Raw genomic sequence first — 56,841 nt, 5'->3', positions numbered from 1 at the left:
CTGCTGCGCACCCTGCACACCGTCAAGGGCAGCGCGCGCATGGCCGGCGCCATGCGCCTGGGCCAGCACGCGCATGAAATCGAAACCCATATCGAAAACATGCTGCACGCGGGCACGGCCACGCCACAGGCGTTCGAGGAATTGCTGGCCCATTACGACCATGCACTGCACCTGTTCGAACAATTGCAGCAGCCCCTGCTGCCGCTGCCGGGCATGGAAGCGTCGCCGGCGCCCGAGCCGAAGGCGGCGCTGGTGCGTGTGCGCGCCGATATCCTCGACCGCCTGGTGAACCAGGCCGGCGAAGTGTCGATCACGCGCTCGAAGATCGAAAACGAAGTGGGCGTGCTGGGCGCCTCGCTGGGCGAGTTTTCGGACAACCTGGCGCGCTTGCGCCGCCAGCTGCGCGAAGTGGAAATGCAGGCCGAGTCGCAGATCGCCTCGCGCATGGCGGTCGGCAGCGAGCGCGATTTCGACCCGCTTGAATTCGACCGTTTTACGCGCTTGCAGGAACTGACGCGCATGATGGCCGAAAGCGTCAACGACGTCGCCTCCTTCCATGAAAACCTGAGCCAGAGCCTCGGCACGGTGGGCGACGACCTGGTGCTGCAGGCGCGCCTGACGCGCGAACTGCAGCGCGACCTGATGCAGATCCGCATGGTGCCCTTTGCCAGCATCGCCGAGCGACTGTTCCGGGTGGCGCGGCAAAGCGCCAAGGAAGTCGACAAGCGGGTCAACCTCGATATCCGTGGCGGCAATGTGGAGATCGACCGCAGCGTGTTGGAGCGCATGGCCGCGCCGTTCGAACACCTGCTGCGCAACGCGATCGCGCACGGCATCGAGCCGCGCGCCGCGCGCCTGGCGGCGGGAAAAAGCGAAACGGGGGAACTGCTGGTGCAGGTCAGCCAGCAGGGCAATGAGGTGGCGATCGCTTTTTCCGACGATGGCGCGGGCCTCGACCTGGAGCGCATCCGCGCCCGTGCGCGCGGCGCCGGCCTGGTCTCGCCGGACGCCGAGGTCAGCGACGCGCAGGCGGCCGAACTGATTTTCGCGCCCGGCCTGTCGACCGCCGACAGCCTGACCGAACTGGCCGGGCGCGGCTTCGGCATGGATATTGTGCGCTCGGAAGCGCTGGCGCTGGGCGGGCGGGTCGATACCGTGACCGAAGCGGGCCAAGGCATCCGTTTTACCATTCATCTTCCGCTCACTCTGGCTGTTACCCAAGTTGTGCTGCTGGCAGCCAATGGCAAGACCTATGCCTTGCCCTCGGTGCTGGTCGAGCAGGTGCTGCACCTGAAGGGCGAGCAGCTGGAGCAAGTCACCAAGGCCGGCCAGATCGACGCGCATGGCCAGCTGCTGGCGCTGCATCAGTTATCGGCCATGCTGGGCGACCCGCCGGCAGCACCAGCGACCCAGCGCCACGCGCCGGTGCTGTTGCTGCGTAACGGCAACGACAGGCTGGCGCTGCGGGTCGACGACGTGGTCGGCAATCGCGAGGTGGTGGTCAAGCATGTGGGGCCGCAATTGGCGCGCATGCCGGGCATCGCCGGCGCCACCGTGCTCGGTACCGGCGACATCGTCCTGATACTGAATCCGGTGGCGCTGGCGCAGCACCTGGCCCACCATCCCGAATTGCTGGCGCAATATGCGGCCGCCGCCAGCGAAGGCCGCGTGGCGCTGCCCGCGCCGCGCGCCAGCGTGATGGTGGTCGACGATTCATTGACGGTGCGCCGCGTGATGCAGCGCCTGTTCGAGCGCGAAGGCTATCTGGTGCTGCTGGCCAAGGATGGCGTCGACGCGCTCGAGCAGCTGCATGAACTGGAACCGGCGGCACTGCCGGCGCTGATGCTGGTCGACGTGGAAATGCCGCGCATGGACGGTTTTGATTTGACGCGCAATGTGCGCAGCGACGCGCGCACGCGCGCCATCCCTCTCATCATGATCACCTCGCGCAGCGCCGACAAGCACCGCGAACATGCCTTGAGCCTGGGCGTCAATGCGTATTTCGGCAAGCCCTTCCAGGAGGATCAATTGCTGGCCGAGGTGGAGCGGCTGCTGACCGGGAGTCAGGCGGCCTTGACGACTTTGACGACCTCATAGCGCGCCAGCGTCTGCTTGCGCGCCTCGTCGTGCTGCACGATGGGCATCGGATAATCGCGGCCCAGCACAATGTTCTTTTGTTCTAACAGCATGCGCGGCACCAGCCATGGCGCGTGGATTTCCTTGTCGCCCAGCGCTTTCAATTGCGGCAGATAGCGGCGGATAAAGCGGCCGCTGGCGTCGAATTTTTCCGACTGGGTGATGGGGTTGAATATGCGGAAATAGGGCTGGGCGTCGCAGCCCGACGACGAGGCCCACTGCCAGCCGCCGTTGTTCGAGGCCAGGTCGAAGTCATTGAGGTGCAGCGCGAAATAGGCTTCGCCACGGCGCCAGTCCAGTCCCAGATCCTTGATCAGGAAGCAGGCCGTGACCATGCGCAGGCGGTTGTGCATGTAGCCGGTCTGGTTCAGCTGCGCCATGGCTGCGTCCACCAGCGGATAGCCGGTGCGCCCTGCGCACCAGGCGGCAAACGCGGCATCCGCCAGTTCTCCCGTTTGCCACACGATGGCGTCATACGCGCTCTTGAAGGCGCCATGCTCCACCTGCGGGTTCTGGTACAGGATCATGGCGTAGAAGTCGCGCCAGATCAGTTCGGCCAGCCACACGGGCGCGCCGTCGCCGCCGCCGCCGCGCTCCATCAGTTCGACCATGGTGCGCACCAGGTAGCGCAGCGACACGGTGCCGAAGCGTAAATGCAGCGACAGATAGGACGGCCCTTTCAAGGCGGGAAAATCGCGCGCCACGGCGTATTTTTCCACGCGCGGCAAAAAATCCTCGAACAATCTGGCGCCGCCCGACATGCCGGTGGGGATCGCCAGTTCGGCCAGGTTGCTCGGCTCGAACCCCAGTTCATCAAGACCGGGCAGGGCGGCCGGCTGGCCGCGCGGCGGCGCCAGCCGGGCCGCGTGCGGCGCGATATCGTACGGCGCCAGGCACGCCGGGTCGGCGCGCATTTTCTTCAGCCAGGCGTTCTTGTACGGCGTGTAGACGGTGTACGGCTTGCCGGAGAGCGTGAGCACCTCGTCTTTTTCAAAGATCACCTGGTCCTTGAAACTGAACCACAGCCGTGCGTCCGTCATCAAAGCATCGGCAACCACGGCGTCGCGGGCATTCGCCTGCGGCTCGTAGTCATGGTTGGCAAATACGGCGTCGGCCCGCAGTTCGGCCGCCAGGCGCGGTATCGCCGTGGCCGCATCGTCGTGCAGCACGATCAGGTCGCCTTCCATCTGGCGCAGTTCGCTGGCCAGTTCCAGTACGCTGGCGTGGATAAAGTCGACGCGGCGGTCGTGCCGCGGCAGGCTCGCCAGAATCGCGCTGTCGTAGACGAAGACGCAGTGCACGGCCTGGCTCTGGCGCAAGGCATGGTGCAGTGCAGCATGATCGAAAGCGCGCAGGTCGCGGCGGAACCAGACCAGGGAGGTAGTGAGTGTCATGGGGGGCGGATTGTGCGTATTTGCGTTGTAAAAGGTCAAGAAAGAGCGGTTTTTCGCCGCTTGCGGCGCATTATGCCTGTCCGCGCCGTGCCTTGGGCGTCGCCGCCATGGCAATTCAGTGTAAACTAGCGCCTGAGTGCGCGGTGGCGACGCGTGCAAAGTTCGCGTGCGACAGCAGAACGGTAACGATTTTACAATCGACCTCCCCACGCAAGCCACGCGCACCAACAAAGCATTGCAAAAATAGCATTTAAAAAAATAATGACAGCAGGGGTAAAGTGACTTGCCAGCAAGCCCACAGAGAGAGCAACGCGTATGAAAAAGAGTAAAATCGACCACATGCTCCCGGGACATCGTTTGATGCAGAGCGCCAGCGAAGGCGCCGCACCCGGTTCGTCCACCTTGAATCTGGCCAACCATTTTCTGATCGCCATGCCGGCGATGCAAGACCCGATCTTCGGCGGCACCGTCGTCTACGTGTGCGAACACAATGAAAACGGCGTGCTGGGCGTGGTCATCAACAAACCCACCGACATGACGATGGATGTGCTGTTCGAACGCATCGACCTGAAACTGGCGGCCGGCAGCGATGCGCCTATCGTCAATGAGCCTATCATGTTCGGCGGCCCGGTGCAGGACGACCGCGGCTTCGTGCTGCACACGCCGGGCGCGCGCTATTCCTCGTCGCTGACGGTGACCGATGAAGTGGCGTTTACCACCTCGATCGACGTGCTCGAAGCCGTCGCCAAGGGCGAAGGCCCGCAGCGCATGCTGGTGTCGATCGGCTACTCGGGCTGGAGCCCGGGCCAGCTGGAAGACGAGATCGGCCGCAACGGCTGGCTGACGGTGGGCGCTTCGGCCGACATCCTGTTCGACTTTCCGATCGCCGAGCGCTATGTGGCGGCCATCAAGCTGCTGGGCATCGATCCGCTGATGCTCGCTTCGGAAGCCGGCCACGCATGAGCGGTGAGGCCATCGACACCATCCTCGCTTTTGATTTTGGCCTCAAGCGCATTGGCGTAGCCATGGGCAATACCATGATTGCCCAGGCCAAGCCGCTCGGCGTGATCACGGCGATCGCCAATGAACCGAAATTCGCCGCCATCGCCGCCATGGTCCGCGAGTGGGGCGCGACGCGCATCGTGGTCGGCTTGCCCAGCTACCCGGACGGCACCGAACACGAGATGAGCGCGCGCTGCCGGCGCTTTGCCAACCAGCTGCACGGCCGCTTCGGCCTGCCGGTGGAACTGGTCGACGAGCGTTATTCCTCGGCCGTGATTGCCGCCAGGCGCGGCGAAGTGATCGACGACCGCGCCGCCGCCATTATCCTGCAGCAGTATTTCGACGCGCGGTCCTGAACCGTTTTTTTTGATTGATCCTTCCTATGTCCAATCCTCTGAATCCCTCCCAACTCGACGCCGAGGCCCTGTATGCGGTCTTGCTGGAACAAGTGCGCAGCGGCCTGGCCGGCGCCAGCAACGTAGCCATCGTCGGCATCCACTCGGGCGGCGCCTGGCTGGCCGAACGCCTGGCGCGCGACCTTGCCCTGACGGCCCGCCTGGGCGTGCTCGACGTGTCCTTTTACCGCGATGACTTCGCGCAGAAGGGCCTGCACGCCGACGTCAAACCGACCCAGATCGCCTTTGACGTGGCCGGTGCCACCATCCTGCTGGTCGACGACGTGCTGTACACGGGCCGCACCACGCGCGCGGCCATCAACGAGTTGTTCGATTACGGCCGTCCGGCCAAGATCATGCTGGCCGCCCTGGTCGACCGGGGCGAGCGCCAGTTGCCGGTGGCCGCCGATTTCGTGGCCGCCTTTACCGCCGTGCCGCCGGGCCAGGCGCTGGTCCTCAAGCAGGCCGGCGATGGAACATTCACGCTCACCATAGACACCCACCATGCTTAATCCGCAACTGAATAAACACGGCGAACTGCAGCACCTGTTGACTATCGAAGGCTTGCCGAAGTCTATCGTCAACCATATCCTCGACACCGCTTCCTCGTTTGTCGGCATCTCCGACCGCGATGTGAAAAAAGTGCCGCTGATGCGCGGCAAAAGCGTGTTCAACCTGTTTTTTGAAAATTCCACGCGCACCCGCACCACCTTCGAGATTGCCTCGAAGCGCCTGTCGGCCGACGTCATCAACCTGAACATCCAGGCGTCGTCGGCCAGCAAGGGCGAATCCCTGCTCGACACCATCGACAACCTGTCGGCCATGCATGCCGACATGTTCGTCGTGCGCCATGCGCAGTCGGGTGCGCCCTACCTGATCGCCAAGCACCTGATCGATACGAAACAGCCGCATGTCCACGTGGTCAACGCAGGCGACGGCCGCCACGCGCACCCGACCCAGGGCCTGCTCGACATGTACACGATCCGCCACTACAAGAAGGATTTCACCAACCTGACGGTGGCCATCGTCGGCGACATCCTGCACAGCCGCGTGGCGCGTTCCGACATCCACGCCCTGACCACCCTGGGCGTGCCGGAAGTGCGCGCCATCGGCCCGCACACCCTGCTGCCGGGCGGCCTGGAACAGATGGGCGTGCGCACCTTCACCAATATGGATGAAGGCTTGAAGGGCGTCGATGTGATCATCATGCTGCGCCTGCAGAACGAGCGCATGAGCGGCGCGCTGCTGCCGTCGGCGCAGGAATACTTCAAGAGCTATGGCCTGACGCCGGAGCGCTTGGCGCTGGCGAAACCGGACGCCATCGTGATGCACCCGGGACCGATGAACCGCGGCGTCGAGATCGATTCGGCCGTGGCCGACGGCCCGCAGGCGGTGATCCTGCCGCAGGTGACCTTCGGTATCGCCGTGCGCATGGCGGTGATGAGTATTTTGGCTGGTAATCAGGGCTGATGGCCCAAGGACGAGAAGCAAGCATGACGACACTACATATCAAGAATGGCCATCTGATCGATCCGGCCAACGGCATCGATGGCGTGCAGGACCTGTTTATCGCCGACGGCAAGGTAGCCGCCGTGGGCAGCGCGCCGGCCGGTTTTATTGCCGACACCACCTTTGACGCGGCCGGCCTGGTGGTATCCCCGGGCCTGGTCGACCTGTCGGCGCGCCTGCGCGAGCCGGGCTACGAATACAAGGCCACGCTCGAATCGGAGCTGCAGGCGGCGCTGCAAGGCGGCGTGACCAGCCTGGTGTGCCCGCCCGACACCGACCCCGTGCTCGACGAGCCGGGCCTGGTCGAGATGCTGAAATACCGCGCCAAGACGCAGGACAAGGCCCATGTGCATCCGCTGGGCGCGCTGACGGTAGGCCTGAAGGGGCAGTCGCTGACGGAAATGGCGGAACTGACGGAAGCGGGCTGCATCGGCTTCGCGCAAGCCGAGGAACCGATCGAAGACACCACCGTGCTGCTGCGCGCGATGCAGTATGCGAACACCTTCGGCTACACCGTGTGGCTGCGCCCGCAGGACCCGCATATCGGCCGCGGCGGCATCGCCCACAGCGGCCCGCTGGCCTCGCGCCTGGGGCTGTCGGGCGTGCCGGTGATGTCCGAAACCATTGCGCTGCACACGATTTTCGAGTTGATGCGCGCCAGCCACGCGCGCGTGCACCTGTGCCGCATTTCCTCGGCCGCCGGCCTGGAACTGATCCGCGCGGCGAAGGCCGAAGGCCTGCCCGTGACCTGCGACGTGGGCGTGCACCATGTGCACCTGACCGACGCCGATATCGGCTTCTTTGACCCGAACGCGCGCGTGACGCCACCGTTTCGCAGCCAGCGCGACCGCGACGCGATACGCGCCGCGCTGTTTGACGGCACCGTTGACGCCATGTGCTCGGACCATACGCCGGTCGACGACGATGAAAAACTGCTGCCCTTCGGCGAAGCGTCGCCGGGCGCCACCGGCCTGGAACTGCTGCTGTCGCTGGCCCTGAAATGGGCCGACGACTATGCGCTGGCCCAGCCGCAGTCGGGCGCCCGTCCGCTGGCGCGCGCCGTGGCCAAGGTCACGGCCGACGCCGCCCGCGTGGCCGGCATCCCGGCCGGCAGCCTGGCCATCGGCGAAGCGGCCGACATCTGCGTGTTCGATCCGGCCGCGCGCTGGACCGTATCGTCGTCCTCGCTGGCCAGTCAGGGCAAGCACACGCCTTTCCTCGGCTATGAGCTGAGCGGCGTGGTCAGGGCGACCATCGTGGCGGGTCGGGTGGCGTTTCAACGTTGATCTGGTGTGATTTGAAACTACTGCTTACCTATCGCCTCGCCCGCGTCGCCCTGCATCTGGCCATCGGCATGAGCAAAAGCCTGGTGCTGTTTCCATGGCTGGACGTGGAGGGCCGCAACCGGCGCATCCGCGCCTGGTCGCGCCAGCTGCTGGCCATCTGCAACGTCACCGTCGAAGCGTCGCCCAGCCATGCGGCAGCGCTCAAGCATTGCATGGTGGTGGCGAACCACGTGTCGTGGCTCGATATCTTTGTCATCAACGCGGTGCACCCTTGCCGTTTTGTCGCCAAGGCCGAGATTCGCGCGTGGCCGGTCCTGGGCTGGCTGGCGGCGCGCGCCGGCACGATCTTTATTTCGCGCGGCAACAAGCGCGACTTGCGCAAGATCTTCCAGGGCCTGGTCGACAAGCTGCACGATGGCGAGCGTATTGGCGTTTTCCCCGAAGGCACCACGGCCGCACAGGGAAACCTGCTGCCGTTTCACGCCAATCTGTTCGAAGCGGCGATCGACGCGCAAGCGCCGGTGCAGCCGTTTGCCGTGTCGTATGTCGATGCGGCGGGCGTGCCGCACGACTCCATCGACTTTATCGGCGAGATGACGTTTGCGCAAAGCATGCTGCGCATCCTTGGCGGCAAGCCTGTCATCGCGCGCCTGGAATGCCTGGCGCCGCTGACCACGGTCGGCGCGCACCGGCGCGAACTGGCGCTGGCGGCGCATGGCGCCGTGGCCAGTTCACTTGGCGTGGCCGTTACCGCTTGAGATGCAGCCAGCGCGCATGCGCGGCCCTGGCCAGATAGTCCAGCGCGAAACCCAATATGCCGATCAGCACGATGGCCGCCATCAGTTCCGAGTACGCCAGGCGGTCGCGCGTGTCGAGGATGAAGTAGCCCAGGCCAGCGGACACGCCCAGCATTTCGGCCGGCACCAGCACGATCCAGATAATGCCGATCGCCAGGCGCACGCCGGTCAATATATCGGCTGTAATGCCCGGCAAAATCACTTTCAGGACCATCTCGCGGCGCGTGGCCGACAGGCTGCGCGCCAGCAGCAGCCAGTTCGGATCGAGCCGCGCCACGCCGGCCGCCGTATTGAGCAGTATTGGCCACACCGCCGCGAATGCCAGCAGAAAGTAGACCGGCGCGTCGCCCACGCCCAGCACCATCACCGCGATCGGCATCCACGACAGCGGTGAAATCATGCGCAGCAGCTGGAATAGCGGCATGGCGGCGCCCGAAAAAAGTTTTGACATTGCCACCAGCACGCCCAGCGGCACGCCGATCACGATCGCCAGCCCCAGGCCGACGGCCACCCTCTGCAAACTGAGCGTGACATGCAGCCAGATATCGGACCCCGCCAGCATGTCCCTGAACGCCAGCGCCGTGGGCAGCGGCGCAAACGCGCTGGCGATCGGCGTCGATTTTTCCAGTTGCCACACGCCCAGCGACCACAATAGCAAGGCCCCAGCCAGCCCGACCAGTGGCAGGCCGAGGCGCATCAACGACGTTCTGGCCATCGTCAGACCGCCACGGTTTCGCTGCGCAGCAGGTTGGCCGGCAGGCCGAAGGCGGCCGGACCGCCGACGGCGTTGATCGCCTTGCGCACGAAGCGGTCATCGACCAGGTCGCGCGCGGCGAATTTCGGATCGAGGTTGGCCAGAAAGCGCGTATCGCCCTCGACCTTGGTGCGGCCGATCGCGCGCACCAGTTCTTCCGTGTATGAGGCGAACGGATAGGGCTGGAAGTCGATGCGGCGCTGCTGCCAGTTCCTGTGCACGATCAGGCCCTGTTTTTCATAGGCGGCGTAATCGGTGGTGGCCAGTACCTTGGTCAGCACCTGCAGCGGATGCGGCGTGTAGCGATGCTCGCCGACGTTCGACAGCAGCTTGGCCGTGTCGACCTGGTTCGAGCGCGTCCACAATTGCGCCTTGACGATGGCGTTGGTGACCTTTTGTGCCCACTCGGGGCGGGTGCTGATGTCGCGCTCGGACAGGAAGGTGACGCAGCAGGCATGGTTTTTCCACACATCGCCCGAGAAGCGCAGGATCTTGCCGATGCCGGCGTTTTCGGCCGCCGCATTGAACGGTTCGGCCACGATATAGCCGGCAATCGCCTTGCTGGCCAGGGCCGAGACCATTTCGGCCGGCGCCAGCACGATCAGGTTCACCTCGTTCGGCTTGACGGCCGCGTTGCGCGCACGCGTGACGGGTGTCAAGCCATTGGCCGACAGGATTTGCTGCAGCAGGATATTGTGGATCGAGTACCAGAACGGGATCGCTACCGTGCGTCCGCCCAGGTCCTGCACTTTGTTGATCTCGTTGGCCACCGTCAGCGCGGAGCCGTTGACATGGTTCCAGGCCACTACCTTGGCGGGGAATTTGGCGCCATAGCGCACCCACAGGGTGGCCGGCGACAGCAGGTGGATCACGTTGACCTGGCCGGCGACAAACGCTTCGATGATCTGCGCCCAGCTGCGGAACAGGCGCGGCGTTTCCGCCTGCAAGCCTTCGGCCTCGAACAGCTTGCGGGCGTGCGCCACCAGCAAGGGCGTGGCATCGGTGATTGGCAGGTAGCCGATTTTCACGGGCTGGTCGTCGCCCTTCGGTCCCTGCTGCGCCATGGCGTCGCCGGCGAACAGCAGCGGCGAGGCGACGCTGGCCGTGGCCAGCGCCGACATGCGCAGAAAGTCGCGGCGCGTCAAACCACAGTCGCAGTCGGACGAGGCGCAGATATGCAGGGGTGTGTTTTCTTTTTGGAAGGACATGCGAAAGCTCCGGTCAGTAGGGGGTAGCCGCGGGTTGCGGTTTTTGCAGCAGATGGAGCGCGTCGAGGATATCGAGCTTGAGGGCGACCACGTCGGCGTTATGGCCGATGCGTGGCTGGGCGATATCGACCGGCCACTCGCGCACGATATTGCCGGGTTTGCCGCCCATCAGCACGATGCGGTCAGCCACCAGGATCGCTTCATCGATATCGTGGGTGACCAGCAGCACCGCCGTGTGCCAGCGGTGCACCACCTCGACCAGCAGCGACTGCATTTCGGCGCGCGTGATGGCGTCCAACGCCGAAAACGGTTCGTCCGCAAACAGCAGTTCCGGCTCGCGCGCCAGTGCGCGCGCCAGCGCCACGCGCTGCGCCATGCCGCCCGACAGCGCGGACGGATACAGTTTTTCGCGGCCCTGCAAGCCCACCGCCTCGATTGCCTGCGCCACGCGCGCGGTGTGCGCCTCGCGCGTGAGTGCGGGCTGGTGCTTGAAGTCCAGGCCAAAGCCGGCATTGCCGGTGACGTTCAGCCACGGCAACAGGCTGGCCTGCTGGAAGACGAGCGCGCTGCGCGGGTCGGGTTCGCGCATCGGCGTGCCCAGGAAGTCGATATGGCCGGCCGATGGCGGCTGCAAGCCTGCCAGCACGCGCAGCAAGCTCGATTTGCCGCAGCCGCTGCCGCCCAAAAGGCAGACGATCTCGCGCTTGCGCACCGCCAGCGACACCGCCTGAAATACGGGGTCCTGGCCTGGATAGGCATACGACAGGTTTTGTGCCCGCAGCGCCCAGTCGTTGGCCGTCATGCCGGATTTCCCGCCGCCTTGGCCGCCTGCTGGCTGTCGAACTGGCGCAGCGCCGATTGCAGTTGCGTCAGGCTCGGTGTGACGATGGGAATAAAGGCCGATTCGCGCCAGCGGCGCGCAAAGCCTTGCTGATGCTCGCTCAGGTAGGCGCGGCCGCCCATCGCCTGCAGTTCGAGCATCATGGCTTGCTGCACCAGCTCGGCCAGTTGTATGCGCAGGCGGAACATGGCCGGCGCTTCCTTCTGGAAGCGGCCATCGTGCACGCCGGCCAGCAAGGTGGCGACGGTGGTGTCCAGGGTGGCCTTGAGCGCCTCGATGCGCGGCGCGAGCGCGTTGCGCGAATCCTGTGAAATCGACATGGCCTGCGCCAGGCTGGCGCGCGCCAGGCCAATCGACATGCCGCACTGCATGCCCAGGAAAGCCGGGCGCACCTGCGGCAGCCAGGCCGGCGCATTGTCGCTGATGATATCTTCGGCCGCAATCGCCACTTGCGTCAGCTTGAGCGATGCCGTATTGCTGCCGCGCAGGGCGATCAGGTCCAGGTCGGCGTTGCGCTGCACACCGTCCAGCCGGCTGTCGAAGGCGACGATCAGCGGTGGCGCGCCGTCATTCGGCGCGACGGCGGCCGCCGCGACAAAACCTGCCTTGCGCAAGTTCGTTACCCAGGCCAGCGCGCCGTCGACCAGCAGGCCATCGCCGTTGCGCGCGGCCGTGATTTGCAGCTGTTCGATGCCGGACAAGAATTTCATGGCATTCGACAGGCCGCTGGCCCCGGCCTGGGTGCCCGCCAGCAAGGCGGGCAGGTGCTTGCCGGCCAGCGCGCGGTTCGGGCTTTGCAGCAGGAACTCGATAAAGCAGCGCTGGCCCCAGAACACAAAGGCGGCGCTCAGCGACAGCTCGGCCACGCTGGCGATCGCTTCGATGGCGTCGCGCACGTCGCCGCCCGCACCGCCTTGTGCTTGCGGCACGCCGATGGCCAGCAGCTGGTCGGCAGCCAGCGCCGGTAGCACGCTTTCAGCCAGTGTGTTCGCTTCGTCGAGCTGGTCGGCATGCAGCTGCAGCCAGGGCGTGAGGTTGGGCATGCGGTGCGCCATGTCAGACGGCGCCCGGCAGATATGGTGTCAATTGCGGATTGACGGGCGTGCCGGCCAGGCTGTTGGAGAAGTTGCACAGGGTGGCCAGGCTGATGCCGAGCACCACTTCCAGCGCCTGCTGTTGCTTGTAGCCGGCTGCCAGGAAGGCCTGGTATGCATCGTCGGCGACGGCGCCGCGCGTGGCGATGACGGCGCTGGCAAAGGCGGCCACGGCGTCGAGCTTTGCATCGCCCGTGCTCTGGCCATGCTGCAGGGCGCGCACGGTAGCGGGGGTTTCACCGGCTTTTTTCAGGGAAATCGCGCTATGGCCGGCGATGCAGAAATCGCAGCCATGGATGCGCGCGGCCGTGATCTGCACCACTTCGCGTTCCATCAGAGTCAAACTGGCGCGGGCATTGATGCCTGATACGGTCAGATAGGTTTCCAGCGCCAGTGGCGCATTGGCCAGTACACCGATCAGGTTGGGCAGGTAGCCATTGTTGGCGATCGCCTTTTCAATGAAAGGGCGGCTCTCGGCCGGGGCGGTGTCTAGCGTATGGAGCGTCAGTCGGGACATATGGAGCCTTGCCGGGTTGGTTAATCACCGCTTGATTATATCGGCCCCTTCTGTCTCATGACAGACGCTAACGTCGCCATTTTCTGCTCATTCGTCTGTGATATTGAAATCCTTCTCAATTCGATGAATGTCTCAGGTGGTGGCGGCGATAGGCGCCGGGCTGTTCGCCGGTGGCGCGCTTGAAGGCGCGCGTAAATTCGGCGTGCGAGCGGTAGCCGACCAGTTCGGCCACCCTTTCGACGGAAGTGCCGTCGTGCAGGCGGCGCGCGGCGATCTTCATGCGCAGCAGGAGCAGGAACTGCGCCGGCGAGTGGCCGCTGGCGCTGGCAAAATGCTTGCAGAAGCTGGCGCGCGACATGCACGCGGCCTTGGCCATGTTTTCGATCGACCAGTCGGCGGCGGGGGAGTCCAGCATGCGTTCGAGCAGCGGCGCAAATTCGCTCCGGTGCAGCAGCGACAGCAGGCCACCGGCCACTTGCTCGCCCTGCGCCACATGGCGGATCAGGTAAAAGAACAGCAGTTCGACCAGGCGCGCCATCAGCGGTGACGGCTGTTCCGGGTCGCCGCCCGCCTCTTGCAGGATCAGGTCGAACAGCGCGGCGGCGGCGGCAAACGCGGGCGCGCCACCGCGTAGCAGCAGGTACGGTGGAAACGAGTCGACGATCAGCTTCGAGGCCGCGCCCTGGAACTGGAAAAAGCCGCAGGCCAACGCGGTGGAGGGACTGTTTGCGGGCGCATGCAATGGGCGCATGGCTTGCGCGCTGGCCGCGTGCAGCGGGTCAGGGTACGGGCTGAGAAAATGCGGCAGGTCGCGCAGCAGGAACACGCCATCGCGCGGACCGAGCGGGATCGGCGCTGCGCCGTCGAAGTGCAGATAGCATTGACCTTCCAGCACCAGGTGAAAACTGCCCAGTTCCCGCCCGGCGGTGGAGGCGCGCCAGCGGCCGCAATACTGGCCCGCGTGCAGCACGGCCGTGTCCAGTCGCAGGCTGCCCAGCAGCCAGCGCGCCAACTGGTCGGTATCAGGAGTCATCGGGTCGCAAAGGCCAAAGCCTGATCATACGGCGCACACCGTTGCGTGCCAACGACCAATTCCGAGCAAGCATATGCAGCTTATGTTTTGCCTCTCGCCTGCCGGAATTCGGGACAGCTCACCTGGATCAGCGTGCGGTCCTCAAGGCAGACGGCCGACAGTTTGCCGCCCCAGACGCAGCCACTGTCGAGGCCGATCAGGCGCGGCCGCAACAGCAGACCCAGCGCAGACCAGTGGCCAAATACCACCGTGTCGCCAGCGCTTTGCCGGCCCGGCACCTCGAACCATGGCATCAGGCTGGAGCCCTCTGGTGCGCTGCCGCTTTCCTTCATCTTGAAGTCCATCCGACCCTCGGCAGTGCAAAAACGCAGCCGTGTCATGGCGTTGATGATGCAGCGCAGGCGGTCGGCGCCGCGCAGTTCGTCGTCCCAGGCAGCGGGCTCGTTGCCGTACATGGTGCGCAAAAAAGCCACCCAGCCATCGCTGGCCAGCATGGCCGACACTTCATCGGCCAGCAGCAGAGCCTGTTCCACGCTCCATTGCGGCAGCACGCCTGCGTGCACCAGCAGATGGCCGTCGCGGCGCAGCGCCAGCGGGCGGCGGCGCAGCCAGTCCACCAGCTCGTCGCGGTCGGGCGCAGCCACGATATCGCCCAGTGTGTCGGAAGCGTGTTCGGGGCGGATGCCGTTGACGACGGCCAGCAAGTGCAGGTCGTGATTGCCCAGTACGCTGTCGGCCAGGCCCTGTTGCGCCAATTTGAACACCAGGCGCAAGGTGGCCAGCGAATCGGGGCCACGATTGATCAGGTCGCCGGCAAACAGCAGGCGGTAAGGCTGCGTTGCCGTGTCGGCTATACGCGCGAGCAGCTCCAGTGTCTGCGCATGGCAGCCTTGCAGGTCGCCGATAAAGTAAGTTTTCATGAGTCGCGGTAGTGGGTGATGGCTATTGTCTGCAGGATCGTACCAGACGATAATGACGTGCGTGACAACATGCCAGAAGTTATTTGCGAGCTTCAATCCATGCGATATCTCAAACAATCGGCAGATCGCAACAGATTTGCTTGTCAAAAAAGCTAGCAGCCGTGTATCAAATGGTAAATAGTGTTAGCAATCATGGGCGCGCGTTGTTACCATGCTTCGCGCCATGCTCATGGGTGGTATCGCACGTCCATGATATTGATTAATTTGTAATATTCGTGCCTGCCGCATGGTCTTGGAATAAAAATAAATGCGTGCTGTCGATACCGTTTTTTTGTGCGGATAAAAATCTGCCGGAAAAGGCAATTCACGGCGCATTTTTCGAACGTGACGAGAGCCGGCAAACCCGATCTTTTTATTGATAAAAAATGTTTTCTTTCATCGTGAGCTTTGCTGTTTCTGCCGTGTTGACACTGTTGATCATAAAACAGGTGCATTTGCATAAATCCGCGCTCGATTCAGATTTTCACGGCGTACAAAAAGTGCATTCGCATCTGGTGGCGCGCATCGGCGGCCTGTCCATTTTCCTGGCCGTCGTGCTCGGTGCGGTGGTGTCGATCTGGCGCCTGCCGGCAATGGCCTACTGGATGATCTGCTTGCTGCTGTGTTCCGCCATGGCCTTTGCCGGCGGCATCGTCGAGGATTTCACGGGCAAGGTCAGTCCCATGGGGCGCCTGCTGCTGACGATGGCGGGCGCCTTGCTGGCGTACTTCCTGATCGATGCGCGCATCGACCGCATCGACTGGCTGTTTTCCAGCTGGGCGATTCCGTTTGTCTGGCTCAGCCTGCCGATCACGGTGCTGGCCGTGGCCGGCATCGCCAACGCCATCAATATCATCGACGGCTTCAATGGCCTGGCCAGCGTGGTGTCGATCTGCATGCTGTTGTCGCTGGCCTATGTTGCCTTGCAGGTCAATGACGCGTTCATTCTCGTCGTCGCCCTGCTGGTGGCGGGCGCGATCAGCGGTTTCCTGATCTGGAACTATCCGGTCGGCCTGATTTTCCTCGGCGATGGCGGCGCCTATTTCATCGGTTTCATGCTGGGCGAACTGACCTTGCTGCTGGTGATGCGCAATCCGCAAGTGTCGACCTGGTATGCCGTATTGTTGCTGATTTATCCGGCATTTGAAACGCTGTTCTCCGCCTACCGGCGCGCCTTTATTCAAGGCAAGTCACCGGTCATGCCTGACGGCATACATTTGCATAGCCTGATTTTCCGCCGCATCGTGCAATGGACGGTGGGCCGCAAGGAAGCGCGCGCGCTGATGCGCCGCAATTCCCTTACTTCGCCTTATCTGTGGCTGTTTTCCCTGATGGCGGTGATTCCGGCCTCGCTTTTCTGGCGCCATACCTGGCTGTTGATTTGCTGTTCCCTGATATTTATTGCCACTTATATCTGGTTATATTGGCGTATTATTCGCTTCAAAGCCCCGCGCTGGATGATTGTGCACAAGAAGAATTAATATATTTTTCCTGAACCGGTGTATATTCCATGGGTTTTAGTTATTTCTATTAATTTTCCAGAAAGTAAAGCATGAATTTGTCGATATTGACCATGGCCGAATTACGCAATTTGGCGGACAAGGTCCAGCAAGAAATCAGTCATCGTGAACGCGATGATCTGAACAAGGCGCGCGAACAGATCATGGCGATTGCGCAACAGGCCGGCATTCCCTTGAAGCAGCTGATACTCGAGGGCCTGCACCCGCGCGTGAGCAAGGTGGCGGTGCAGTACCGCAATCCCGATAACGCCAGCGAGCAGTGGACCGGCCGCGGCCGCCAGCCGCTGTGGGTCAGGCATTGGGTAGAATCAGGCAAGTCGATCGATCTGCTGCGGGTATAATCCGGTATATTCGGCGCGGCAGCAAGTCTGCCGTGGCGCGTCGTCCACGTTTGCCGTCCTTCTTATTCAGACCATGCTCCCACTGTCAAAAACGATCTTCAAAGCTTACGATATCCGCGGCATCATCGATAAAACCCTCGATGCCAGCGTGGCCAGGAAGATCGGACAGGCGTTCGGCCAGGCCGCCCTGGCCAAGGGCGAGCAGCGTGTGGTGATCGGCCGTGATGGCCGCCTGTCGGGCCCTGAACTGGCGCAGGCGCTGGTGCAAGGCCTGCAAGCGGCCGGCGTCGACGTGATCGACCTTGGCGTGGTGGCCACGCCGATGGTTTACTTCGGCACCAATGTGCTCGACACGAAGTCGGGCATCATGGTCACCGGCAGCCACAACCCGCCCGACTACAACGGTTTCAAGATGGTGCTGGCCGGCGAAGCGATCCATGGCGAGGCGATCGTGTCGCTGTACCAGAGCATCGTCGAGCACGACGGCAGCGCCAGCGACAAGCCTGGCAGTTATGTTACGCATGATATCCGCTCGGCCTATATCGACCGTATCCTGGGCGGCGTGAAACTGGCGCGCCCGATCAAGATCGCCGTCGATTGCGGCAACGGCGTGGCCGGCGCCTTTGCCGGCGACCTGTTCCGCGGCATGGGTTGCGACGTGATCGAACTGTTCTGCGAAGTCGATGGCAATTTTCCGAATCACCACCCGGACCCGGCCCACCCTGAAAACCTGCAGGACCTGATCCGCTGCCTGGCCGAGACCGACGCCGAAATCGGCATCGCCTTTGATGGCGACGGCGACCGCCTGGGCGTGGTCACCAAGGATGGTCAGATCATCTACCCGGATCGCCAGATGATGCTGTTTGCCGCCGACGTGCTGACGCGCCATCCGGGCGAGCAGATCCTGTATGACGTGAAATGCACGCGCCACCTGGCGCCCTGGATCACCAAGCACGGCGGCGTGCCGCTGATGTACAAGACCGGCCACTCGCTGGTAAAAGCCAAGCTGCGCGAAACGGGTGCCCCGCTGGGCGGCGAAATGAGCGGCCATATCTTCTTCAAGGACCGCTGGTACGGTTTCGACGACGGCCTGTATTCGGGCGCGCGCCTGCTGGAAATCCTCACCCGCGAAGCCGACCCTTCGGCGCTGCTGAACTGCCTGCCGCAATCGGACAGCACGCCCGAACTGCACCTGGAACTGACGGAAGGCGAAAACGTCGCGCTGATGGACATGCTGCGCCGCGACGCCGTTTTCCCCGGCAATGAGCAGATCATCACCATCGACGGCTTGCGCGTCGAATACGCTGACGGCTTCGGCCTGGCGCGTTCGTCGAACACCACGCCGGTGATCGTGATGCGCTTCGAAGCCGAAACGCCTGAAGCGCTGGCGCGTATCCAGGGCCAGTTCAGGAACGTGATCCTGGCGGCCAAGCCTGATGCCGTCCTGCCGTTCTGAGTTCATGGTTGTCCATGCTGGCGCAAAAGCGCCCTTGAAAATACTGCTGGTGCGCGTCTCCTCGCTGGGCGACGTGCTGCACAACCTGCCGATGGTGGCCGATATCGCCCGCCATTATCCCGACGCCACCATCGACTGGGTGGTGGAGGAGGGTTACACCAGCCTGGTGCGCCTCAATGCACGGGTTGGCGCCATCATCCCGTTCGCGCTGCGGCGCTGGCGCAAGAGCCTGGGCAAGAAGGAGACGCGCGCCGAAATCGCCGCCTTCTTCCGCACCCTGCGCAAGACGCAGTACGACTATGTGTTCGACACGCAGGGCCTGCTGAAAACCGGCATCATCATGGGCGCGGCGCGCCTGGCGCCGGGCGGCCAGAAGGTGGGGCTGGCCAATGGCAGCGAAGGCTCGGGCTACGAAGGCATTTCGCGCCTGTTCCATACCAACAGCATCGCCCTCGATCCGCGCACCCATGCGGTGGCGCGCGGCCGCCTGGTCGCCGCCGCGGCGCTCGGCTATGCGGTCGATACGCCGGCCGATTTCGGCCTGCCCGCACTGCCTGCCGGCGCGGCGCGACCCGACTGGATGGGCGAGGCACCGTATGCCGTGTATTTCCATGGCACCGCGCGCGACGCCAAGAAATGGGCGCCGGAAAACTGGATCGCCCTGGGCCAGGCCCTGGCGCCGATGACCATCCTGCTGCCCTGGGGTTCGCCCAAGGAAAAGCTGGAAGCAGAGGTGCTGGCGGCCGGTCTGCCGAATGCACGCGTGCTGCCGAAACTGTCGATGGCGGACGCCACCCTGCTGGCGCGCCATGCGGCGCTGGTGGTCGGCGTCGATACGGGCCTGACGCATATCGCCGCCGCGTTCGTGCGGCCCACGGTGGAAATCTACGCCGATTCGCCGCTGTGGAAAACCGAAGGCAACTGGTCGGACAGCATCATCAACCTGGGCGACCAGGGCAAGCCGCCCGGCGTGCCCGAAGTGCTGGCGGCGGCAAGGCTGCTGCTGGCCAACTGACCGTAAAAGAACATCATGCGATTTCTCTACACCCTGGCCTGGTGGCTGGCACTGCCGCTGGTGCTGGCGCGCCTGTGGCTGCGCGGGCGCCAGGAGCCGGGCTACCGCCAGCACTGGGGCGAGCGCCTGGGCCTGTATGGCCGCCGGCCGGCGTCAAGCCCGCTCACCATCTGGCTGCACGCCGTCTCGGTCGGCGAAACGCGCGCGGCCGAACCGCTGGTCGACGCGCTGCTGGCCGAATGGCCCGACTGCCGCATTGTCCTGACCCACATGACCCCCACCGGCCGCGCTACCGGCAAGGCGCTGTTCGCCAGGCACGGCGCGCGCCTGGTGCAAAGCTATCTGCCATACGACACGGGCGCCATGCCGGCGCGCTTTATCCGCCACTTTGCGCCGCGCATCTGCATTTTGATGGAAACCGAAGTGTGGCCCAATCTGATTCATCAGTGCCGGCGCCACCGGGTGCCGGTGGTGCTGGCCAATGCGCGCCTGTCGCAGCGTTCGCTGGCCAAGGCGCGGCGGCTGGGCAAGCTGATTCTTGAGGCCGCACGCGCCATTACGCTGGTGGCGGCGCAGACGCCCGACGACGCCGCGCGCGTGCGCCAGCTCGGTGTTGGCGATGTCGTTGTCACCGGCAGCATCAAGTTCGACGTGCTGGTGCCGGAAGCGGCGCTGGCCACCGGCGCCTGGCTGCGAAGTGTGGTGGGCCAGCGCCCGGTGCTGCTGTGCGCCAGCACGCGCGAAGGCGAGGAAGCACTGATCCTCGACGCGTTCGTGCGCGCCAGCCTGCCAGACAATACCCTGCTGCTGATCGTGCCGCGCCATCCGCAGCGTTTCGACGAGGTGGCGCAACTGCTTGCTGCGCGCGGCCTGGCCGCGCAGCGCCGATCCAGCCTGGCGCAGGACGCCGTGGTGGGGCCCGGCACGCGGGTGCTGCTGGGCGACTCGATGGGCGAGATGTTTGCCTACTACGCCGCCTGCGACTGCGCCTTTATCGGCGGCAGCCTGCTGCCCCTTGGCGGCCAGAACCTGATTGAAGCCTGCGCGCTGGGCAAGCCGGTGCTGATCGGCCCCCATACCTTCAATTTTGCGCTGGTGACCGAGCAGGCGATTGAAGCCGGTGGCGCCGCGCTGGTGCTTGACGCCGAGGCGCTGATGGCGCAGGCAGCCGGCTTGCTGCAGGATAGAGCTCGCCTGGCGGCGATGGGAGGCAAGGCGCTGGCCTTTGCCAGCCAACACCGTGGCGCCACGCCGCGCACGATGGCGGCGATCAGGCCGTTGTTGATTAATTGAACAAAACGGGTAGTTCCTGCGAGCGTTTTCGCAAGGCCTGCTTGGCGCCGTCGTAATCGGGATAGATCGACTCCACCGTGGCCCAGAAGCGCGCACTGTGGTTCATTTCCAGCAGGTGCGACAGTTCGTGCGCCACCACGTAATCGACCAGCGGCAGGGCGAAATGGATCAATCGCCAGTTCAGGCGGATCTTGCGCTGCACGGTGCAACTGCCCCAGCGCGTGCCGGCCGACGACAGCGACAAGGAGTCGTAGCGCACGCCCAGTTTTTCCGCATAGAGGTCCAGCCGCTCTTCGAACAGCTGGCGCGCCTCGTGCTGGAACCAGGCTTTCACTTTTTCCTTCAATTGCTGTTCGCTGCCGGTGGGCGTGACCCACACATGCAGTTCGCCGGTGTCGCGCTGGAAGCTGGCGCGGTGGCGTGGCGCCTGGTGCAGGCGCAGGGTGATCTCGCCGCCCAGGTAGGGCAGTACGGCGCCGTCAAGCCATACCACCGGCGCGCGCTGCAGGCGCTGCACCTTGCGTTCGCCCCGTTCCTGCAATTTCGAGATGATCCAGCCCTGCTTGGCGCGTATCGCGTTGTCGATTTCGGCCAGGGTGACGCGCTTGGGCGCTGTCACGCGCAGGCCATTGTCGTCGATCATGAAGCCGATCGAGCGGCGCGTCGAGCGGCGCAGGGCGAATTCCAGCAGATGCGGCCCCAGTTGCAGCTGGCGCAGCGGCGGGCCGTCGGCGGTGCGTGGAGGTGACGGAAGCGGGGGCAGGGCAGGTAGCTCAGGGACGGCAAGGGGCGGCAGCCGGGCCACGCCGGGTGGCGCCACGGGCAGCACCGGCGCCACCACGGGGCGCGCCAGCGGGGGCGTGCTGGTCGAGACGTCATGCGCGAACAGATCCAGTTGCTGGTCGCCGACCCTGATGGTCTTCATCTGCTCACGCAGTGTCGGCTCCTGGATGACCGCGCTGATGCCGTCTAGCCAGCGTTGTAGGCGTGAGGCGAAATGACGCGCATTTCTGATTCTATCCAATTTTCCACCTGTTGCATCATGCTGTCCGGGGTTTGCCCTTCCGGCGAAATCGGTTTGCCTATCGAGACCGTGATCACTCCCGGCCGCTTGAGAAATGACTGCTTGGGCCAGCACTCGCCCGAGTTATGGGCGATCGGCACCACCACCGCGCCGGTGGCAATGGCCAGGCGCGTACCGCCGCTTTTGTACTTGCCCGTCTGGCCGACCGGGATGCGGGTGCCTTCGGGGAACATGATAATCCATTGGCCATCGGCGAGGCGGCGTTTTCCGTGCGCGACCACGCTTTTGAAGGCGTGCTTGCCCTGCTTGCGGTCGATCGGGATCATGCGCAGCAGCGCCATGGCCCAGCCGAAAAACGGAATGTACAGGATCTCCTTCTTGAACACGTACACCAGCGGGCGTGGCAGGCTGGGCAGCAGAAAGATGGTTTCCCAGGCCGACTGGTGTTTCGACAGCACGATGGCCGGCGCGTCGGGGAAGTTCTCTGCGCCCTTGATTTCATAGCGGATACCGCAAATGACCCTGGCGCACCAGATGATGAACACGTTCCAGCGCGAGGTGACCCAGTAACGGTTGTTATAGCTTAAAGGCGCGGCGAAAAAGCACACGCAGGCCCAGACGATGGTGGCCACGATCATGATGAGCATGAACAGCAGGGACCTGAGGAACAGGGAAATGGTACGCAAGCGGTTCTCCGGATTAAATACTGAATGCCACGGTGGGCGATGGCGCGGCGGCGGCCGGCGCCTTGAGCAGGTGGTTGACCACGGCGGCCAGGTCGGCGAAGACCAGGGTGCCGGGAGGCAGGCCGCCTGTTTCATTGGTGCTTGCGCCCTTGCCGGTCAGGACCAGGTAGGGCACGCAGCCGCTGATGAAGCCGGCCTGCAGGTCGCGCAGCGAGTCGCCGACCGTCGGCACGCCTTTCAGGCTGGTGTTGTAGCGCTGCGAGATTTCATGGAACATGCCCGGCTTGGGCTTGCGGCAGTCGCAATTGTCCGCGCCCGCATGCGGGCAGAAGAAGATGGCGTCGATGTCGGCGCCCACCTGCTGCGCCAGGGTGTGCATCTTCTGGTGGATCGCGTTGAGCACCGGCATGTCGAAGTATTCGCGCGCGATGCCCGACTGGTTCGAGGCGATCACCACGCGGTAGCCGGCCTGGTTCAGGCGGGCGATCGCTTCGAGCGAGCCGGCAATGGGCAGCCATTCGGCCGGCGACCTGATGAAGTCCGGCGAGTCATGGTTGATGACGCCATCACGGTCGAGGATGATCAGTTTCAGCGCCGGCGCACCCATTATGCCGCCAGCTTCGAAATGTCGGCCACGCGGTTCATCATGCCGTGCAGCGACGACAGCAGGGCCAGGCGGTTGTTGCGCAGGGCGACATCGTCGGCCATCACCATCACGTCGTTGAAGAAGCCGTCGACATCGTCGCGCAGCTGCGCCAGCGTTTGCAAGGTGCCCGTGAAGTCGCCTTTGGCAAAGGCCGCGTCGACTTCCGGCTGCACGCGCGAGACGGCGGCGGCCAGTGTTTTCTCGGCTTCGTCCTGCAGCAGCGCCACGTTGACGCCGCCGGCGGCGACCTGGCGCACTGCCTCTTCGTTCTTTTTCAGGATATTCGTGATGCGCTTGTTGGCGCCAGCGAGCGAGGCGCTTTCCGGCAGTGCGGCAAAGGCCTGCACGGCTTCGAGGCGCTGCACGATATCGTCGAGGCGGTCCGGGTTTTGCGCCACCACCGCCTCGATCTCGTTGGGCGAAAAGCCGCGTTCGCGCAGGATGCCGCGCAGGCGCTCGAGCATGAAGGTGGAGACCTCAAGCACCGGGTCCTTGAAGCCGGGGATGGCCGCAAATTGCGCGGCGGCGTCCGCCAGCAGGCCCTGGATCGACAGCGGCAAGCGCTTTTCCAGCAGCATGCGCAGCACGCCCAGCGCATGGCGGCGCAGCGCGAACGGGTCCTTGTCGCCGGTGGGCGCCAGACCGATAGCCCAGATGCCGACCAGGGTTTCGAGCTTGTCGGCCAGCGCCACGGCGGTGCCGGTGGCGGTCGACGGCAGGGCGTCGCCGGCAAAGCGCGGCTGATAGTGTTCGGAGGCGGCCAGCGCCACTTCTTCCGGCTCGCCGTCATGGCGCGCGTAATAGGTGCCCATGATGCCTTGCAGCTCGGGGAACTCGCCGACCATGTCGGTCAGCAGATCGGCCTTGGCCAACAGTGCGCCGCGTTTTGCCAGTTCGACGTCGCCGCCCAGTTTGGCGGCAATCGCGCCGGCAATCGCCGTGACTCTTTCCGTGCGCGCGGCCTGCGTGCCCAGCTTGTTGTGGTAGACCACATTGGCCAGCAGCGGCAGACGCGACGCCAATGTTTTTTTCTTGTCCTGCTCGAAGAAGAACTTGGCGTCGGACAGGCGCGGGCGCACCACGCGCTCATTGCCGCCGATAATGTGCTCGGGCGTGTCGGTGGCGATGTTCGAGACGATCAGAAAGCGCGAGCGCAATTTGCCTTCGGCATCGGTCAGCGCAAAATATTTCTGGTTGGTCTGCATCGTGAGGATCAGGCACTCCTGCGGCACGGCCAGGAATTCTTCCTCGAAATGGCATTCGTAGACCACCGGCCACTCGACCAGGGCGGTGACTTCATCGAGCAGGGACTCGGGCATCAGCACTTGATCGGCGCCGGCTTTTTCCAGCAACTGGGCGCGGATGGTGGCCTTGCGCTCTTCGACGCTGGCGATCACGCTGGCGTCGAGGATCAGGCTGGCGGCATAGTTTTCCGCGTGCTTGATGGTGATCGGCTGACCGTCGGTCAAAAAGCGGTGACCCAGGGTGTCGCGGCCGGCCGTCAATCCCAGCAGGGTCAATGGCAGCACATTGATGCCGTGCAGGGCGATCAGGCGGTGGGCCGGGCGCACGAATTGCACGGTGCTGCCGTCCGGGCGCTGGTAGCTCATCAGTTTTGGAATCGGCAGCTTGGCGCAAGACTCGGTCAATGCGGCCTGCGCGCCGGTGGCCAGCAGGCTGCCCGGTGCCGTATGCGTGTAGAAGAAGCTGTCGGCCTTGCCGTCCACGGCGCGTTCCAGGTCCGCCACCGTCAGGTCGGGAAAACCCAGGGCAGCGAGTTTCTTGGCCAGCGGCGCGGTGCCGTTGCCGTTGGCGTCCAGCGCCACCGAGACGGGCAGCACTTTTTCGCGGATCGACTTGTCGGGCGAGACCTCGCGCACATTGGTGATGGAGACGGCCAGGCGGCGCGGCGAGGCGTAGCTGGTGGCGACGCTGTCGCTTTCCAGGAAGTCGCGCGATTTGAGGCCGTTGACGATGCCGGCGGCAAAGGCGGCGCCCAGCTTGGCCAGCGCTTTCGGCGGCAGTTCTTCGGTCAGCAGTTCAATAAGCAGTGTTTGGTTCATGGTGTTCTTGTCTGGTACGGCGGTCGTTAGGCAGCCGGGGCGGCTTGTTCTTGTGCTGGCAGCATCGGGAAACCGAGGCGCTCGCGCGAATCGTGGTAGGCCTGGGCGACCAGGCGCGACAGGGTGCGCACGCGGCCGATATAGGCGGCGCGCTCGGTCACCGAGATGGCGCCGCGCGCATCGAGCATATTGAAGCTGTGCGAGGCCTTCATGATTTTTTCGTAGGCCGGCAGGGTCAGCTGCAGCTCGATCAAACGCTTGGCTTCGGCTTCGTAGTTGCCGAACTGTTCGAACAGCAGGTCGGTGTTGGCGTGCTCGAAGTTGTAGGTCGATTGTTCCACTTCGTTTTGATGGAACACGTCGCCGTAGGTCAGTTTTTTCGTCGTGCCGTTTTCTTCCCACTCGGTCCAGACCAGGTCGTACACGTTTTCCACGCCCTGCAGATACATGGCCAGGCGTTCGATGCCGTAGGTGATTTCACCGAGCACCGGCTTGCAATCGAGGCCGCCCACTTGCTGGAAGTAGGTGAATTGCGTCACTTCCATGCCGTTCAGCCAGACTTCCCAGCCCAGGCCCCAGGCGCCCAGGGTCGGGCTTTCCCAGTCGTCTTCGACAAAGCGCACGTCGTTCTGCTTCAGATCGAGGCCCAGCGCGGCCAGCGAACCCAGGTACAGGTCGAGGATGTTTTCCGGCGCCGGCTTCAGGACTACCTGGTACTGGTAGTAATGCTGCATGCGGTTCGGGTTTTCGCCATAGCGGCCATCTTTCGGGCGGCGCGATGGCTGCACATAGGCGGCGCGCCACGGTTCCGGGCCGATCGCGCGCAGGAAGGTGCCGGTGTGGAACGTACCGGCGCCCACTTCCATGTCGTAAGGCTGGAGCAGGGCGCAACCTTGCTTGTCCCAATAGGTTTGCAAGGTCAGAATAATTTGTTGAAATGTGAGCATCGTATGAGTTCGCCGCGCGACAGGCTGCGCTTTGTAAGGGTTTGCTTGAAGCCGGCACGCTCGCGCTGCAAGGCAGGCGGGCGTGCGGGCCGGAGTTTTGCTAATTTTAGCGGGTTTTATGGCGCTACTGTGACTCTTGTGTCAATTCGCCTTTGCTTCATGCCTTGCGGGCGCGGCGGCCCAGCAGGAAGGCGGCCAGCAAGGCCAGTGCGTTCAGGGCCAGCATCAGCTTGTTGCCGTACAAGATATACGGCGTCATGCCGCCCATGCCTTGCACGGTGGCCGCCAGGGCGCCTTGCTGCGCCGCTGGCAGCAGGCTCGCTACCACGCCCTTGCCGTCGATGACGGCGGTGGCACCGGTATTGGTCGCGCGCAGCATCGGCCGGCCCGTCTCCAGGCTGCGCATCTGCGAAATCTGCAAATGCTGGGCGATGGCGATCGAGTCGCCGAACCAGGCCAGGTTCGAGATATTGAGCAGCACCGACGCCGATTGCTTGCCATGGCGGTGGGCATTGGCCAGCTGGCTGGCAATTTCCTCGCCAAACAGGTCTTCGTAGCAGATGTTCGGCAGCACCAGCTGGTCGCGTACCTGCAAGGGCGGCTGCACGCGCGCGCCGCGGCCCATGTCGCCCAGCGGGATGGCCATCATGGCGACAAACCAGTGCAGGCCGGGCGGCACGAATTCGCCGAACGGCACCAGGTGGTGCTTGCGGTATTGATAGTAAGGACCCGGATTTGCGTTCGGCGTGATGCCCACCGCCGCGTTATAAAAGCGGCGTTCTTCGTCCAGCACCGGCATGCCGACCAGCAGCGTGCTGCCGGTTCTCTGTGCATAGGCGCCCAGGCTGTCCAGATAGCCCGCCGGCAGCTGCTGCGGCAGCACCGTGACGGCCGTTTCCGGCGTGGCGATCAGGTCGGCCGGCGCGCTGGTGATCGCCTGCTGGTACATCTGCAAGGCGCCCAGCACGAAAGCGGGATCGAATTTCTGCTGCTGCGGCACATTGCCCTGCAACAGGCGCACCGTGATCGGGCGGCCCACCGCATGCGTCCAGTCGATGTGGCGCAGGCCGGCGCCGGCGCCGTACAGGGCCAGCACGCCACCCAAGGCCAGCCAGCGCGTGCGCGGCAGCGGATGCGTCAGCAGCAGCAGGGCGCCAGCCGACAGTGCCGCCAGCCAGCCCAGGCCATACGCGCCGATGATGGGCGCAAAGCCGCCCAGCGGGCTGGTGTTGTGGGCGTAGCCGGTGGCCAGCCACGGGAAGCCCGTAAACAGCCAGCCGCGTGTCCATTCGAACAGGGTCCACAGGGAAGGCAAGACCAGCAGTGTCATGGTTGGCAGCGACAAGATCCAGCGCCGGCGCAGCCAGGCCGCCGCACCCATGGCCAGCGCCACGTAGACGCCCATCAGCAGCGCCAGCAGCGCCACGGCGATGGCGGCGATGGGCGCGGCCATGTCGCCATAGCGGTGCATCGAGATATACAGCCAGTGGGTGCCGGCGCCGCACCAGCCGAAGCCGTAGGCCCAGCCGATGCGCGCGCTGCTTTTGATGTCGGCCGCGCGCAGTACCTGGTAGAACAGCACGGCCAGGCTGAGGATCTGCAGCGGCCAGTAGCCGAACGGGGCAAAGGCCAGCACCGCCGCTGCGCCGGCGATGGCGGCGATCAGCATGCGCGAGAGCGTGCTGCGGGGCGGCTTGGGGGCGGCGTTTGGATCAACGCGTCTGAAACGCATTTACAGCACGCGCATGTCAGAGTTCCAGTTCCGGCACGGCGGGCAGGCGCTCGACCAGCAGCACGTGCACCTGGCGCGCGTCGGCGCGCAGCACTTCGAAGCGCAAGTCGCCCAGGTCGAAAATATCGCCCTTGTGCGCCATGCGGCCCAGGTGCTTGGAGACCAGGCCGCCGATGGTGTCGACGTCGTCATCGAGCAGGCGGCAACCGAGTTCCTGGTTGAACTGGGTGATCTCGGTCAAGGCCTTGACGCGCCAGCGCGGGCCGAACTGGCCTTCCTTGAGCGACAGGATATTGTCCTCGGCTTCGTCGAAGTCGTATTCGTCCTCGATATCGCCGACGATCTGTTCGAGCACGTCTTCGATGGTGATCAGGCCGGCCACGCCGCTGTATTCATCGACGACGATGGCCATGTGATTGTGGTTGGCGCGGAAGTCGCGCAGCAGCACATTGAGGCGTTTCGATTCGGGGATGAAAATGGCGGGACGCAGCATCTCGCGCACGTCGAAGGACTCTTCCGCGTAGTAGCGCAGCAGGTCTTTCGCCAGCAGGATGCCGATTACCTTGTCGCGTTCGCCTTCGATCGCGGGAAACCGCGAGTGGGCGGTCGACAGGACTTCCGGCATCCATTCCTCGATCGGCTTGCTGATGTCGATGACATCCATTTGCGAACGGGGAATCATGATGTCGCGCGCGCAGAGATCCGACACCTGGAACACGCCTTCGATCATCGACAGGGCGTCGGCGTCAATCAGCTTGCGTTCGTGCGCATCGTACAGAACCTCGAGCAATTCTGCACGGTTCTCTGGCTCGGGGGAAATGAGTGCGGTCAGGCGTTCAAACAGTGACCGGTGGGGCTTGACGTCAGTTTTGACGCCATTAGGATGCTCGGGCATAGGAGGCGTGAGCCGTTGTTGCGAAGGGATATAGGATACACCAAAAGCGGCCGCTTACCGATATTCCCCGCTTTTGATGTGAATTTACTACGCTGTTTGCCGACGTTTCACGCAGTCGGCGTACTTTGCGCACCCAGCACGCGCAGGCGCAAGGCCGCCACCTGTGCCAGCCATTCCTCGCCGTGTTCGCTTTCCCGCCACAGCTGGCGCAGCTCCGATGCGTCCGACATGATGCGCCCGAAGGCCAGGCGCGCCTTGTCCAGCAGCGGCGGCGTGAGGCGCTTCTTGCAGGCGGCCACCCACGCGTCGACTTCGGCGGTGGCAGGGTCGGGCTCGCCCGGCCGGCCTTGCAGGCGCGCCATCACCTCGAGCGCGGCCAGCGCTTCGGCGGCGAACGGCGCTTCGAGTTCGGCCTGCTGGCTGTCGATCACGTTGTCGAGCGTGGTCTCGACCAGTTCCAGCGTTGTATATTCCTGCAAGTCCTGCGCCCAGTCCATGGCGTAGTCGTTGCCGAAGGCGTCCAGTGCCCAAGTGGCCATATGTGTCCTTGCGTAGTTGTGCGATGGCGCTATTGTGGCATGCCTGGACCACCCGCCACCACCTGCTCGCGCAGCCAGCGCAAACCCGCATCGTGCTCGCTGCGCGGATGCCAGGCCAGCGACAGGTCCAGCGCCGGCACGCTCAAGGGCAGCGCGAAGGTGTCGAGCTGGCCTTCAAAGCGATCGAGGAAGCGCGACGGCAGCGTGCAGACGAGATCGGTGGCCGTCAGCATGGGCGGCACCAGGTTGTACTGCGCCACGGCGACCGGTACGCTGCGCGTGCGGCCCTGCTGCGCCAGTTGTTCGTCCATAAAGGCGTGAAAGCTGCCGTTGGTCGACACGACGATATGGCGCAGCGCGCAATAGCTGTCCAGGTCCAGCGGCCCGGTGCCGCGTGGATGGCCTTTGCGCTGCGCCATGCGATGCTCGACCAGCAGCACCGGGCTGTGGTGCAGGGTGGCAGGGACAAAGCGGCTGCCGCCGACCAGCAGGTCGATCTCGCCACGCTCCATCTGCCCGGCCAGGTGGGCCGGTTCGGGCGTGCGAAACGCGAGCCTCAGGCGTGGCCCGCCGCGTGCCGCCACCTGTTGTATCACGGGCAGCATCAGCATCAGCACGGCGTTGTCGTTGCCGGCGATATGAAAGGTACGTTCGGCTGTGCGCGGATCGAACGGCGGCGCATCGCGGCGTACGGCTTGCCCCAGCATCGCCAGTGCGGCCCGCAAGGGGGCTTGTAATTGAAGCGCGCGCGGCGTGGCCAGCATGCCGCGCCCGGAATCGGCCGGCACCAGCAGCGCGTCGTCGAACAGCGTGCGCAGCCGGGCCAGCTGGGCCGACATGGCAGGCTGGCTCAGGTGCAAACGGACTGCCGCGCGCGTGACATGTTTTTCCTCCAGCAGCACATCGAGCGACACCAGCAGGGGCAGGTCGACACCACGTATATCCAGCATTTGGATGCCTCCAATTCAAATAATCAATTTCATTTATGTCTTCGAAAGGAGTCTACTGGCACATCACCATTTTTGAAAGAGATTCCATGTTTGCCATCAAACCCCTCGCTGCGCTGCTTGCCAGCCTGACGCTATCCCATGCGGCCCTGGCCGCCGCCCCGTTCGACCAGGCGCCGGCGCCCGGCATCTACCGCATGATGCTGGGCCAGTTCCAGGTTACTGCTCTGTCCGACGGCACGGTCACCATCCCGCTCGACAAGCTGCTGACCGACATCGAGCCGGCCACCCTGGCCGCCAGCTTGCAAGAGGCCCACCTGCAGCCGATGGCGGAAACCTCGATCAACGCTTTTCTGATCAACACGGGCAAGCAGCTGGTGCTGGTCGATACGGGCGCGGGCGACCTGTTCGGCCTGCCGATGGGAGAGCACGCGGGCCGCTTGCAGCGCAGCTTGCGCAATGCCGGCTATGCGCCGGGGCAGATCGACGCGGTGCTGCTCACGCATATCCATGCCGACCATTCGGGCGGCCTGTCGCATGACGGCGTGCGGCTGTTCCCGAACGCGAAAGTGTATGTGGATAGCCACGACAGCGATTTCTGGCTGAACCAGGCGAATCGGGCGGGCGCTGCCGAAGGTCAGCGCCATGGCTTTGACGAAGCGCAGGCCATGCTGGCGCCCTATGTGGCGGCGGGCAAGCTGACGCCATTCAAGAGCGGCGCCGAGATCTTGCCTGGCATCCGCGCGGTGGCCGCCCCGGGCCATACGCCGGGGCACAGCTACTATGCGGTGGAAAGCGGCGGGCAGAAGTTGCTGCTGCTTGGCGACATGATCCATGCGGGCGCGGTGCAGTTTGCGCATCCCGGCACCACCATCGGCTTCGACGTCGACGCGAAGGCGGCAAAAGCGCGGCGGGCCAGCGAGATGGCCGATGCGGCGAAAAACGGTTACTGGGTCGGCGCGGCGCACCTGAGCTTTCCCGGTATCGGCCATATCGCGAAGGACGGGACGGGCTACCGCTGGCTGCCGGCCAATTACGGTGCGTGGTGACAGCGTGAAAAAGCCGGCGTGTGCCGGCTGTGCAGTTACTGCTGGTCCGCGTACGGATCACTGATGCCGAGTCTGGCCAGTATCCCGGTTTCCAGCCCCTCCATCTCGGTCGCCTCTTCGTCATCCATATGGTCGTAGCCCTGGGCGTGCAGCACGCCATGGACGATCAGGTGGGCCGTGTGTTCTTCCACGCTTTTGCGCTGCTCCTGCGCTTCCTTTTCCAGCACGTCGGTGCACAGGATGATGTCGGCGCGGGTCGGCTCGTCGTCGCTTGACTCTTCGCCTTCGTTGTAGGCAAACGTCAGCACATTGGTGGCGTAGTCTTTTTCGCGGTAGTCGCGGTTCAAGCTGCGGCCTTCATCCAGATCGACAAAGCGGATCGTCAGTTCGGCCGGCGCCAGCAGGGCCGCCTGTACCCAGCGGCGGATCTTGGGCCGTGTGATCAGGCTGGCGAGGCGATCGTCCGGGTATTGCACGGACAAGGACAGTTTATTTTTTTCGGACATTTTTGGAAGCTGCTGGTTTCAACAAGGGGAGCACAGGCGCGTCGGGGCCGGCCGCCTGCGCCGTTTCATAGGCGTCGACGATGCGCGCGACGAGCGGGTGGCGCACCACGTCAGTGCTGTTAAATTGCGTGAAGCCGATGCCGCGCACGTCTTTGAGCACTTGCACGGCGTCGATCAGGCCACTCTTCTGGCTCTTTTGCAGGTCGACCTGGGTCACGTCGCCCGTTACCACTGCCTTGCTGCCAAAGCCGATGCGGGTCAAAAACATCTTCATCTGTTCGACCGTGGTGTTCTGCGCTTCGTCGAGGATCACGAAGGCGTGGTTCAGCGTGCGTCCGCGCATATAGGCCAGCGGCGCGATTTCGATCACCTGTTTTTCGAACAGCTTCTGGGTGCGGTCAAAGCCCAATAAATCGTACAGCGCGTCGTACAGCGGGCGCAGGTAAGGATCGACCTTTTGCGCCAGGTCGCCGGGCAGGAAGCCCAGGCGCTCGCCCGCTTCGACGGCCGGGCGCGTCAAAATGATGCGCTTGACGGCGTCGCGCTCGAGCGCATCGACCGCGCAGGCCACCGCCAGATAGGTCTTGCCGGTACCGGCCGGACCGACGCCAAAGCTGATGTCGTGTTCAAGGATGCCGCGCAGGTAGGAAATCTGGTGCGGCGTGCGCCCGCGCAGGTCGGAACGGCGGGTTTTCAGCACCGGGCTGGCGATATCGGGTTCGACAAAGGCCGGCGCGGCGGCGTCAAGCCGGTGCGCATGGTGTTCGGAGGCGGCCGACAGGCCGGCGCGCTGCTCCACCAGGGCCAGCTGCACTTCTTCCAGCGGTACGACCTTGTTGGCGATGGCGTAGAACTGCTCGAGGATTTCCACGGCGCGCTCGGCGTTGCTGCCGCCGACGATGAATTTTTCACCGCGGCGAAAGATCGTCACGTCGAGGGCGGCGGAAATCTGGCGCAGGTTTTCATCGAGCGGCCCGCACAAATGCGCCAGGCGCGTGTTGTCGAGCGGCTCGGGAATGAAGTAGTGCGGCTGGATCGGGGCTTTGGTTTTCAACTGGCTCTTTTCAATGCTTGTGCGCCGGCGACGAGTTCGCCGCGCAGGGTGTAGGAATGGCTTTCGGTGATGCGCACCTCGACCAGCTGGCCGATCAGGTGCAGCCCATCGGGGCCGGCGTCGAAATTGACCACGCGGTTGTTCTCGGTGCGCCCTTGCAGTTCACGATCAATCGTGTCCTTCTTCGAGCGCCCTTCGACCAGGATGGTCTGCACCGTGCCGACCATCGCCAGGCTGTATTTGCGCGTGTTGGCGTCGATCGCCGCCTGCAGCTGCTGCAAACGGGCCAGTTTGACTGCATGCGGCGTGTCGTCTTCCAGGCTGGCGGCCGGCGTGCCGGGGCGCTTGCTGAAGATGAAGCTGTAGCTGTTGTCAAAACCGACGTCTGCGATCAGCTTCATCATGGCGTCGAAGTCCGCCTGGGTCTCGCCCGGAAAGCCGACGATGAAGTCCGAGGAAATGGCCATGTTCGGGCGCACGGCGCGGATGCGTCGGATGATGGATTTGTATTCGAGGCCCGTGTAGCCGCGCTTCATGGCGCCGAGGATTTTGTCCGAGCCATGCTGTGCCGGCAGGTACAGGTGGTCGACCAGTTGCGGGATTTTTGCGTAGGCCTCGATCAGGCGCTGCGTGAATTCCTTCGGGTGGCTGGTGACAAAGCGCATGCGCGCGATGCCGGGGTTGGCGGCCACATATTCGAGCAGCAGCGCGAAGTCGGCGATCTCGCCGCCTTCCATCACGCCGCGATAGGCGTTGACGTTCTGGCCCAGCAGCGTGATTTCCTTGACGCCCTGCGCGGCCAGGCCCGCCACTTCCGTCAGCACGTCTTCGAAGCGGCGCGACACTTCCTCGCCGCGCGTGTAGGGCACCACGCAGTAACTGCAGTATTTGCTGCAGCCTTCCATGATGGAGACAAACGCCGAGGCACCGTCGACCTTGGCCGGCGGCAGGTGGTCGAACTTTTCGATTTCCGGAAAGCTGATGTCGACCTGCGCGGCGCCGCTGGAGCGGCGCAGTTCCATCATCTGCGGCAGGCGGTGCAGGGTCTGCGGGCCGAACACCATGTCGACATACGGCGCGCGCTTGACGATGGCGTCGCCTTCCTGCGACGCCACGCAGCCGCCCACGCCGATCAGGAGGTGCGGCTTGGCCAGCTTCAGCTCGCGCAGCCGGCCCAGGTCGGAAAATACTTTTTCCTGCGCCTTTTCGCGCACCGAGCAGGTATTGAGCAGGATCACGTCGGCGTCTTCCGGCGTGTCGGTACGCACCAGGCCATCGGAGGCGCCCAGCACGTCGGCCATCTTGTCCGAGTCGTACTCGTTCATCTGGCAGCCGAAGGTTTTAATGAATACTTTTTTCTGCATGGAGTCAGGCGCTTTAGCGGTAATGGGTGCGGGGGTGGATTGCGCAGAGCGGGCGAGGCGCGAATGCGGCGCGGGCCGGGCCATGCGCAGGCAGGCAAGCTGCGCTCAGGCGGTAGTTTAACGTAAATTGCCGCGCCGGGCCATGGCGCGCTTGGCCCCGGGCCGGTGGCGGCGCATCGGGTGCAAAGGCAACTATTGCCGCGTGTCACCATTGATTTGTAACAAGTTGCTGCAAATCCTAGTGTGCGACCCCTGCACATCCTAATGTGTTGAAATGGCATCGTTGCAAAGGCAACCAGCAGCTTGATTGATATTTAACAATCGGGAAGGTTGCGTTGCCCGCGAGTGCTGGCTGTTTGAACTAGTATATTGCCTTATATGCAATTCATTCGGATTTTCGAGCGAACGGGATTGAGGGGAGGGAAAGGCTGGGGCCGCGTTCTGTTGAACGCTCTAAGCCAGCCTTAAGTTCAGATCGGCATTATTTTTAACATTCACCAGACGAGGAAAAATCATGGCACATCATGCACTGGCATCTCAAGAAAGCTACAACCCCAACCACCTGCTCGATATTTTACTCAGTAAGATGCAGCTGAAAAACGATGCAGCCTTGTCGCGTCTGCTGGAAGTCGCGCCACCGGTCATCAGCAAGATCCGCCACCACCGCTTGCCGGTCGGCGCCTCGCTCCTGATTCGCATGCACGAAGTGACCGGCATGAGCATCCGCGACCTGCGCGACCTGATGGGCGACCGCCGCACCAAGTACCGCCTGTCCGACGCCCAAGGCCGTCCGAAAGCGGAAGAGCGCGGCGATGCGAAGGAACCGAACTACGCGCATCACTGATGCGGGCCCGAACGCTGACCGAGCCGCTTGCCTCGTTGCAGGCGGCCACGGTCGGGCGGCAGGCGGGCAGCATGGGCACTTGCAGTACAGATAACGGCTCTCTCCTCGCGGCGGGGGCCGTTTGCGTTTCCGCTCTGGATCGATCAGCCCGCCTGGTTCAGCAAGGCGGCGGTGATTTCGTCATAGCGCAGCTCGATTTCACGGAACAGTTGCAGATACGTCTCTTCCGACAGTCCCAGCGCATTCCACGCCACCAGCGACACATGCGGCACCATGTCGTCGCCGGCCTGCGCCAGATCCAGCGCACAGACAATCGCGTTGGCCACATGGATCAGCGCGGCCAGGAAACCGGCGCCCGTCGCTTCCGGCGTCAGATAGTGGCCGATCGCCACACGCATGGTATCGGAAAAATTCCAGCGTTCGGCCAGCGCCACGCCGGCCTGCACATGGTCCACGCCCAGCACCGCGCGTTCGGCGTCGAGCATGGTGCAATCGTGTTCGGCCTGGTATGCGATCACCTGCGCGTATTGTTCCGGAAAGCTCGACACCAGCACCAGGCGGCCGATATTGTGCAGCAGCCCTGCCGTAAACGCGTAATCCTGGTTGAAGCGGATCTGCCGCGCCAGCACCTTGGCGCAGGCGGCCGTGGCCACCGAGTGGCGCCAGAATTGCTTGTCATTAAAGCCGGGGCAGCGCCCTTCCGGAAAGCAGCCGGTAATGGCGGCCGACATGATCAGGCTGCGCGTGGTCTGGAAGCCCAGATAGGTAATTGCCTGCTGGATGGTGGTCGCTTTCACCTGCAAGCCGTACTGCGACGAGTTTGCCAGGCGCAAGGTCTTGGCCGTCAGCGCCTGGTCATACGATACTTTTTTGGCCAGCACGGAAATATCGACATCCTCCTGGTCCATGCTGTTGAGCAGCTCCATCACCACCACTGGCAGCGAGGGCAGGTCGTCGAGGTGAGCGACGATATCGTCGGCTGTCAGCTGGGTGGGGCCGGCGCTCATGCCGGCTCTCCCAGGCCCAGGCGGTAGCTGCTGACATAGCTGTGCAGCATGCTGGTGGCGGCCTCATCAGGATTGTCGGGGTCGTATTTGCGGAACAGATAGTCGAGCCGGGCGCGGTGCGCCTTCTGCTGCAGGGCTTGCTCTTCCGGCGACATCGCCGGTGCGGCGATGGACAGCATGTCGATGCCGTGGCGCGGCATCAGCGACAGCATGTTTTCCGTCAGCACCGCGCCTTGCGGCAACAAGACCTGCCCATGCGCATCGAGCAGTACATCGGACAAGATCATGCCCGGCAGGACCTGGTCCAGGGGTAAATGTTGATGCGTGAGCGCCATGACGACTCCTCCTGTGATACACGATATTACCATTGCCGTAGCACAATGAACCCATTGTAGCGTCAGTTGAATCGGCGTCAATACGGCTTGCACGGCGGGTTTGCGCCAAATCCTGCTTATTCTTGCCAATCAGCAGGTGATACCGTACATTTCACGGTGTGCCCCCGCGCCGCGGGACGCCCGGACCAGGCCGTGGGAGTGTTGTTTGATGGTACGTATCCAAGTCAGGCTGACCTTGCTTTTTGTCGTGATCGTGACCCTGGTGCTCGGCATTTCCGGCAGTTATACCCAATATACCCTCAGCAATAAACTCGAATCGGACAGCACGCGCTTGCGCAGCGGCGTGCTCACGCGCTTGCAGACCAGCTTGCCATCGGCGCTGTGGGATCTCGACAAATCCAAGGTCGACAGCATCGTCGCGTCCGAAATGTTGCCGCCGGAACTGGTCGGCATCCGCGTCTATGACGCCTCGGTGGGCCTGTTCGCCGGCGCAATGCGCGACGCCAACGGCGCCCTGGCGCCGTTGAGCAGCGAAGCGGCCATGGCTGGCACCGCGATCGAAGCGCCGCTGGTGTTTCGCGACGCCGTGGCCGCCGCCAGCGGTGGCACGGCCGTGATTGTCGGCAAGGTGGTGGTCAATTTCAGCCGCGCGCAGATCGATGCGGCGCTGCGCGGCGAAGTGCGGCGCAAGGTGCTCGAAGTGCTGATGCTCGACGTGATCCTGGTGGCGGCGCTGGGCCTGAGCCTGCGCATCGTTTTCGGCCCGCTGCGCCAGCTGCGCGACGGCCTGTTCGACCTGGCCACGCGCGGCAGCGATGAGGTCGAGGAATTGCCGGAAAGCCGGCGCGACGAACTTGGCGACGTGATCCGCGGATTCAATGCGGTGCAGCGCAAATTGAAATCCATTATCGAGCGCACCCGCCATGCGGAAGACGCGGCGCGCCGTTCGCAGCAGGAAACGGCGCAGGCCATGATGGATTTGCGGCGCACCCAGGAATCGCTGCTGCAGTCTGAAAGGCTGGCCTCGCTTGGCAGCCTGGTGGCCGGCGTGGCGCATGAAATCAATACGCCGGTCGGCATTGCGCTGACCAGCGCCTCGGTGCTCAAGGAAGCGACCGACGCGATCAGCGCGGCGGTGGCCGCCGGCAATATCAGGAAAACCGATATCGTGCGCTACCTGGAAACGGCCAGCGAAAGCTCGCGCCTGATCATGAACAATGCCTACCGCGCCGCGCACCTGATCCACAGCTTCAAGCAGATCGCCGCCGACCAGGTCAGCGAGGCGCGGCGCGCCTTCGAGTTGCGCTCCTATATAGTTGAAGTGATGGACAGCCTGCAGCCGACGCTGAAAAAGACGCGCAGCGAAGTCATCATCGACTGTCCGCCCGGCATCGAGTTCGACAGTTATCCGGGCGCGCTGGCGCAGGTACTGACCAACCTGGTCTTGAATTGCGTCGAACACGCGTTCGATGCCGATACGGCCGGCACCATCCATATCGGCGTACGCTGCGAAGGGGAGGGCAAGGCGAACGCCAACGCTAACGCCAAGGCGCAGTGGATCGTCATGCAGGTGCGCGACAATGGCTGCGGCATTGCGCCCGACCTGTTGGAGCGCGTGTTCGACCCGTTTGTCACCACGCGGCGCGGCCAGGGCGGCACCGGCCTGGGTCTCAATATCGTGTTCAACTTGATTGCCAAGCAGTTTGGCGGCACCATCACGGTCAGTAGCACGCTGGGCCAGGGCGCCACCTTTTTGTTGCGCCTGCCCCGCGTGACGCCGTTGGCGCACAGCAAAGGAGAAGGGCATGGCGATCGAACACAATGAGCGGCAGGTGGCGTTGCTGCGCGGCATAAACGTCGGTCGCGCCAAGCGCGTGGCGATGGCGGATTTGCGCAAGCTGCTGAGCGACCTGGGCTATGGCGAGGTGCGTACCGTGCTCAACAGCGGCAACGCGGTATTCGCCGCTGACGGCGTGCCACCGGCCACGTCAAGGGCGCGCATCGAGGAAGCGCTGGTGCTGAAACTGGGCGTGGCCGCGCGCGTCACGGTCTTGTCGGCCGGCCAGTTTGGCGAGCTGATGGCGCAAAACACGCTGGCGCCGGGTGATGACCCGGCGCGTTTGCTGGCGCTGGTGCTGAACAACCCGGCCGATGGCGCGCGCCTGGCGCCGCTGCTGGGCCAGCCCTGGCAGCCCGAAGCGTTGGCACTGGGCAATTGGGCGGCCTATGCCTGGTGTCCCGATGGCGTACTGGCCAGCAAGGTGGTGGCCGCGCTGGGGGTATTGCTCGGCGATGGCGTCACCTCGCGCAACTGGGCCACCATGCAGAAACTCGACGCCTTGTTGAATGGCGCTGCAACGGCAGCCCAATAATATTAACCGTCCCCATGGTCTTAATGGGCGCGCCGCGTTGTTTTTTTGGCGCGCCGGCAGCAGATAAACAATATATCGATTAGTATATTGTTCAGGTGCCGCTGTCCTGGTGGCTGCCGTGAAGACCACGCCTGTGGGAGGGCATGATGGAAACGTTGCAAGCGCAGGAACTGCCTGCGCCATTCAATCTCGACGCCATGCGCGCGTCCGCCTATAAAGCCAGTTCGCTGTTGAAAGCCATGGGCAATGCCGACCGCTTGATGCTGCTGTGCCAGTTGACGCAGGGCGAGCATTGCGTGAGCGACCTGGAACAGCGCACCGGCATCGGCCAGCCGACCCTGTCGCAGCAGCTCGGTGTGTTGCGCGAAGACATGCTGGTCGCCACCCGCCGCGACGGCAAGCAAATCTATTACCGTGTCGCCAGCCCCGCCGTGCTGGCCGTGCTGCAGGTGCTGTACGCGCATTTTTGCGCGCCGCGCGCGCAGTTCGACGACGAGGCGGACTGATCCATGCAAATCGCCTGGCAACACTTCACGCCGTGGACCGCGCTGGCTGGCGGCATGCTGATCGGCCTTGCCGCCGCTTTGCTGATCCTGTTCAATGGCCGCATCGCCGGCATCAGCGGCATTGTCGGCGGCCTGCTGCGCCCGCGCCACGGCGACCTGGCCTGGCGCCTGGCTTTTATTGCCGGCTTGCTGGCCAGCCCGGTGCTGTATCTGCTGTTCCATGCGCTGCCCGAGGCGCGTGTCGAGGCCGGCACGCCGGCGTTGATCGTCGCGGGCCTGCTGGTGGGGCTGGGCGTACGCTATGGCGCCGGCTGCACCAGCGGCCATGGCGTCTGCGGCCTGTCGCGCTGGTCGGCGCGTTCGCTGGCGGCCACCATCGCCTTTATGGCGGCCGGTTTTGTGACGGTATATGTGTTGCGCCATGCGCTGGGCTGAATCATGAGACTGCTGTTTTCCCTGTTGAGCGGCCTGGTGTTTGGCATCGGCTTGTTAATTTCAGGCATGAGCAATCCGGCCAAGGTCCTCGGTTTTCTCGACCTGGCCGGCAACTGGGATCCCTCGCTGGCGCTGGTCATGCTTGGCGCCATCCTGGTGGCCATGCCCGCTTTCTGGCTGGCGCGGCGCCGCCGCACGGCCTGGCTGGGCGACGCCATGCAGCTGCCCACCGCGCACGCCATCGACCGCCGCTTGCTGCTGGGCAGCCTGGCCTTTGGCGCCGGCTGGGGCATCGCCGGCTTTTGCCCGGGACCGGCGCTGGTGTCCTTGCTGACCGGCTTGCCGCAGGCCTGGATCTTTGCCGGCGCCATGCTGGCCGGCATGCTGGTGTTCGAAGTGCTGGAACGCCGCAGAGCTGCTCGCCGCCCGGCCTGAGACGGTACAATCTGGCGCATCGCCACTCCAGGAATCCCCGACCATGAAGACCCTGACTTTTCGCGCCCCCGCGCGTGCCACCGTATTGTGCGGCGTGCTGGCGCTGTCCGCCTGTGGCGGCTTGCTGAAAAAGTCGCCGCCGCCGGCCCCCGCGCCGGTGGCCGACAGCCTGCCCAATCCGCAAGTGCTGCTGCTCGGTGAAGTGCACGACAATGCCCAGGGCCACCGTTTGCGCTTCGAAGAGTTGCAGCGCCGCGTGGCCGCCGGCTGGCGCCCGGCCATCGCCATGGAACAGTTCGACCGCGAAACCCAGCCCTTGCTGACGCGCGCGGCCCGCGATTGCGCCGACCCCGAGTGCATTATCCGCGTGATGGAACAGCCGCGCTGGGACTGGAGCTTGTACCGCCCCGTGCTCGACCTCGTCATCAGCTACCAGTTGCCGCTGATCGCCGCCAACCTGTCGCGTGCCGACGCCTCGCGCACCGTGCGCGACGGCGTGCAATGGTCGATGCCGCCGGCCATGCGTGCTACCTACCTGGCCGCGCCGGTGCCGGCCGATATTCTGGCCGCACAGAAGAAGGAAATCCAGGACGGCCATTGCGGCATGCTGCCCGACATGATGATAGGCGGCATGGTCGACGCCCAGGTGGCGCGCGATATCTGGATGGCCAAGCTGATCCGCGACCAGGCGCCGCGCGACGTGGTGCTGTTCGCCGGCAACGGCCATGTGCGCAAGGACATCGGCGTGCCGCGCTGGCTGAAACTGGCCGACCCACAACTCAATGTGCGCGCCATCGGCTACCTGGAGCAGGGCGGCGCCAGCTATCCGGGTGTGTTCGACCTGACGCAGACCATGCCGGCCCAGCCGCGGCCGGATCCGTGCGCCAAATTCAAGACCAACTAGGCCGCTCCTGGCCTGCCCGGTAGCTTTTTACCGGGAGTTCACATCTGTATTGACGTTGTTGCTGTCATTGGTGCGTCACATTGTCTGAATAGAATTCGCTGCAGCCGAGTTCGTGACTGATGCACCGTTCACCTCGTGGCTACTCTTTTATCCAAATCCAATGAAAGAATTCCATGCAACAGCGTCGTTACCCATTAAAACCGATTTGCTTGCTGGTGCTGCAAGCGCTCGCTGGCCATGCGTACGCCGCCGCACCCGAAGGCGATGACGTCAGCGCTCCGGTGCAGGTCGTCGAAGTGACGGGCCAGGGGCAGTCGCGCCAGGTGCAAAACATCACGCGCGCCGATTTGCTGAAGGCAATTCCCGGAGCCAGTCCCTTGCAGACGCTGGAAAAATTGCCAGGCGTCAGTTTCCAGTCGGCAGATCCGTTCGGCGCCTATGAGTGGTCGACGCGCTTCAGCATACGCGGTTTCAATCAGAATCAGCTCGGATTCACGCTCGATGGCGTGCCCTTGGGCGACATGAGCTACGGCAATAACAACGGCTTGCATATCAGCCGCGCGATTGCCTCGGAAAACATCGGCCGCGTGGCCGTCTCGCAAGGCGCCGGCTCGCTGAGCACCGCGTCGACCAGCAACCTCGGTGGCACCGTGCAGTTCTACACCCTGGACCCATCCGATACGATGGGGGTGACGGCGGCGCAAACCCTGGGCAGCGACAGCACCTCGCGCACGGTGGTCCGCGTCGATAGCGGCTTGTTGTCCACAGGCACCAAGTTTTACCTGAGCGGCACGCGCATGCGCGCCGACAAATGGAAGGGCGACGGCCCGCAAGACCAGGATCAGTTCAACAGCAAGTTCGTGCACACGTTCGGCGACAACAAGTTAAGTGGCTTCTACAATTATTCCAACCGCAGCGAAGTCGATTACCAGGATTTGTCGCTGGAAATGACCAAGCGACTCGGTTATCAATGGGATAACTACGCACCGAACTGGCAGCGCGCCGTCAATGCCGCCAACGGGATCTATACGGGCGGCGTGACCAGCATGGACGACGCCTATTATCTGGGGCGCGGCTTGCGCAAGGATAACCTGGGCGCCCTGTCGCTGGATCTGCAACTGACCCCTGCGGCGGTGTTGAAAACCACGATCTATCATCATGACAACAAAGGCCAGGGCCACTGGTACACGCCGTACAACGCGTCGTCGTCGAGCGTGCCGATTTCGATCCGCACCACCGAATATTCGATCGGTCGCGATGGCGTGACCGCCGACCTGAGCTGGGATGTGGCCAACCATGCCATCAATGCCGGCTTCTGGGGTGAGCGCAGCCTGCATACGCTGACGCGCAATTTCTATGCGGTAAGCGACGGCAGCTACCAGGATCATTTCCTGACGAACCCGACCTCGACCGGCTTCAAGCAGGATTTCACCACCACCACCCGCCAGTTTTATGTGCAGGACACGCTGTCGTTACTCGACGACAAGCTGACGATCAATGCTGGCTTCAAGACGCCGAAGGTGACAATCGATGCCGTCAGCCTGGTCGGTACGCGCGCCGCTGGCGACATCACTGCGAAGAAAACGTTTCTGCCGCAAGCGGGCATTACCTATCGCCTCAATCACAACGATGAGATCTTTACCTCGTTCTCGCAGAATATGCGCGCTTACCAGCCCGGCGTGAACGGGCCATTTTCGCAAACGCAAAGCGCGTTCAACCTGAACGTGGGTCAGCTGAAACCGGAAACTTCGACCACCGTCGACCTCGGCATGCGCTTCAAGCGTGACGCCGTGCAAGGCTCGATCGCCGTGTATTACGCCGACTTCAAGGATCGCCAGCTGGGCATCGCCACCTGCGCCGGCATCGTCGGTTGCCCCAGTACCATCGCCAACGTGGGCAAGGTTGAAACCAGCGGCCTGGAGGCGCTGGCCGTCTGGAAAATCGCGCGCGAAGTGTCGTGGTTCAATTCTTTCACCTATAACAGTTCGAAATACAAGTCGGATTACATGGACAACGGCAAGGTGGTCGCGGTGGCCGGCAAGGACGTGGTGGACGCGCCGCGCATCATGTTCAACACCGAATTGTCGTATGAACATGCCGAGTGGTTTGCGCGCGTGGGCGGAAAATTTACCGACAAGCGTTACTACACCTACACCAACGATGCGTCCGTGCCATCGTTCTGGACGTCGAGTCTGTCGGCCGGCTACAAATTGAAGAACCTGGGCGCCTTCAAGGATGTCTCGCTGCAATTGAATGTCAGCAACTTGTTTGACAAGCAGTACTACAGCACCATCGGCACCAACGGCTTTGCCGCCTCCGATCCGAACGGCACGCTCGCCACCTTGCTGGCCGGCGCGCCGCGCCAGGTATTTCTGACCATCAGCGGCAAGCTGTAAGCTCAAAGCAGGCCGGTCCTTGACCGCACGCGGTGGCGCAGCTTGCCCACCGCGTTTTTTTTGGAAAGATATTTCATGAGCAGGTATTTCAGGCTGGCCCTGTGGCTGATGTGCGCACTTCCGCTGTTGGCCAGCGCCGCCGTGCGCATTGTCACGGGGCCGACGCCGATTGGCGACGGTGACGCCAGGGCGCGCGGCGACCTCACCGTCGTCAATCAGCACCTGGCCTTCGCGCTGGCCATCGAGTCGCCCGTGCCGTACGGCGTGCCGCGCGGCGCGCTGGTCGATATCGCCGCCGTCGTCCAGGGCAAGATAGGACGCGACCGCGCCGTCTTCGCCGACTTCATTCCGAATAACTGGTCGGCCTGGCCGAACACGTATCAGAAGATCGAGATTCTCGACGCCGGGCCGCAGCAAGTCGTGATACGCGCCACGCGTGATTGGGGCAAGGTCGTGATCAGCACAAGCTACACCCTGAAAGACGGCGCGGACCGGGTGGAAATAAGCACGCTCATGCGCAATGACGGCGAGGTGGCCTTGCCGGGCTTGCTGTCGGGCCTGACGTATTGGCCGAAGGGCGGCTTCCTGTTCGGGGTGCCGGGAGCGCCCGAGCATGGGCCGGCACCGCAGGCCCTGGCGCATCGCATGGCAGCGTATGACGCCGACTGGAGCGTGGCGCTACATGCGGCGTATTTTGATCATGTCGAATATGCGTCGAAAGACCTGTATCAGTTGCACACGCTGGGGCCAGGCGAGAGCCGGCGCTTTGACGGCTCGCTGCAAGTGGGCGCCAGCGGCGACCTGGCGCCGGTGATGCGCGCCGAGATCGAGCGCGATGGCTTGCCGGCCGGCGAAGTGCGCGGCATGGTGCGCGGCGCCGACGGCAAGCCGGTGCGGCAAGCCGTGGTGGTGGTGGAAAAATCGGGCCAGCCCTACGGCTGGACGCTGGCGCCGGCCGGGCGCTACAGCATGCGGCTGCCGCAGGGCGATTACCGCATGTATGCGACCGCGAAAGGCCATGGACAGACGGCCTCGCAAGCCTTGAACATGGCCAGCGGCCAGGCCGTGACGCAAGACTTCCATCAGTTGCAGGGGCCGGGTACGGTCGATATCGACGTCAGGCGCGCCGGCGCCGGTGGCGTGCCGCTCGACGCGCGCATCGTCATTACAGAAGGCCAGCAGCCGGTGGTGGAGTTTCTCGGCAAAAAGACTTTTTTCACCGAGCTTGACCGCAAGGGCAAGGCCGAGCTGACGCTGGCGCCAGGGCCGTATGTGTTGACGGTCTCGTCGGGCGGCGCCTTCCTGGCCGAGCCGGTGCGCCTGACACTGCAAGTTGCCGCCGGCGTGCGCCAGCGCGCCACGGTGCTGCTGCAGCCGTTTGCCGAACCGCGCGCGCGCGGCTGGTTTGCCGCCGACCTGCACCACCATGCGGATCAGGCCGAAGCCGTGACGCCGCCGTCCGATCTGGCGCGTGCGCAACTGGCGGCCGGGCTCGATCTGCTGTTCGTCAGCGACCATGACACCATGCGCAATTTGCCCGCGCTGGCATCGATTGCCGAGCGCCGCCGCATGCCCTTTATCGGCTCGATGGAATTGTCGGCTTCGTGGGCCCATTTCAACGCCTATCCCTTGAAGGCGGGGCAAACCCTGGCGATCGACATGAGCACCGCAAGCGTGGGACAGATTTTTGCCGAGGCGCGGCGGCTGGGAGCGACGACGATACAGGTTAATCATCCTTTCATCCCGTATGGCTATTTCGCCAGCCTCGACGCCAGCCTGGCGCCCGGCGGTTTCAACCCGGGCTTTGACGTGGTGGAAATCAATGCCGCCACGCCCGGCGATGATGTCAAGGTGCTGCAGCGGCTGTGGCAATACTGGAACCAGGGCCAGCCTTATTACCTGAGCGGCGGTACCGATGTGCATGACGTCTGGAAGGATGTGTCCGGGCGGGTGCGCACGTTTGCCCATGTCGATGGCGCCTTGACGGCCGCCAGTTTCAGCGCCGCCGTCAAGGCAGGCCATGCCTATGTGAGCGCCGGGCCGCTGATCGAGCCCGATATCCTGTTCGGCACGCGCCTGGCAAAACAACCTGCCTCGCTGGGTTTTGCGCTGCAATCGCTGGCCGGCATCAAGCGCGTCGAACTGATCGGTGGCGGGAAGGTGCTCGCCAGCCAGAGCTTCGACCATTTTCCGCAGACCCGGCGCGTCGATTTCAGGCTGACGGAGAACGCCGCCTGGTATGCGCTGATCGTCGAAGACCGCGATGGACACAAGGCCTACAGCAATCCGGTCTGGATCGGGCCGCCGTGATCAGCGTTGCATGCCGATCAGCGCACTGACTTTCGCCGCCGTTGCCAGCAGCGTCGGCAAGCTGTGTTCCAGCCACTGGGTCACCGACGGCCCGGCCGTCTGGCCGCTGACATTGATCGCCGCCACCACCTTGCCAGCCCGGTCGAACACGGGTGCGGCCAGCGCGACCAGGCCCTGTTCCAGTTCTTCCTGCACCAGGCACCAGCCCTGGCGCCGCACTTGCGCGATCTCTTCCATCAGCACCTCGATATCGATTTTCGTCGCTGGCGTGATTTTCAATAGCGCCATGCTGGACAGCCGCGCGCGCAAGGCGTCCGGCGCCAGGCCCGACAGCAGCACGCGGCCCATCGAGGTGCAATAGGCGGGCAGCCGGCTGCCGATGCCGAGGTTGATCGACATGGTGCGGTGCGCCGACAGCCGCACCACATACACGATATCGTCGCCGTCGAGCACGGTGGCCGAGCACGACTGGCGCAGCGCCTGCATCAATTCCTCCAGCAGCGGCTGAGCCTGGGTCCAGATCGGCAGGGACGACAGATAGGCGTAGCCGAGGTCCAGCACCTTGGGCGTGAGCCGGAACAGCCGGCCGTCCGCTTCCACATAACCGAGTTGCAGCAAGGTCAGCAGGATGCGCCGCGCGCCGGCGCGTGTCAGCTGTGCCCGTTCCGCCACTTCGCTCAGGGTTTGCTGCGGCGCATCAAAGCCAAAGCTGCGCAGCACGGCCAGCCCGCGCGCAAAGGACTGCACATAGCTGTCGCCGGGACGGGGGCCGTCTTCGGTAGCGAGGTTGGTCGTGCCTGGGTTGGTGCTGCGCTCGTTCATAAGCATTCCAGTGGATCAAGGTGGCAATTATAGCCATGCCATCAGTGCGAACGGCAAATTGACAAGCACGGCGAACAGGCATATTCTCATGATTATGTTCTCAATGCGAATATTTGTTCGTATATAGAACAAATTTAACATATTCCATAAGGAGACCATGCATGATCGATAAACTCCGTACCAGCGTCAGCGAGGCGTTGGCCGATATCCACGATGGCGCCACCATCATGATCGGCGGCTTCGGCGGCGCCGGCCAGCCGGCCGAGCTGATCGATGGCCTGATCGCCCATGGCGCGCGCGACCTGGTGATCGTCAACAACAATGCCGGCAATGGCGACACGGGCCTGGCGGCGCTGCTGAAAAACGGCCAGGTGCGCAAGATCATCTGCTCGTTTCCGCGCCAGGCCGACTCGCAGGTGTTCGACGGCCTGTACCGCGCCGGCAAGCTGGAACTCGAACTGGTGCCGCAGGGGAATCTGGCCGAGCGCATCCGCGCCGCCGGTGCCGGCATTGGTGGCTTCTTCACGCCCACCGGCTATGGCACCGAACTTGCCAAGGGCAAGGAAACACGCGAGATCAACGGGCGCATGTATGTGTTCGAGTCGCCGATCCACGCCGACTTCGCGCTGATCAAGGCCGAGCAGGGCGACCGCTGGGGCAACCTTACCTACCGCAAGACGGCGCGCAACTTCGGTCCCATCATGGCGATGGCTGCGAAAGTGGCGATTGCCTCAGTGCATGAGGTGCTCGAGCTGGGCGCCATCGACCCCGAACACGTGATCACGCCGGGCCTGTTCGTGCAGCGCATCGTGCAAGTGCCGCGCACCGCCACCGGCCCGGCCGGCTTCAAAGCTTCCTGAGAGAGAACTATGAACAAATGGAATCGAGACCAGATGGCGGCCCGCGTGGCAGCCGACATCCATGAAGGATCCGTGGTGAACCTGGGCATCGGCTTGCCGACCCTGGTCGCCAACCACCTGCCGGCCGGTGCCGAGATCATTTTGCACAGCGAAAACGGCGTGATCGGCATGGGCCCGGCGCCGGCGCCCGGCGAAGAGGACTACGACCTGATCAACGCGGGCAAGCAGCCCGTCACCTTGCTGCCCGGTGGCAGCTATTTCCACCATGCCGACAGCTTTGCCATGATGCGCGGCGGCCACCTCGATATCTGCGTGCTGGGCGCCTTCCAGGTGTCCGCCACCGGTGACCTGGCCAACTGGCATACTGGCGCGCCGGATGCGATTCCGGCCGTCGGCGGCGCGATGGACCTGGCCATCGGCGCGAAAAAAACCTGGGTCATGATGGAATTGCTGACCAAGACCGGCGACAGCAAGCTGGTGCAGCACTGCACCTACCCGCTGACCGGCGTGGGCTGCGTCAGCCGCATCTACAGCGACCTGGCCGTGATCGACCTGGGGCCGCAGGGTGCAAGCGTGATCGAACTGGTCGAGGGCCTCAGTTTCGAACAGTTGCAGGCCTTGACGCCCGTCACCCTGACGGACGCGCGCTGAATTCTCACCAATACATAACCTTTCTTGGAGGAAAGTAACATGACCGCAGCCTTTATTTGTGACGCCCAGCGTACCGCCTTTGGCCGCTATGGCGGCGCCTTGTCCGGCGTGCGCGCCGACGATCTTGGCGCAGTGCCGATCCGCGCCCTGATGGCGCGCAACCCGAACGTCGACTGGGAAGCCGTCACCGACGTGCTGTACGGCAGCGCCAACCAGGCCGGCGAAGACAACCGCAACGTGGCGCGCATGGTGGCCTTGCTGGCCGGCTTGCCCGTCACGGTGCCGGGCGCCACCCTGAACCGTTTATGTGGCTCGGGCCTGGACGCCGTCGGCAGCGCCGCGCGCTTTATCAAGAGCGGCGAAGCGGGCCTGATGATCGCCGGCGGCGTGGAAAGCATGAGCCGCGCGCCGTTCGTGATGGGCAAGGCCGACAGCGCCTTTTCGCGCGGCATGAAAATGGAAGACACCACCATCGGCTGGCGCTTTATCAATCCCCTGATGAAGGCGCAGTATGGCGTCGATTCGATGCCGGAAACGGCGGAAAACGTCGCCAGCGATTTCGGCATCAGCCGCGCGGACCAGGATCTGATGGCGCTGGCCAGCCAGACCAAGGCGCTGGCCGCTCAGGAAGCTGGCGTGTTCGACAGCGAGATCTGCCCCGTCACCATCGCGCAAAAAAAGGGCGATCCCGTCATCGTCACGCGTGACGAGCATCCGCGTGCCACCACGCTGGAAACGCTGGCGAAATTGAAACCGGTGGTGCGCCCCGACGGCACCGTGACGGCCGGCAATGCCTCCGGCGTCAATGACGGCGCCGTGGCCCTGCTGCTGGCCGACGAAGCGAGTGCCGCCCGCCATGGCCTGACGCCGCGCGCGCGCGTGGTGGCGATGGCCACCGCCGGCGTGGCGCCGCGCATCATGGGCATCGGCCCGGCGCCCGCCACCCAAAAAGTGCTGGCCATGACGGGCTTGACGATGGCGGACTTCGACGTGATCGAACTGAACGAGGCGTTTGCCGCGCAGGGCCTGGCCGTGCTGCGCCAGCTTGGCGTGCGCGACGACGATCCGCGCGTCAACCCGAACGGCGGCGCGATTGCGCTGGGCCATCCGTTGGGTGCGTCCGGTGCACGCCTGGCCATGACAGCCGTCAACCAGCTGCACCGCACGGGCGGGCGCTATGCGCTGTGCACCATGTGCATCGGCGTGGGCCAGGGCATTGCGCTGGTGCTGGAAAGAGTTTGATGCTGCTGCGGAGCGATTGCCCGGCATACGTATTTATGCGTACGCCGGGCGGGCGCGCGGCGCGTTTGCAGCGCGTATGATGGCAAGGCCAGCCCCCAAAACCCGGGCTGGCCTTGCCTTTTTTACACGAACAAGAAGACGCCTATGACACATGACACACCGCACGACGTTGCGCAGCTGACATCCCAGCAACGCATCAAGGCCATTATCGGCGCCTCCTCCGGCAACCTGGTGGAATGGTTCGATTTCTATATTTATTCCTTCTGTGCCCTGTATTTCTCGCACGCTTTTTTCCCTTCCGGTAATCCGACCACGCAGCTGCTGCAAACGGCCGGCATCTTTGCCGCCGGCTTCCTGATGCGCCCGGTCGGCGGCTGGCTGTTCGGCCGCATCGCCGACAAATACGGCCGCCGTCAGTCGATGATGATTTCCGTGCTGATGATGTGCGGCGGCTCGCTGATGATCGCCGTCATGCCCACCTATGACACCATCGGCGCCTTCGCGCCGTTCCTGCTGCTGCTGGCGCGCCTGTTCCAGGGCCTGTCGGTCGGCGGCGAATACGGCACCAGCGCCACCTACATGAGCGAAGTGTCGGAATCGGGCAAGCGCGGCTTTTTCGCCTCGTTCCAGTACGTCACCCTGATCGGCGGCCAGTTGCTGGCGCTGCTGGTGCTGGTGGTGCTGCAGCAACTGCTGACCCTGGAAGAGCTGCGTGCCTGGGGCTGGCGCATCCCCTTCGTGTTTGGCGCGCTGGCTGCGTTGGTGTCGCTGAACCTGCGCAAGTCCCTGACCGAAACGACCACCGCCAGCGAGCGCAAGGACAAGGACGCGGGCAGCTTGCGCGGCCTGCTCAAGCACAAGCGCGCCTTTGTCACGGTGCTGGGCTTTACGGCCGGCGGCTCGCTGGTGTTCTACACCTTTACCACCTATATGCAGAAATACCTGGTCAACACGGCCGGCATGGACACCAAGACGGCCAGCGCCGTGATGACCTGCGCCTTGCTGGTGTATATGATCCTGCAGCCGGTGTTCGGCGCCTTGTCGGACCGTATCGGCCGGCGCACCTCGATGCTGTTCTTCGGCGGCCTGGCCACCTTGTGCGTGCTGCCGATCATGCACACCCTGAAAGACATCAGCAGCCCGTACGCGGCGTTTGGCCTGATCATCATCGCGCTGGCCATCATCAGCTTCTACACCTCGATCAGCGGCCTGATCAAGGCCGAGATGTTCCCGGTCGAAGTGCGCGCGCTGGGTGTGGGCCTGTCGTATGCGGTGGCCAACGCCATGTTCGGCGGTTCGGCCGAATACGTGGCGCTGCAGTTCAAGGCCTGGCACGTGGAGGAGTATTTCTACTGGTACGTCACCGTCATGTGCCTGATCTCGTTTATCGTGGCCATCCGCATGCCGGACCCGAGCCGTTCGGGCCTGCTGAAATAAGCATGCAAACGTCGTAGAATAAGCACTCAGGAAATGGCAGCGTGATGGCTGCCATTTTTTACCCCATTTTCCAGGAGAGACCATGTCGTATGTTTTCGCCGCACCGGTGCAGGCCGCCGTGCCCGTCGTCGGTCAGCAGGCCCTGTTTCCCGTCCACCGCATTTATTGCGTGGGTCGCAACTACGTCGATCACGCCCAGGAAATGGGCCACACGGGCCGCGAGGCGCCGTTCTTTTTCATGAAGCCGGCCGACGCCGTGCTGCCGGTGGCACACGGCGCCACCGGCGAACTGCCGTATCCGGCGCAAACGGAGGACTTCCAGCACGAGATGGAACTGGTGGTGGCGATCGGCAAGGGCGGCAGCGATATCGCCGTGGAACAGGCAATGGAGCATGTGTGGGGCTATGCGATTGGCCTCGACATGACGCGCCGCGACGTGCAGGGCGCGGCCAAAAAACTGGGCCGGCCCTGGGATACGGGCAAGGCGTTTGAATACTCCGCGCCGATCGGCCCCATCACTCCGGCCGCCCAGGCCGGCGAGATCGGTAGCGCCGCCATCACGCTGCAGGTCAATGGCGCCGTGCGGCAAAGCAGCAATATCGACAAACTGATCTGGAACGTGGCCGAAACCATTGCCGACCTGTCGACCTATTTCACCTTGCAGCCGGGCGACCTGATCTACACGGGCACACCGGCCGGCGTGGCGGCGGTGCAGCGTGGCGACGAACTGCTGGGTACCATCACCGGCCTGGGCGAATTGCGCCTCAAGGTCGTCTGACGCGGCCTGATCAGGCTACTGGCTTTTTTGAGGAGACACCGATGATGAGCAAAACCTACGCCGTGGCGCAGCCCACGCGCGCCGACATCGACGCATTGCCGGGCGCGACCTTGCTGGAATTTGGCACCGGCTGGTGCGGCCATTGCCGCGCCACCGACGCGCCGCTGGCGGCCGCCTTTGCACACCACCCCGACGTGCCGCACCTGCGCGTGGAGGACGGCAGCGGCCGCCTGCTCGGGCGTTCGTTCAGGGTCAAGCTGTGGCCAACCCTGATCTTCCTCAAGGACGGCCAGGAAGTGGCGCGGCTGGTGCGCCCGCTCGACAGCGGCGAGATCGGGCAGGCGTTCGCCCTGATCGACATTTGAATGCGGCCCGTGGCGCCGCCGCGCCACAACTTTCTTGCCGCAGTGCACCACTACGCGTATCATGAATCCATACAGCAAGATCAACCGCATCCCTCACAAGATGCAGGCGCGATCATCACGGCCGGCTCCACCGCGGGCGGCCGCAGGCAAGGATTCACCACAAATGACCGATGCCGCGATGCGACGCGCAATTCTGGTACGGAAATGCCTGGCAATCGCCGGGCGCTGACACACGTCCTCATCCCCTGACGCCCTTCCTGCCGTGCCCCGGATCACCGGATTGCGCACGAACGTTGTTTTTTTGTTTGCACATTGATTGGCAAATGCGCAGCAAACGCGAGCGCGCGCGGCTATGATATGCCAGCGACGCGTCGAGACAACGCGCCGTGCTGCCGCCTGAACAAACATCCAGAGAATGGCCTTTAGACACCCTCCCCAAGGAGCGCAGTACATGAGCAATACCCCGAGCATTACCCCCAAGAAAAATTCGGCAGGCACGGTGCTGTTTGCCAGCCTGATCGGCACTACCATCGAGTTCTTCGACTTCTATATCTACGCCACCGCCGCCGTGCTGGTGTTCCCGAAATTGTTTTTCCCCGCCGGCGACCCGTCGGCCGCCGTGCTGCAGTCGCTGGCCACCTTTGCCATCGCGTTTTTCGCGCGTCCGATCGGCTCGGCCGTGTTCGGCCACTACGGCGACCGCATCGGCCGCAAGGCGACCCTGGTGGCGGCGCTGCTGACGATGGGCATTTCCACCGTCGTGATCGGCCTGCTGCCGACCTATGCCGCGATCGGCACCATGGCGCCCTTGCTGCTGGCGCTGTGCCGCTTCGGCCAGGGCCTGGGTCTCGGTGGCGAATGGGGCGGCGCGGTGCTGCTGGCCACGGAAAACGCGCCACCGGGCAAGCGCGCCTGGTACGGCATGTTCCCGCAGCTGGGCGCGCCGATCGGCTTTTTCCTGTCGGGCGGCATCTTCCTGCTGCTGAGCGAAACCTTGAGCGAAGAGCAGTTCTTCAGCTACGGCTGGCGCATTCCTTTCCTGGCCAGCGCGCTGTTGGTCATCGTCGGCCTGTATGTGCGCCTGAAAATCACCGAAACGCCGGACTTCCAGAAAGTGCTCGACAAGAACGAACGCGTAAAACTGCCGGTGGCCACCGTGTTCCGCCAGCACGGCCGCATGCTGTTCCTGGGCACCATCGTGGCGCTGGCCACCTTCGTGCTGTTCTACCTGATGACGGTGTTCGCACTGAGCTGGGGCACCACCAAGCTGGGCTTCACGCGCAAGGAATTCCTGATCGTGCAATTGTTCGCCGTGCTGTTCTTCGCGCTGACGATCCCGTTCTCGGCCATCCTGGCGGACCGCCGCGGCCGCCGCACCACGTTGATCTGGGTCTCGGTCGCCATCGCCGTCTTCGGCCTGGTGCTCGCGCCCATGTTCGGCTCGGGCGTGACCTGGGAAGTGACGCTGTTCATGGCCGTCGGCCTGGGCCTGATGGGCATGACCTATGGTCCCCTGGGCACCATGCTGTCGGAACTGTTCCCGCCGGAAGTGCGCTACACGGGCGCCTCGCTGACCTTCAACCTGGCCGGCATCCTGGGCGCCTCGCTGGCGCCGTATATCGCCACCTGGCTCGGCACCAACTACGGCCTGCAATATGTAGGTTACTACCTGACCCTGGCCGCCTTGCTGACCCTGGGCGCCTTGCTGCTGGTGGGCAAACCACGTGCGGGCAAGGAAGCGTGGGAGTAATCGACGCAGTCTGTGATTAAAAATGCCGGTTCCGATGAACCGGCATTTTTTTCATATGCGCCCATGAAAAAAACCGCCGCTGCGCAAGGCAGCAGCGGGTTGTCAATGCTGCAAATTCTTGGTGGGATAGGTGAACAGTTCGGATTCGCTGGAGGCAGCATGGATGCTCGGTTGCAGCTGCTCAGGTAACGGAAATTGGCTCTACCATTGATACCGGTCGCGAGCGCCTAAAAAAGTGACCGTTAACAGGGTGTTGAAAAAGGAACCCAGTCCTTCGGATTTTGTCTCCCGACATGCGATTTTTTTGGGCTGGAAGCCGCTTTTTTCCTAAAAAGCAGTTTTCAGCCACTTTTCAGGCCGATTTTTGGCATTTTTTAGCGCTTTCTACCCACTTTGGACGGAGCTATCCCACCATCGCCGATAACCGCCAGCCAAAGATCGTCGCCATGCGTGTCAGGTTGTAAGCGGCGAAAGTAAACGTGGTCTGGGCACGCACTTTCGCAAGGCCGACGAAGCGCGCCTTGCGCAGTCCGCCGATGGTTTTGCTCCAGCCGAAGATCTCTTCGACCAGTTTGCGTTTCTTGATGCTCACCGCGTAGCCCGCATGGCGCGTGGTGCGTCCATCGATGGCGCTGTGTTTTTTTGCGCCACATGCGGCGTCACGCCCAGAGCGCGCAGTTCCTTGACGAACGCGGCCGCGTCGTAGCCCTTGTCGGCGCCCAGCGTCGCGCCGGATTTGTCGATGCTGCGCCCGGCCATGATCAGCGCCGCGTCCCGTTCGGCCGTGCCACTTGCCAGCGTGGTGGTGGCATCGACCACGAGGCCATTGCGGTTCTCCATCAGCGCGTGGCCCAGGTAGCACAGCCTTGACTTATCGCCGTCGCCTTTCTTGTACAAGCGCGCATCCGGATCGGTCGTCGATTGATGCGTCTCGTTGCAGCGTTTCTCGCCTTTGAAGTCGACCGTGGCGTTGCGCCCGCCGTCGCTCGGCGGCGGTCCGCTGCCGTCCTTCCTGGTGAAGCTCTTGACCGATGCCCACGCCTCGATCATGGTGCCGTCAACGGTGAAATGCTCGTCCGAAACGAGGTTTTTCCATTCGGCGATGCGCAGCACCTGGGCGAAGAAACGCTGTGTCATCGCTTCGCTGAACAGGCGCTCACGGTTGGCGCTGAAGGTTGAGTGATTCCACACGGCCTCGTCGAGATTCATGCCGACGAACCAGCGGTAGAGCAGGTTGTAATCGATGTGCTGCACCAATTGGCGCTCGGAACGGATGGAGAACAGCGTCTGGATCAGGCTGGCGCGCAGCAGGCGTTCCGGGGCAATCGAAGGACGGCCCCGACGCGAATACAGCGCCTGGAAATCATCGTTCATATTGACCAGGATGGCGTCGACCAGCACCCGCAATTTGCGCAAGGGATGCGCATTCGGGATGCGTTCTTCCAACGAGCGGTAGCTGTACAGAGAGTGCTGGGTGACGTCGGTCTTGCGCATGATGGCGGTGGGGAAGTGGGGCTGATGCAACAACGTTTACCGGCCCGTGACGGTTGACGGGCACAGCGATTAATTCAACACCCTGTTAAGGTGAATGAATCGCCGAAAATCTCTTGAATGCATCGAGATTTACGCGAATTCGCAATGGGATTCCTGTAACATTTTTACCAACTTGGCGAACTCATGTGATCGTTGCATTCGCCGATGTTGCTCAGGAACAGTCGAATCTGACGCAGGTGAAATTTTGCCGAGTCATGGATGAACCTCAAATTTTCGTTTATAGCGTCGTTACAGCGTAACGACGCTATAAACGATGTTCAGGGGAGAGCGCGATGGTGGAAACGGCAGCGGAGAGGCAAGCAAGCTATCGAGCGAGCAAAGTAATTAGCGGCAAGGACGGCGAGGGCCAGCGCCGGATCAATGTATGGCGCATTACCTGGTCGGCGCTGGCACTGAAACGGATCGCAGTCGTTACGGCGTAACGCAGCAGACGCTGATCGAAAACTATTACTTGCCGAAGACGAGCGCATCCCCGATGGGTTCGCTATTGACTTTGCCGAATGGAATGAATACTTCGGAATCAATATGCCATATGCGCTTGCTATCAGACCGCTTTCCGCCGGAAGTCAGAGGCTGATGTGATCTAGTCATAATCTGAAGCGCCACCGTGCTGCGAGCTCATACACTAAATCTAGCAAGAGAACCCACCAGGGTCAACTAAATGTCATTCCAGCAACTTTAAGTCTACCTATTTTTGCGCAAATAAGGCGAGGCAATCTTCAACTTGCTGCTCGCGGGGGGGGGGAGTGCTTCCGAGCAGACAAAAATGTTCGCTGATAGGTAACGAAGCGGTCAGGGCTACACTAATTATTTCAGTTTCTCTGAATAAATGGTTAGAATGGACACACAAAGTCTCTCAACCATTGTTTTGTATGTTATTTGCATGAGTCCAATTTATCTATGATGATTTCTTCAAATGCTGGCGGCGTGGGGGCGAAGGCAGGATTTCTTTTCCAAGACTATGCTGCCGCTCTATATGTCATCCAAATGTTAACCGATAAAACTTTGCTTGCTGTGCGATGTGAGGTAACAGACGATATAGACCTTATTTTTGATGATCACGAAGAATTTGTTCAGGTTAAAACTACAGATGGTGAAAGTAAGTGGACCATCACCGAAGTGTGCGCTGTGACCAAAAGAAAAAAAGAGAAAGGGAAGCCAAAACCTCTTCCTAGTGAAGACTCTATTATTCATAAATCGATGCAGTGCAAGGGTATTGGTAGAGTAGCGAAATTTCGAATTCTGAGTATGCGAGATGTTCGCAAAGAACTTTTGTATTTGCGAACGACGCCTAATAAGAGAATTGATAATAACGCGAGATCGGACTTTATATCTTCGCTTGAGACCAAACTAAATTCTTACGTCACCTCTAGCGGGCTTGCGGTGAAGGAATGGGTAGATAATGCATTTTGGGAAGTCGCGAGTTCTCTTGAGATACTGGAGCTTCGGGCAAGAAATTCGATACTTAAAGCAGCAATTTCACAAAGTATTGTCTTGGAGCCAGGAGTTGGGGATCAAGCGATCCTTAACTCGATACTGACGATAATTACGAAAAAAAGTGCATTATCTCGAACTATATATACTGCTGACGATAAAACTTATAAACGTGAAGACTTTATTTCGTGGTTTAGCAATGAAATAATACTGGTTGGCGAAAATACGGCTATCTACAAAAAAGTTTACTTTAACGGTGTTGGATCAAAGAATCCAATATTAGTTAAATTTATTGATTTGGGAGTTCCGGAAAAACTCGCGGGCATGGCGCTTGGACAAGGCTATGAAAGAGGAGTATATCGCTATCAATATATTGCAGAATCTGTCGTGGAGTGGTTGCCT

53 protein-coding genes and 1 pseudogene (2 of these 54 running past the window's edge) are annotated in these 56,841 nt (G+C 63.1%); 30 read left to right on the top strand and 24 right to left on the bottom strand.

Annotation, left to right across the window (positions count from 1 at the left end; genetic code table 11):
* Positions 1-2,097, top strand: partial view of an Hpt domain-containing protein gene (locus CD932_RS06580; protein WP_094441931.1) — the final stretch only. The gene continues 3,228 nt to the left of window position 1, outside the view; the window shows 2,097 of its 5,325 coding nt (coding positions 3,229-5,325); the start codon falls outside the window, past its left edge; its stop codon occupies positions 2,095-2,097.
* Here the strand turns inward: CD932_RS06580 and CD932_RS06575 are convergent.
* The gene (locus tag CD932_RS06575; RefSeq protein ID WP_094443497.1) at positions 2,064-3,530 is read right to left on the bottom strand and encodes a deoxyribodipyrimidine photo-lyase; all 1,467 of its coding nucleotides are present in this window, start codon (positions 3,528-3,530) and stop codon (positions 2,064-2,066) included. The two genes, CD932_RS06580 and CD932_RS06575, sit on opposite strands and share 34 nt — an antisense overlap.
* Positions 3,531-3,890: 360 nt before the next feature.
* On the opposite strand from CD932_RS06575, the gene CD932_RS06570 reads away from it, so the two are divergent.
* From CD932_RS06570 to CD932_RS06545, 6 genes are read left to right on the top strand one after another with little or no spacing between them, the layout of a single operon-like run.
* On the top strand, positions 3,891-4,493 hold the full coding sequence (locus CD932_RS06570) for a YqgE/AlgH family protein (RefSeq protein WP_065309754.1): 603 nt from the start codon (positions 3,891-3,893) through the stop codon (positions 4,491-4,493).
* Positions 4,490-4,888, top strand: a complete 399-nt coding sequence (gene ruvX / locus CD932_RS06565; RefSeq protein WP_254926487.1) for a Holliday junction resolvase RuvX — start codon at positions 4,490-4,492, stop codon at positions 4,886-4,888. The genes CD932_RS06570 and ruvX overlap by 4 nt, the downstream gene beginning before the upstream one ends.
* 26 nt (positions 4,889-4,914) lie before the next feature.
* The gene (gene pyrR / locus CD932_RS06560) at positions 4,915-5,439 is read left to right on the top strand and encodes a bifunctional pyr operon transcriptional regulator/uracil phosphoribosyltransferase PyrR (RefSeq protein WP_094441930.1); all 525 of its coding nucleotides are present in this window, start codon (positions 4,915-4,917) and stop codon (positions 5,437-5,439) included.
* A complete protein-coding gene (locus tag CD932_RS06555; RefSeq protein WP_034746695.1) occupies positions 5,432-6,397 on the top strand; it encodes an aspartate carbamoyltransferase catalytic subunit in 966 nt (321 codons plus the stop codon). The genes pyrR and CD932_RS06555 overlap by 8 nt, the downstream gene beginning before the upstream one ends.
* A 23-nt stretch (positions 6,398-6,420) precedes the next feature.
* Positions 6,421-7,722 (top strand): dihydroorotase, encoded by a 1,302-nt coding sequence (locus tag CD932_RS06550; RefSeq protein ID WP_094441929.1) that lies wholly within the window; start codon positions 6,421-6,423, stop codon positions 7,720-7,722.
* An 11-nt stretch (positions 7,723-7,733) separates the two neighbouring features.
* Complete coding sequence (locus tag CD932_RS06545; protein WP_094441928.1) at positions 7,734-8,480, top strand: 1-acyl-sn-glycerol-3-phosphate acyltransferase; 747 nt, start codon at positions 7,734-7,736, stop codon at positions 8,478-8,480.
* Here CD932_RS06545 and CD932_RS06540 read toward each other — a convergent pair.
* The 7 genes from CD932_RS06540 to CD932_RS06510 form a co-directional block, all read right to left on the bottom strand.
* Positions 8,470-9,234, bottom strand: coding sequence for an ABC transporter permease (locus CD932_RS06540; RefSeq protein ID WP_176460897.1), 765 nt, complete (start codon positions 9,232-9,234; stop codon positions 8,470-8,472). The genes CD932_RS06545 and CD932_RS06540 overlap by 11 nt on opposite strands.
* 2 nt (positions 9,235-9,236) lie before the next feature.
* Entirely contained in the window at positions 9,237-10,481 is a 1,245-nt protein-coding gene (locus CD932_RS06535; protein WP_094441927.1) for an ABC transporter substrate-binding protein, read from the bottom strand.
* A gap of 13 nt (positions 10,482-10,494) precedes the next feature.
* On the bottom strand, positions 10,495-11,283 hold the full coding sequence (locus CD932_RS06530; protein WP_094441926.1) for an ABC transporter ATP-binding protein: 789 nt from the start codon (positions 11,281-11,283) through the stop codon (positions 10,495-10,497).
* The gene (locus CD932_RS06525) at positions 11,280-12,365 is read right to left on the bottom strand and encodes an acyl-CoA dehydrogenase family protein (protein WP_176460896.1); all 1,086 of its coding nucleotides are present in this window, start codon (positions 12,363-12,365) and stop codon (positions 11,280-11,282) included. Before CD932_RS06525 ends, CD932_RS06530 begins: the two co-directional genes overlap by 4 nt.
* Positions 12,366-12,378: 13 nt before the next feature.
* Entirely contained in the window at positions 12,379-12,933 is a 555-nt protein-coding gene (locus tag CD932_RS06520) for a carboxymuconolactone decarboxylase family protein (protein ID WP_094441924.1), read from the bottom strand.
* 115 nt (positions 12,934-13,048) lie between these two features.
* Positions 13,049-13,966: an AraC family transcriptional regulator gene (locus CD932_RS06515; RefSeq protein ID WP_094441923.1), complete on the bottom strand. Its 918-nt coding sequence runs from the start codon at positions 13,964-13,966 to the stop codon at positions 13,049-13,051.
* An 80-nt stretch (positions 13,967-14,046) separates the two neighbouring features.
* Positions 14,047-14,886 (bottom strand): symmetrical bis(5'-nucleosyl)-tetraphosphatase, encoded by an 840-nt coding sequence (locus CD932_RS06510; RefSeq protein ID WP_094441922.1) that lies wholly within the window; start codon positions 14,884-14,886, stop codon positions 14,047-14,049.
* A 425-nt stretch (positions 14,887-15,311) separates the two neighbouring features.
* On the opposite strand from CD932_RS06510, the gene CD932_RS06505 reads away from it, so the two are divergent.
* The 5 genes from CD932_RS06505 to waaA all read left to right on the top strand — a co-directional run bounded on the left by CD932_RS06505 (position 15,312) and on the right by waaA (position 20,550).
* Entirely contained in the window at positions 15,312-16,406 is a 1,095-nt protein-coding gene (locus tag CD932_RS06505) for a glycosyltransferase (protein ID WP_094441921.1), read from the top strand.
* Between the two features lie 71 nt (positions 16,407-16,477).
* Positions 16,478-16,786 carry an H-NS family nucleoid-associated regulatory protein gene (locus tag CD932_RS06500; protein WP_094441920.1) on the top strand — a complete coding sequence of 103 codons (309 nt, stop codon included), beginning with the start codon at positions 16,478-16,480 and terminating at the stop codon, positions 16,784-16,786.
* A gap of 73 nt (positions 16,787-16,859) precedes the next feature.
* Positions 16,860-18,242, top strand: coding sequence for a phosphomannomutase/phosphoglucomutase (locus CD932_RS06495; protein ID WP_094441919.1), 1,383 nt, complete (start codon positions 16,860-16,862; stop codon positions 18,240-18,242).
* A 4-nt stretch (positions 18,243-18,246) separates the two neighbouring features.
* Positions 18,247-19,257: a lipopolysaccharide heptosyltransferase I gene (waaC, locus tag CD932_RS06490; RefSeq protein WP_094441918.1), complete on the top strand. Its 1,011-nt coding sequence runs from the start codon at positions 18,247-18,249 to the stop codon at positions 19,255-19,257.
* Between the two features lie 15 nt (positions 19,258-19,272).
* Positions 19,273-20,550, top strand: a complete 1,278-nt coding sequence (waaA, locus tag CD932_RS06485) for a lipid IV(A) 3-deoxy-D-manno-octulosonic acid transferase (protein WP_094441917.1) — start codon at positions 19,273-19,275, stop codon at positions 20,548-20,550.
* On the opposite strand, the gene CD932_RS06480 is transcribed toward waaA, so the two are convergent.
* From CD932_RS06480 to CD932_RS06440, 9 genes are all read right to left on the bottom strand, one after another.
* Positions 20,543-21,475, bottom strand: a complete 933-nt coding sequence (locus tag CD932_RS06480; protein ID WP_094441916.1) for a M48 family metallopeptidase — start codon at positions 21,473-21,475, stop codon at positions 20,543-20,545. The genes waaA and CD932_RS06480 overlap by 8 nt on opposite strands.
* Before the next feature lie 44 nt (positions 21,476-21,519).
* On the bottom strand, positions 21,520-22,260 hold the full coding sequence (locus CD932_RS06475; protein WP_254926486.1) for a 1-acyl-sn-glycerol-3-phosphate acyltransferase: 741 nt from the start codon (positions 22,258-22,260) through the stop codon (positions 21,520-21,522).
* A gap of 13 nt (positions 22,261-22,273) precedes the next feature.
* The gene (gene gmhB, locus CD932_RS06470) at positions 22,274-22,867 is read right to left on the bottom strand and encodes a D-glycero-beta-D-manno-heptose 1,7-bisphosphate 7-phosphatase (RefSeq protein ID WP_094441915.1); all 594 of its coding nucleotides are present in this window, start codon (positions 22,865-22,867) and stop codon (positions 22,274-22,276) included.
* Complete coding sequence (gene glyS / locus CD932_RS06465) at positions 22,867-24,969, bottom strand: glycine--tRNA ligase subunit beta (RefSeq protein ID WP_094441914.1); 2,103 nt, start codon at positions 24,967-24,969, stop codon at positions 22,867-22,869. Before glyS ends, gmhB begins: the two co-directional genes overlap by 1 nt.
* A gap of 26 nt (positions 24,970-24,995) precedes the next feature.
* Positions 24,996-25,916, bottom strand: a complete 921-nt coding sequence (gene glyQ / locus CD932_RS06460; RefSeq protein ID WP_094441913.1) for a glycine--tRNA ligase subunit alpha — start codon at positions 25,914-25,916, stop codon at positions 24,996-24,998.
* Positions 25,917-26,073: 157 nt separating this feature from the next.
* Complete coding sequence (lnt, locus tag CD932_RS06455; RefSeq protein ID WP_176460895.1) at positions 26,074-27,648, bottom strand: apolipoprotein N-acyltransferase; 1,575 nt, start codon at positions 27,646-27,648, stop codon at positions 26,074-26,076.
* A 16-nt stretch (positions 27,649-27,664) separates the two neighbouring features.
* The gene (locus tag CD932_RS06450) at positions 27,665-28,543 is read right to left on the bottom strand and encodes an HlyC/CorC family transporter (RefSeq protein WP_094441912.1); all 879 of its coding nucleotides are present in this window, start codon (positions 28,541-28,543) and stop codon (positions 27,665-27,667) included.
* A gap of 107 nt (positions 28,544-28,650) precedes the next feature.
* A complete protein-coding gene (locus tag CD932_RS06445) occupies positions 28,651-29,082 on the bottom strand; it encodes a DUF4259 domain-containing protein (RefSeq protein ID WP_094441911.1) in 432 nt (143 codons plus the stop codon).
* Positions 29,083-29,111: 29 nt separating this feature from the next.
* Positions 29,112-30,032 (bottom strand): LysR family transcriptional regulator, encoded by a 921-nt coding sequence (locus tag CD932_RS06440; protein ID WP_094441910.1) that lies wholly within the window; start codon positions 30,030-30,032, stop codon positions 29,112-29,114.
* An 86-nt stretch (positions 30,033-30,118) separates the two neighbouring features.
* Between CD932_RS06440 and CD932_RS06435 the strand changes: the two genes are divergently transcribed.
* Complete coding sequence (locus CD932_RS06435) at positions 30,119-31,078, top strand: MBL fold metallo-hydrolase (protein WP_094441909.1); 960 nt, start codon at positions 30,119-30,121, stop codon at positions 31,076-31,078.
* Positions 31,079-31,113: 35 nt separating this feature from the next.
* On the opposite strand, the gene ybeY is transcribed toward CD932_RS06435, so the two are convergent.
* Genes ybeY through miaB form a run of 3 tightly spaced genes read right to left on the bottom strand, consistent with a single transcriptional unit; the run spans position 31,114 to position 34,002 of the window.
* Positions 31,114-31,584, bottom strand: a complete 471-nt coding sequence (gene ybeY, locus CD932_RS06430) for an rRNA maturation RNase YbeY (RefSeq protein ID WP_094441908.1) — start codon at positions 31,582-31,584, stop codon at positions 31,114-31,116.
* Complete coding sequence (locus tag CD932_RS06425) at positions 31,568-32,638, bottom strand: PhoH family protein (protein ID WP_094441907.1); 1,071 nt, start codon at positions 32,636-32,638, stop codon at positions 31,568-31,570. The genes ybeY and CD932_RS06425 overlap by 17 nt, the downstream gene beginning before the upstream one ends.
* A complete protein-coding gene (miaB, locus tag CD932_RS06420) occupies positions 32,635-34,002 on the bottom strand; it encodes a tRNA (N6-isopentenyl adenosine(37)-C2)-methylthiotransferase MiaB (RefSeq protein ID WP_094441906.1) in 1,368 nt (455 codons plus the stop codon). The genes CD932_RS06425 and miaB overlap by 4 nt, the downstream gene beginning before the upstream one ends.
* Before the next feature lie 514 nt (positions 34,003-34,516).
* Here miaB and CD932_RS06415 point away from each other — a divergent pair.
* A complete protein-coding gene (locus CD932_RS06415; protein WP_094441905.1) occupies positions 34,517-34,846 on the top strand; it encodes a hypothetical protein in 330 nt (109 codons plus the stop codon).
* Between the two features lie 143 nt (positions 34,847-34,989).
* Here the strand turns inward: CD932_RS06415 and CD932_RS06410 are convergent, their stop codons facing one another.
* Both CD932_RS06410 and CD932_RS06405 read right to left on the bottom strand, forming a co-directional pair.
* Positions 34,990-35,853 (bottom strand): HDOD domain-containing protein, encoded by an 864-nt coding sequence (locus CD932_RS06410; RefSeq protein ID WP_094441904.1) that lies wholly within the window; start codon positions 35,851-35,853, stop codon positions 34,990-34,992.
* Positions 35,850-36,188 (bottom strand): hypothetical protein, encoded by a 339-nt coding sequence (locus tag CD932_RS06405; RefSeq protein WP_254926485.1) that lies wholly within the window; start codon positions 36,186-36,188, stop codon positions 35,850-35,852. The genes CD932_RS06410 and CD932_RS06405 overlap by 4 nt, the downstream gene beginning before the upstream one ends.
* A gap of 208 nt (positions 36,189-36,396) precedes the next feature.
* Between CD932_RS06405 and CD932_RS06400 the strand changes: the two genes are divergently transcribed.
* The 8 genes from CD932_RS06400 to CD932_RS06365 all read left to right on the top strand — a co-directional run bounded on the left by CD932_RS06400 (position 36,397) and on the right by CD932_RS06365 (position 45,546).
* Entirely contained in the window at positions 36,397-38,013 is a 1,617-nt protein-coding gene (locus tag CD932_RS06400; RefSeq protein ID WP_094441903.1) for a sensor histidine kinase, read from the top strand.
* Positions 37,994-38,560, top strand: a complete 567-nt coding sequence (locus CD932_RS06395) for a DUF1697 domain-containing protein (protein WP_094441902.1) — start codon at positions 37,994-37,996, stop codon at positions 38,558-38,560. Before CD932_RS06400 ends, CD932_RS06395 begins: the two co-directional genes overlap by 20 nt.
* Positions 38,561-38,706: 146 nt before the next feature.
* On the top strand, positions 38,707-39,066 hold the full coding sequence (locus CD932_RS06390) for a helix-turn-helix transcriptional regulator (protein WP_094443491.1): 360 nt from the start codon (positions 38,707-38,709) through the stop codon (positions 39,064-39,066).
* 3 nt (positions 39,067-39,069) lie between these two features.
* Entirely contained in the window at positions 39,070-39,501 is a 432-nt protein-coding gene (locus CD932_RS06385) for a YeeE/YedE family protein (protein WP_094441901.1), read from the top strand.
* Between the two features lie 3 nt (positions 39,502-39,504).
* A complete protein-coding gene (locus CD932_RS06380) occupies positions 39,505-39,936 on the top strand; it encodes a DUF6691 family protein (protein WP_094441900.1) in 432 nt (143 codons plus the stop codon).
* Positions 39,937-39,979: 43 nt separating this feature from the next.
* Positions 39,980-40,840, top strand: coding sequence for a ChaN family lipoprotein (locus CD932_RS06375; protein ID WP_094441899.1), 861 nt, complete (start codon positions 39,980-39,982; stop codon positions 40,838-40,840).
* 173 nt (positions 40,841-41,013) lie between these two features.
* Entirely contained in the window at positions 41,014-43,236 is a 2,223-nt protein-coding gene (locus CD932_RS06370; protein ID WP_094441898.1) for a TonB-dependent receptor, read from the top strand.
* Between the two features lie 75 nt (positions 43,237-43,311).
* Positions 43,312-45,546, top strand: a complete 2,235-nt coding sequence (locus CD932_RS06365; protein ID WP_094441897.1) for a CehA/McbA family metallohydrolase — start codon at positions 43,312-43,314, stop codon at positions 45,544-45,546.
* Here CD932_RS06365 and CD932_RS06360 read toward each other — a convergent pair whose 3' ends face one another.
* Positions 45,547-46,368 (bottom strand): IclR family transcriptional regulator C-terminal domain-containing protein, encoded by an 822-nt coding sequence (locus CD932_RS06360; RefSeq protein WP_094441896.1) that lies wholly within the window; start codon positions 46,366-46,368, stop codon positions 45,547-45,549.
* Positions 46,369-46,529: 161 nt separating this feature from the next.
* Between CD932_RS06360 and CD932_RS06355 the strand changes: the two genes are divergently transcribed.
* From CD932_RS06355 to CD932_RS06325, 7 genes are all read left to right on the top strand, one after another.
* Entirely contained in the window at positions 46,530-47,228 is a 699-nt protein-coding gene (locus CD932_RS06355; protein ID WP_094441895.1) for a 3-oxoacid CoA-transferase subunit A, read from the top strand.
* A gap of 9 nt (positions 47,229-47,237) precedes the next feature.
* Positions 47,238-47,879, top strand: coding sequence for a 3-oxoacid CoA-transferase subunit B (locus tag CD932_RS06350; RefSeq protein ID WP_094441894.1), 642 nt, complete (start codon positions 47,238-47,240; stop codon positions 47,877-47,879).
* A gap of 39 nt (positions 47,880-47,918) precedes the next feature.
* On the top strand, positions 47,919-49,121 hold the full coding sequence (gene pcaF, locus CD932_RS06345; RefSeq protein ID WP_094441893.1) for a 3-oxoadipyl-CoA thiolase: 1,203 nt from the start codon (positions 47,919-47,921) through the stop codon (positions 49,119-49,121).
* Positions 49,122-49,265: 144 nt separating this feature from the next.
* Entirely contained in the window at positions 49,266-50,558 is a 1,293-nt protein-coding gene (locus CD932_RS06340) for an MFS family transporter (RefSeq protein ID WP_094441892.1), read from the top strand.
* An 82-nt stretch (positions 50,559-50,640) separates the two neighbouring features.
* Positions 50,641-51,336 (top strand): fumarylacetoacetate hydrolase family protein, encoded by a 696-nt coding sequence (locus tag CD932_RS06335; protein WP_094441891.1) that lies wholly within the window; start codon positions 50,641-50,643, stop codon positions 51,334-51,336.
* A gap of 44 nt (positions 51,337-51,380) precedes the next feature.
* A complete protein-coding gene (locus tag CD932_RS06330; RefSeq protein ID WP_094443490.1) occupies positions 51,381-51,701 on the top strand; it encodes a thioredoxin family protein in 321 nt (106 codons plus the stop codon).
* 451 nt (positions 51,702-52,152) lie between these two features.
* Positions 52,153-53,451, top strand: a complete 1,299-nt coding sequence (locus CD932_RS06325) for an MFS transporter (RefSeq protein WP_094441890.1) — start codon at positions 52,153-52,155, stop codon at positions 53,449-53,451.
* A 403-nt stretch (positions 53,452-53,854) separates the two neighbouring features.
* On the opposite strand, the pseudogene CD932_RS06320 reads toward CD932_RS06325, so the two are convergent.
* Positions 53,855-54,945, bottom strand: a pseudogene (locus CD932_RS06320) (IS5 family transposase).
* A gap of 960 nt (positions 54,946-55,905) precedes the next feature.
* Here CD932_RS06320 and CD932_RS06315 point away from each other — a divergent pair.
* Positions 55,906-56,841, top strand: partial view of a dsDNA nuclease domain-containing protein gene (locus CD932_RS06315; protein ID WP_094441889.1) — the 5' portion only. Its footprint extends 708 nt past the window's final position; 936 of the gene's 1,644 nt are visible here — the first part of the coding sequence; the start codon lies at positions 55,906-55,908; its stop codon lies off the right edge, out of view.

This window comes from Janthinobacterium sp. PC23-8 (assembly GCF_002250505.1).
In the GTDB taxonomy this organism is placed as follows: domain Bacteria; phylum Pseudomonadota; class Gammaproteobacteria; order Burkholderiales; family Burkholderiaceae_D; genus Janthinobacterium.
This window is presented reverse-complemented; position numbering and strand designations above follow the sequence as displayed.

Bases quoted from the DNA above. Each gene is read 5' to 3' on its own strand.
- CD932_RS06575 (WP_094443497.1), bottom strand. From the start codon at position 3,530: ATGACACTCACTACCTCCCTGGTCTGGTTCCGCCGCGACCTGCGCGCT.
- CD932_RS06570 (WP_065309754.1), top strand. From the start codon at position 3,891: ATGCAGAGCGCCAGCGAAGGCGCCGCACCCGGTTCGTCCACCTTGAAT.
- ruvX (WP_254926487.1), top strand. From the start codon at position 4,490: ATGAGCGGTGAGGCCATCGACACCATCCTCGCTTTTGATTTTGGCCTC.
- pyrR (WP_094441930.1), top strand. From the start codon at position 4,915: ATGTCCAATCCTCTGAATCCCTCCCAACTCGACGCCGAGGCCCTGTAT.
- CD932_RS06555 (WP_034746695.1), top strand. From the start codon at position 5,432: ATGCTTAATCCGCAACTGAATAAACACGGCGAACTGCAGCACCTGTTG.
- CD932_RS06550 (WP_094441929.1), top strand. From the start codon at position 6,421: ATGACGACACTACATATCAAGAATGGCCATCTGATCGATCCGGCCAAC.
- CD932_RS06540 (WP_176460897.1), bottom strand. From the start codon at position 9,234: ATGGCCAGAACGTCGTTGATGCGCCTCGGCCTGCCACTGGTCGGGCTG.
- CD932_RS06535 (WP_094441927.1), bottom strand. From the start codon at position 10,481: ATGTCCTTCCAAAAAGAAAACACACCCCTGCATATCTGCGCCTCGTCC.
- CD932_RS06530 (WP_094441926.1), bottom strand. From the start codon at position 11,283: ATGACGGCCAACGACTGGGCGCTGCGGGCACAAAACCTGTCGTATGCC.
- CD932_RS06525 (WP_176460896.1), bottom strand. From the start codon at position 12,365: ATGCCCAACCTCACGCCCTGGCTGCAGCTGCATGCCGACCAGCTCGAC.
- CD932_RS06520 (WP_094441924.1), bottom strand. From the start codon at position 12,933: ATGTCCCGACTGACGCTCCATACGCTAGACACCGCCCCGGCCGAGAGC.
- CD932_RS06515 (WP_094441923.1), bottom strand. From the start codon at position 13,966: ATGACTCCTGATACCGACCAGTTGGCGCGCTGGCTGCTGGGCAGCCTG.
- CD932_RS06510 (WP_094441922.1), bottom strand. From the start codon at position 14,886: ATGAAAACTTACTTTATCGGCGACCTGCAAGGCTGCCATGCGCAGACA.
- CD932_RS06505 (WP_094441921.1), top strand. From the start codon at position 15,312: ATGTTTTCTTTCATCGTGAGCTTTGCTGTTTCTGCCGTGTTGACACTG.
- CD932_RS06500 (WP_094441920.1), top strand. From the start codon at position 16,478: ATGAATTTGTCGATATTGACCATGGCCGAATTACGCAATTTGGCGGAC.
- CD932_RS06495 (WP_094441919.1), top strand. From the start codon at position 16,860: ATGCTCCCACTGTCAAAAACGATCTTCAAAGCTTACGATATCCGCGGC.
- waaC (WP_094441918.1), top strand. From the start codon at position 18,247: ATGGTTGTCCATGCTGGCGCAAAAGCGCCCTTGAAAATACTGCTGGTG.
- waaA (WP_094441917.1), top strand. From the start codon at position 19,273: ATGCGATTTCTCTACACCCTGGCCTGGTGGCTGGCACTGCCGCTGGTG.
- CD932_RS06480 (WP_094441916.1), bottom strand. From the start codon at position 21,475: ATGAAGACCATCAGGGTCGGCGACCAGCAACTGGATCTGTTCGCGCAT.
- gmhB (WP_094441915.1), bottom strand. From the start codon at position 22,867: ATGGGTGCGCCGGCGCTGAAACTGATCATCCTCGACCGTGATGGCGTC.
- glyS (WP_094441914.1), bottom strand. From the start codon at position 24,969: ATGAACCAAACACTGCTTATTGAACTGCTGACCGAAGAACTGCCGCCG.
- glyQ (WP_094441913.1), bottom strand. From the start codon at position 25,916: ATGCTCACATTTCAACAAATTATTCTGACCTTGCAAACCTATTGGGAC.
- lnt (WP_176460895.1), bottom strand. From the start codon at position 27,648: ATGCGTTTCAGACGCGTTGATCCAAACGCCGCCCCCAAGCCGCCCCGC.
- CD932_RS06450 (WP_094441912.1), bottom strand. From the start codon at position 28,543: ATGCCCGAGCATCCTAATGGCGTCAAAACTGACGTCAAGCCCCACCGG.
- CD932_RS06445 (WP_094441911.1), bottom strand. From the start codon at position 29,082: ATGGCCACTTGGGCACTGGACGCCTTCGGCAACGACTACGCCATGGAC.
- CD932_RS06440 (WP_094441910.1), bottom strand. From the start codon at position 30,032: ATGCTGGATATACGTGGTGTCGACCTGCCCCTGCTGGTGTCGCTCGAT.
- CD932_RS06435 (WP_094441909.1), top strand. From the start codon at position 30,119: ATGTTTGCCATCAAACCCCTCGCTGCGCTGCTTGCCAGCCTGACGCTA.
- ybeY (WP_094441908.1), bottom strand. From the start codon at position 31,584: ATGTCCGAAAAAAATAAACTGTCCTTGTCCGTGCAATACCCGGACGAT.
- miaB (WP_094441906.1), bottom strand. From the start codon at position 34,002: ATGCAGAAAAAAGTATTCATTAAAACCTTCGGCTGCCAGATGAACGAG.
- CD932_RS06415 (WP_094441905.1), top strand. From the start codon at position 34,517: ATGGCACATCATGCACTGGCATCTCAAGAAAGCTACAACCCCAACCAC.
- CD932_RS06410 (WP_094441904.1), bottom strand. From the start codon at position 35,853: ATGAGCGCCGGCCCCACCCAGCTGACAGCCGACGATATCGTCGCTCAC.
- CD932_RS06405 (WP_254926485.1), bottom strand. From the start codon at position 36,188: ATGGCGCTCACGCATCAACATTTACCCCTGGACCAGGTCCTGCCGGGC.
- CD932_RS06400 (WP_094441903.1), top strand. From the start codon at position 36,397: ATGGTACGTATCCAAGTCAGGCTGACCTTGCTTTTTGTCGTGATCGTG.
- CD932_RS06395 (WP_094441902.1), top strand. From the start codon at position 37,994: ATGGCGATCGAACACAATGAGCGGCAGGTGGCGTTGCTGCGCGGCATA.
- CD932_RS06390 (WP_094443491.1), top strand. From the start codon at position 38,707: ATGGAAACGTTGCAAGCGCAGGAACTGCCTGCGCCATTCAATCTCGAC.
- CD932_RS06385 (WP_094441901.1), top strand. From the start codon at position 39,070: ATGCAAATCGCCTGGCAACACTTCACGCCGTGGACCGCGCTGGCTGGC.
- CD932_RS06380 (WP_094441900.1), top strand. From the start codon at position 39,505: ATGAGACTGCTGTTTTCCCTGTTGAGCGGCCTGGTGTTTGGCATCGGC.
- CD932_RS06375 (WP_094441899.1), top strand. From the start codon at position 39,980: ATGAAGACCCTGACTTTTCGCGCCCCCGCGCGTGCCACCGTATTGTGC.
- CD932_RS06370 (WP_094441898.1), top strand. From the start codon at position 41,014: ATGCAACAGCGTCGTTACCCATTAAAACCGATTTGCTTGCTGGTGCTG.
- CD932_RS06365 (WP_094441897.1), top strand. From the start codon at position 43,312: ATGAGCAGGTATTTCAGGCTGGCCCTGTGGCTGATGTGCGCACTTCCG.
- CD932_RS06360 (WP_094441896.1), bottom strand. From the start codon at position 46,368: ATGAACGAGCGCAGCACCAACCCAGGCACGACCAACCTCGCTACCGAA.
- CD932_RS06355 (WP_094441895.1), top strand. From the start codon at position 46,530: ATGATCGATAAACTCCGTACCAGCGTCAGCGAGGCGTTGGCCGATATC.
- CD932_RS06350 (WP_094441894.1), top strand. From the start codon at position 47,238: ATGAACAAATGGAATCGAGACCAGATGGCGGCCCGCGTGGCAGCCGAC.
- pcaF (WP_094441893.1), top strand. From the start codon at position 47,919: ATGACCGCAGCCTTTATTTGTGACGCCCAGCGTACCGCCTTTGGCCGC.
- CD932_RS06340 (WP_094441892.1), top strand. From the start codon at position 49,266: ATGACACATGACACACCGCACGACGTTGCGCAGCTGACATCCCAGCAA.
- CD932_RS06335 (WP_094441891.1), top strand. From the start codon at position 50,641: ATGTCGTATGTTTTCGCCGCACCGGTGCAGGCCGCCGTGCCCGTCGTC.
- CD932_RS06330 (WP_094443490.1), top strand. From the start codon at position 51,381: ATGAGCAAAACCTACGCCGTGGCGCAGCCCACGCGCGCCGACATCGAC.
- CD932_RS06325 (WP_094441890.1), top strand. From the start codon at position 52,153: ATGAGCAATACCCCGAGCATTACCCCCAAGAAAAATTCGGCAGGCACG.